The organism is Streptomyces sp. NPDC030245, assembly GCF_055572995.1.
In genome coordinates this window covers 1-57342 of the sequence record NZ_JBVICF010000005.1, presented here as the reverse complement: position 1 = coordinate 57342, position 57342 = coordinate 1, and the positions used below count along the sequence as shown (strand labels likewise).

Below are 57342 nucleotides of genomic sequence, written 5' to 3'. Positions count from 1 at the left end.
GACCCCGACGGCCGCAAACCCCTGGAGCTCGGCGTGCAGGTGCTCGCCTCACTGCCCCTGGCCGTCGGCGCCGGCTACCCGCCCGCCGACGACTGGCAGCACGGCACCTGGCGCGGCCGCGACTGGACCGACCGCCGCACCTACGACCTGTCGGACCCCACCGCCCACCCGCTCGCCGCGTACGGCGTCACCGACCACGCCGCGCGCTTCACCCTCGACGGGCGCACGGGCTACGGCATCTTCGAGCACGGCAGCTTCGGCCGCCACGACCCGAGCGGTTTCACCGGATTCGACTCCGTGGCGCCCTGAGGGCACGGGCCGGAGGAAGGAGTACGGACATGGCAACGGCACCCCGCCCCCGCACCACCACCCGCGACCCGGAAGACCTCGCCCGACGTCTCGGCGCCTGGCTCGACACCCGGCTGCCCGGCGCCAAAGCCGTCGACGTGACCGTGCCCGAGTCCAACGGCATGTCCAGCGAGACCCTGCTCTTCACCGTCGAACACCCCCAACCACCAATCGAAGGTTGCGCGTTGCGGGTGGCGGCCGACCCGGCGGCGTACACGATCTTCCCCGTCTACGACATGCCGCGCCAGTACCGCACGATGCGGCTCGTCGCCGAACACACCGACCTGCCGGTGCCGCGCGTGCTGTGGCTGGAGGAGGACCCGGGACCGCTCGGCGCGCCCTTCTTCGTGATGGAGCGCGTCGAGGGCCGCGTACCGCCCGACGTCATGCCCTATACGTACGAAGGCAATTGGCTGCACGCCGCCACCGACGCCGAGCGCACGCGCCTCGAAGAGGCATCGGTCGGCGTCATTGCGCGCCTGCACGACCAAGTGCCGCCCAGCGCCGCACAGTTCCTCACCCTGCCGGGCGAGGGCAGCCCACTGCGCCGCCACGTCACGGCCCAACGCGCCTACTACGCATGGGTGGTGAGCGGACTGCCCCGCTCACCCGTCATAGAGAGCGCTTTCAACCGCCTTGAGGAACTGTGGCCCCGCGAGGAGGGCGACACCGTCCTCAACTGGGGTGACGCGCGCATCGGAAACATCATCTACGACGGCTTCGAGCCCGCCGCGGTCCTCGACTGGGAGATGGCGGCGCTCGCCCCGCGCGAGGTCGACCTCGGCTGGGCGGTCTATCTGCACCGCTTCTTCCAGGACCTGACGGTGAGCTTCGGCCAGCCGGGGCTGCCCGACTTCCTGCGCCGCGACCGCGTCGAGGCGACATACGCCCGGCTCACCGGGTACACACCGCGCGACATGGACTTCTACACGCTGTACGCCGCGCTGCGGCACGCGATCGTCATGCTGCGCGTGGCCTACCGCCAGGTCCACTTCGGCGAGGCCGCCGTGCCCCAGAGCGCGGCGGCCGCGGACGCGCTGATCCTGCACCACGACAGCCTGGCCGCCATGGTGCAGGGCACCTACTGGTGAATCAGGCGGCGGGCCGCTGCTGCCGCGGCACACGGAGAGGCCGCGAGCCGGGACCGCCCACGTGCGAGAACGGCTGCGTCCGCCAGTCGAGTCCCTGAGGGAGCGTCAACAGCAGGGCGGTGTCCTGCTCCTGAACCTCCATCGACTCGTCGGCGGGCGTGGCGTCGCCGGCCGCCCGGCCGGTGCCCGCGCAGACCGTGAGACCGAACGGGTTCCACGGAGTGGGGCACAGCGCGTGCTCGGGCAGCACGTCCTCGTCCGCGAGCAGCGCGATGGGCTGCTCGCAGTCGGGGCAGTTCACCCGGTACATCTCGAAGGTGTCGTAGGCGTCCAGGAAGGCGTCCGCCGGTTCGACGCCCTCCGGCTCGGGCTCTGCGGCCGGCTGCTGCTTGGCGCGGACAGACCGGCCGGGGCGCTTCAAATTCTGCATGGGAATCTCCCCCTCGGGTGGGCCGACAAGGCGCTGCGGCCTCGACCACAGCAAGCACTTCCCGTCCCGTCGTGGAGGTAATCGTTGCATCCCTTCGGACACGGCCACGGGAGTGTGGCGTTCGTCACATGCCAAATGGAGTTGCCCGCCCCGCAAAGACGGCCCCTCAGGTATCCGGCGAGATCAAGAGCCCTGTAGGTTCGGCGCATGGAGGAGCTGGACCGACAGATCGTGCAGCTGCTCGTCAAGGACGGGCGGATGAGCTACACCGACCTGGGCAAGGCCACGGGCCTGTCCACGTCTGCCGTGCACCAGCGTGTGCGCCGCCTGGAGCAGCGGGGCGTCATCCGCGGCTATGCCGCGGTCGTCGACCCCGAGGCCGTCGGGCTGCCGCTCACCGCGTTCATCTCGGTGAAGCCGTTCGACCCCAGCGCCCCCGACGACATCGCGGAACGCCTCGCGGGCGTGCCGGAGATCGAGGCGTGCCACAGCGTCGCCGGCGACGAGAACTACATCCTCAAGGTCCGCGTCGCCACTCCACTGGAGCTGGAGCACCTGCTCAGCCGCCTGCGCGCCCTCGCGGGCGTCTCCACACGCACGACGGTCGTCCTCTCGACCCCGTACGAGGCCCGCCCGCCCCAGGTGTGACCCCCGCGCCGGCCCGCCGCCGGCAGGGGCGAGACTGGTCCCATGAGCGAGAGCACCACCCCCGGGAACACCCCGCAGGACCCTCGGCACCTCCCCGCCCAGGATCCGCACGACCACCGCACCGTGCTGCTGCGCGGCGGCGACATCCACAGCCCCGCCGACCCGTTCGCCACCGCGATGGTCGTCGAACGCGGGCACGTCGCCTGGGTCGGCTCCGAGGGCGCCGCCGACTCCTTCGCCGACGGCGTCGACAAGGTCGTCGACCTCGAAGGCGCGCTGGTCACCCCGGCCTTCACCGACGCCCACGTGCACACCACGGCCACCGGCCTGGCCCTGACGGGGCTGGATCTGTCCGGGGCCCGCTCACTGGCCGACGCCCTCGTTCTCGTACGCGAACACGCCGCCGCGCGGCCGCACGACACCGTCCTCCTCGGGCACGGCTGGGACGCCGCCCGCTGGCCCGGCGGCCGCCCGCCCACGCGCGCCGAACTCGACGAGGCGACCGGCGGCAGGCCGCTCTACCTCTCCCGCATCGACGTCCACTCGGCCGTGGTCACGACCGCGCTCCTCGACCTGGTGCCCGGCGTCACGGAGCGCGCCGGCTACCACCCGGACGCCCCGCTGACCGCCGACGCCCACCACGGCGTGCGCGCCGCGGCGCTCGCCGCGATCACCCCGGGCCAGCGCACGGAGGCCCAGCGCGCCGCTCTCCGGCACGCCGCGTCCCTCGGCATCGGCTCCGTGCACGAGTGCGCGGGGCCCGAGATCTCCGACGAGGACGACTTCACCGGGCTGCTCCGGCTCGCCGCCGAGGAGCCGGGGCCGCGCGTCGTCGGCTACTGGGCCGAGCGCGACGTCCGGCGCGCCCGTGAGCTCGGTGCGGTCGGCGCGGCCGGGGACCTCTTCGTCGACGGCGCCCTCGGCTCGCACACCGCCTGCCTGCACGAGCCGTACGCCGACGCCGACCGGGGCGCCGCCCACACCGGCACCGCCTACCTCGCCGCCGACGACATCGCCGCCCACGTCGTGGCCTGCACGGAAGCGGGCCTCCAGGCGGGCTTCCACGCCATCGGGGACGCCGCGGTGGCCTCCGTGGTCGCCGGCATGCGCGCGGCCGCCGAGAAGGTCGGTCTCGCGCGTGTGCGGGCCGCCAGGCACCGCGTCGAGCACGCCGAGATGCTCACGCCCGAGACGATCGCGGGCTTCGCCGAGCTCGGCCTCACCGCGTCCGTCCAGCCCGCCTTCGACGCGCTCTGGGGCGGCGAGGACGGCATGTACGTCCAGCGCCTCGGCGCCGACCGGGCGCGCACCCTCAACCCCTTCGCGGCCCTGCTGCGCACCGGCGTGCCGCTGGCGTTCGGCTCCGACAGCCCCGTCACGCCGCTCGACCCGTGGGGCACCGTCCGCGCCGCCGCCTTCCACCGCACCCCCGAGCACCGCGTCTCCGTGCGCGCCGCGTTCACCGCGCACACCCGCGGCGGCTGGCGGGCGGTCGGCCGCGACGACGCGGGCACGCTGGTGCCGGGCGCCCCCGCGGACTACGCGGTGTGGCGCACCTCCGAGCTGGTGGTGCAGGCCCCGGACGACCGGGTGGCCCGCTGGTCGACCGATCCCCGCTCCGGCACGCCCGGCCTGCCCGACCTGTCACCGGGCGCGCAATTGCCCGTCTGTCTGCGTACGGTCGTGGGCGGACGGCCCGTGTTCGTGCGGCCGGAAGAGTGATGTCCCGGCGGTGCGCGGCGCCGATCGCGGCCCGTCACCGCCTCGCACGACCTGGGAATCCTCGGCACTGACCTGGCGGTCTGTGAAGGAGCCGCAGCTCAGCGGGGTATTGACAGAGAGCCGCCGTGGGCCGGTAGGTTCGGCCGGGTCCACCACAGGACGTCCGACCGGCGAACCTCCACGCAGTCGTCGAACGCCGCTGGGTCACAGGTGGTGTGCCGCACCGGCGCGCCACCACTGGGAGCCAGGTCCAGCGCCCGCGACGCGGAGGCGAGGGAACGTATCAGCCGGTCGGCAGGTGTGACCCGGGTGGGGCCCGGACGCTCAGTAGACAACGGCTCTCGGTCGATCCGCAGCCAGCGGGTCCCAGGCCGGCCCGAAGGGCGCCGGGCCCCGATCCGCAGTACGTGCCCTCCGGGCGGCGGGCGCTCGCGCCCCGACCTCCGTGCCGTCGCTGAGCCGCAGGCAGCGGCCACTATGGTGGTCCTCTGCGTACGAACGAAGGGGCAGTAGTGAACGACGGCGGCGGGGTCTCCGAAGCGGGGGACCAGGGGAGGCGGTTCGGCTCGCTCGGCACGGCCTTGGTGATCATTCCGACCTACAACGAGGCGGAGAACATCCAGGCCATCGTCGGCCGGGTGCGGGCCTCCGTACCGGACGCGCACATCCTGGTCGCCGACGACAACAGCCCCGACGGCACCGGCAAGATCGCCGACGAGCTCGCGGCCGACGACGAGCAGGTCCACGTGCTGCACCGCAAGGGCAAGGAAGGGCTCGGCGCGGCCTACCTCGCGGGCTTCCGCTGGGGCCTGGAGAACGACTACGGAGTCCTCGTCGAGATGGACGCCGACGGCTCCCACCAGCCGGAGGAGCTGCCCCGGCTGCTCACCGCGCTGAAGGGCGCCGACCTCGTCCTCGGCTCGCGCTGGGTGCCGGGCGGCCGGGTCGTCAACTGGCCCAAGCACCGCGAGTTCATCTCGCGCGGCGGCAGCACCTACTCGCGTCTCCTGCTCGACGTGCCCATCCGCGACGTGACCGGCGGCTACCGCGCCTTCCGCCGCGAAACCCTCGAAGGGCTCGGCCTCGGCGAGGTCGAGTCGCAGGGGTACTGCTTCCAGGTCGACCTGGCGCGCCGCGCGGTGAAGGCCGGCTATCACGTCGTCGAGGTGCCCATCACCTTCGTCGAGCGCGAGCTCGGGGACAGCAAGATGAGCCAGAACATCGTCGTCGAGGCGTTGTGGCGGGTCACGGCCTGGGGCGTGGGCGAGCGCGTCGGCAAGGTCATCGGCCGCAAGCAGCCCTGACCGCCCCGACGTTCTTGATCATCCCCCTTATGCCGGACTGAGGCGGGCCCAGGCACACTGGGAGCATGACGACTGGCGCACCGCCTCCCATCCGACCCGCCCGGCCCCGGCGCTCCGGGCCCCTGAGGTTCCTGCCGCTCGGCATCGCCGCGTGGCTGGTCCTGGAGATCTGGCTGCTCACCGTGGTGGCGGGAGCCACGAGCGGGTTCGTGGTCTTCCTGCTCCTGGTGGGCGGCCTCGTGCTCGGCTCCGCGGTGATCAAGCGCGCGGGGCGCAGGGCGTTCCGCAAGCTCAGCGAGGCGGTGCAACAGCAGCAGAGCGGTGTGACGCCGCCTCCGGAGACCGGTGGCGGCAGCGCCCTCACGATGCTGGGCGGCCTCCTGATCATCCTGCCGGGGCTCGTCTCGGACGCCCTGGGGCTGGTCCTGCTGATCCCGCCGGTCCAGAAGGCCCTCGGGCGGTACGCGGAGCGGACCTTCGAGCGCAAGGTGCGCGAGGCGACGCCCGGCGGCCTGGGGGACGCCTTCCAGCAGGCCCGGATGCACCGGCCCGACGGCAAGGTGGTCCAGGGCGAGGTCATCAGGGACGACGAGCCGACGCGCGGCCCGCGCCCGGACGACCCGCAGCTGCCGCGCTGAGCGCGCGGTCGCGTGGCACGCAAAAGGGCCGGGGCCACTGCTCAGCAGTGGCCCCGGCCCTTTTGATGCGTTGTGCTTTGCGTGTGATGCGTTGCGCTGGTGCGGTCTCCGCCGTCAGGCGGACTTGCGGCTGTCTCGCGGGTGCACCGCGATGTTCATGGCACCGGACCGGAGAACCGCGAGACGCTCCTCGAGGACCTCTTCGAGCTCCTCTCGGGTGCGGCGCTCCATGAGCATGTCCCAGTGCGTACGCGCCGGCTTGCCCTTCTTCTCCTCAGGTCCGTCGCCGTCCACGAGGAGTGCCTGGGCCCCGCAGACCTTGCACTCCCACTCCGGCGGGATCTCCGCCTCGACCGAGAACGGCATCTCGAAACGATGTCCGTTCTGGCATGCGTACTCCACGGCCTGGCGCGGGGCCAGGTCGATGCCGCGGTCGGTCTCGTAGCTTGTCACCACGAGGCGCGTGCCGCGAAGAGCTCGCTCACTCATGAATCGTGCCTCCCGGGCTTGTCGCCCACAGGACAGGTGTCGCTGTCGTCGTCATCCGGTCAACGTCCGGTCGGCGGTAAAGATTCCCGTTCTGGGTCATGCGTCGCCGTCGTATGCCGCCCCTTGTTGTACCCACCAGCGCCCGGTTTGTCACATCTAGTAGCAGATGTCACCCAGCGTTTCTGAATCTTCAGCTCGCAGTAACGGTCCGCCTGGCAGGCCAAAGGCGTACACTACCGGCCTTTGCCTCCAGTTGCTAAATCCGCCTGGGTACGGGATTGCCCGCGTCGCGCACCGCACGCCGTACAGGTACCCGTACGAGCAGGACGAAACCGAGCAAAAAGAACGCCACGAGCGAGCCGATCGCGTCCCGGTAGCTCCCCGTGAGCTGGTACGTGAGGCCGAAGATCAACGGTCCCAGCCAGGCCATGCCGCGGTCGCTGATCTCGTACGCGGAGAAGTACTCGGCCTCCTTCCCGCGCGGCACCAGGTGCGAGAAGAGCGAACGGGACAGCGCCTGCGTGCCGCCGAGGACCAGGCCGATCCCGGCGGCCAGCACGAAGAACCAGGCGGGCGCGCCGGCGGGCAGGAAGTAACCGGCCCCGATGGTGACCGTCCAGGCCACGAGCGAGCCGAGCACGGTGCGCTTGGCGCCGTACGTCCGGGCGAGCCGCCCCATGGCGAGCGCCCCGGCGACGGCGAGCAGCTGCACCAGCAGGACCGCCACGATCAGCGTCGACTGGTCGAGACCGAGCTCCTCCGAGCCGAAGACGGACGCCTGCGAGATCACCGTCTGGACGCCGTCGTTGTAGACGAGATAGGCGAGCAGGAAGGCGAGTGTGTGCGGGTGGCGGCGCATGTCGCGGACCGTCGAACACAGCTGCCGCCAGCCGCCCCGGGACGGCGCCCCCGCCCCGGCCGGCGGCGTCCGCCGGTCCCTGAGCCGCTTCAGGGGTACGAGGGTGAAGGCGCCCCACCACACGCCCGCCGACGCCAGACAGATGCGGACCGCGGTCGACTCGGAGACGCCGAAGCTGTCGTGGGCGAGGAACAGGACGAGGTTCGCCACCAGGACGAGGGCGCCCGCCGCGTAGCCGAAGGCCCAGCCGCGCGAGGAGACCGCGTCGCGCTCCTCAGGGGGCGCGATCTGCGGCAGGTAGGAGTTGTAGAGGACCATCGAGACGGCGAGTGAGGCGTTGGCGACGATCAGCAGGAAACCGCCGAGGAGGTAGCGCTCGCCGTCGAGGAAGAACATGCCCGCCGTGGCGGCCGCCCCCAGGTACGCGGCCACGGCCAGGAGGGGCTTCTTGCGGCCGGTGCGGTCGGCGGCCGCGGCGGCCATCGGCATGACGAAGACCGACACGAGCACGGACGCGGACACCGCGTACGCGAAGAAGGAGCCCGCCCGGACCGGGATGCCCAGCGGGTGCACATAGCCCTCCGGATCGGCGGCCGCCTTGGCGATCTCCGTGAGATAGGGCCCCAGGAACACGGTCAGGACGCTCGTCGAATAGACCGAGCACGCCCAGTCGTAGAAGTACCAGCCCCGCTGCTCGCGCCGCCGTCCGGCGGCCTCGGCGGCGGCTGCCGCTTTCACGGTGTCGGTGCTCACCCGTGACCTCGCTGTTCCCCGTGGTGCGACGCCGCGTCCTGAGATCCGGGGAGGTCAGACCCAAATCCCCCGGTCCTCCAGCACCCAGCGCAGCGTCTCGATGTGATCGGAAACTATGCCATCCACTCCGAGGTCGAGCAGGGCCGTCATCCGCTCGGCGTCGTTGACGGTCCACACGTGCACCTGTAGTCCGCGCGCGTGGGCGGCGCGGACGAAGCGGTGGTCGACGACGCGGATCCTGCCGTGCGTCTCGGGCACCTGGGCACAGACCGCGGAACGGCGCAGGGCCGCGGGTACTCCGTAGGACACCATCCGCAGTGCCGCGACGCCCCGCGTCCCCAGCGAGGTGGCCAGGCGCGGGCCGCCCAGGCGCTGGGCCCTGGCCACGCGGGCCTCGGAGAACGAGCCGACGCAGACCCGGTCCCAGGAGCCGGTGCGACGGATGAGGTCGAGCAGGGGGAGGAGCGCGGGCTCCGCCTTCACGTCCACGTTCCAGCGCACTTCCGGGAACGACTCGAGGAGCTCTTCGAAGAGGGGCACCGGCTCGCTGCCCGCCACGCGCGCGTGGCGCACCTCGCTCCAGGGGAGGTCGATGATGCGGCCCGACGCGTCCGTCACCCGGTCCAGCGTCGTGTCGTGGAAGGCGACGAGCCGGCCGTCGGCGGTGGCGTGCACGTCGGTCTCGATGTAGCGGTAGCCGAGGTCGACGGCGCGCCGGAAGGCCGCCGCGGTGTTCTCCAGGCCGTCCGCCGCGCCGCCGCGGTGGGCGAGGGCGAGCGGTCCGGGGTGATCGAGGTAGGGGTGGCGTACGCGCGTGGTCACGGGTGCAGTATCGCCTGCTCCGCGGGGCCGCCGGAGGCGACGACGGTCGACGCGGTGGTCGACGCGGCGGGTGCGGGTGGCGCGGGGGCGGCGAAGCGGCGCAGGAAGAACTGGGCGAGCGGGCCGATCGACAGCGCGTAGAGGACCGTGCCCACACCGACCGTGCCGCCGAGCGCGAAGCCCGTGGCGACGACCGTCACCTCGATCGAGGTACGGATCAGCCGGATGGAGCGGCCGGTGCGCGCGTGCAGGCCCGTCATCAGACCGTCCCGGGGGCCGGGACCGAAGGCCGCCGTGATGTAGAGCCCGGTCGCCACTCCGTTGAGGAGGACCCCGGCCACGAGCAGCGGAACGCGGACGGCGAGCGCGTGCACGTCCGGCAGGAGCGCCAGGGTGGCGTCCATCGCCAGGCCGCAGACGAATACGTTCGAGACCGTGCCCAGGCCGGGACGCTGCCGCAGCGGGATCCAGAGCAGCAGCACCGCGGCGCCCACGACGATCGACACCGCCCCGATGGTCAGGCCGGTCAGTTCGGACAGGCCCTGGTTGAGGACGTTCCAGGGCTCGGGCCCCAGGCCGGCCGAGACCATCAGCGCGGAGCTCGCGCCGTACAGGGAGAGCCCTGCGTACAGCTTGACCAGCCGTCTCGTGAGGTGTGGCTGGTGCGGCCGATGTGACTTCGTACCGGACAAGGAACGCTCCCCGTGTAGTGCTGGTGGCCCGACGCATGTCACCCTGTGGCTTGGAACCGGACCACAACCATGGCCAATTCGGGGAAGGTGGACTGGGAATCATGGCTCAGTGGACTTCGGCGATGGGGTCGACGCAGCTCGCCCGTCTTCTCGCCTCCCAGCAGGACCGCCCCGCGGGCACCGGCGCGCGGCGTCCGCCCGCCTACCGCGCCCTCGCCGACGGCATCAGGCTGCTCGTGCTCGAAGGCCGCGTGCCCGTCGCCGCCCGGCTGCCCGCCGAGCGCGAGCTCGCCGTGGCGCTCGCCGTCAGCCGCACCACGGTCGCCGCCGCCTACGAGGCGCTGCGCACCGAGGGCTTCCTGGAGTCCCGCAGGGGAGCGGGCAGCTGGACGGCCGTCCCGGCAGGCAACCCCCTCCCCGCCCGTGGCCTCGAACCGCTGCCGCCCGAGGCGCTCGGCTCCATGATCGATCTGGGCTGTGCCGCGCTGCCCGCGCCCGAACCGTGGCTCACGCGCTCCGTCCAGGGCGCCCTCGAAGCCCTCCCGCCGTACGCCCACACGCACGGCGACTACCCCGCGGGGCTGCCCGCGCTGCGCCAGATGCTCGCCGAGCGGTACACCGCGCGCGGGATCCCCACCATGCCCGAACAGATCATGGTGACCACCGGGGCCATGGGCGCCATCGACGCGATCTGCCATCTCTTCGCGGGCCGCGGCGAGCGCATCGCCGTGGAGTCCCCGTCGTACGCCAACATCCTCCAGCTGATGCGCGAGGCGGGCGCCCGCCTCGTCCCCGTCGCCATGGCCGAAGGCCTCAAGGGCTGGGACATGGACCGCTGGCGGCAGGTCCTGCGCGACGCGGCGCCCCGCCTCGCCTACGTCGTCGCCGACTTCCACAACCCGACCGGCGCGCTCGCCGGCGAGGACCAGCGCAGGCAGCTCGTCGAGGCGGCCCGCTCGGCCGGCACGGTCCTCGTCGTCGACGAGACGATGAGCGAGCTCGGGCTCGACCCGGACCTCACCATGCCGCGCCCCGTCTGCGGCTTCGACCCGGCGGGCTCCACCGTCATCACCGTCGGCTCGGCGAGCAAGGCCTTCTGGGCGGGCATGCGCATCGGCTGGGTGCGGGCCGCGCCCGACGTGATCCGCAGCCTCGTCGCGGCGCGCGCGTACGCCGACCTCGGCACCCCGGTCCTCGAACAGCTCGCCGTGAACTGGCTGCTGAACACCGGGGGCTGGGAGTCGGCCGTGAACGTGCGCAGGGAGCAGGCAAGGGAGAACCGCGACGCGCTGGTCGCGGCCGTGCGGCGCGAGCTGCCCGGCTGGGAGTTCGAGGTGCCGAGCGGCGGCCTGACCCTGTGGGTGCGCACCGGGGGCGTTTCGGGGTCGCGCCTCGCCGAGGTCGGCGAACGTGTGGGAGTACGGGTTCCGTCAGGGCCGCGCTTCGGAGTGGACGGGGCCTTCGAGGGGTATGTGCGGCTGCCGTTCACCGTGGGGGGCGCGGTGGCCGACGAGGCGGCGGCGCGGCTCGCGGCGGCGGCACGGCTGGTGGAGACGGGGGCGGGGGCGGGCACGCAGGCGGCGCATCCCTTCGTGGCCTGAGCCGTGGGACGTCCCTGCGCGGGATGGCCTTCTACGTAGGGTCCCTCTATGAAATGTCCCTCTACGTAGTGAGCTCCTGGGGACGGACGGGCGGCGCCTCGGTGGCCTCGGGTGCGGGTGCGGAGGCTTGTGTTGGGGCAGGGGCAGGGGCAGGGGCAGGGGTGACGGTGTCCGCCTCGTCCGGCGGGGTGCTGCGCTCCGGGAGCAGTTCCATGACCGCCTGCCGGTGCGCCTCGCTGGTCGCGTCGTCGTACGGATCGGGGGTCGCGGGCACCTGGAGGCGGTGCACCTGGCCCGTGCCGAGCCGGGCGTAGCCACGGCCGGGCGGGACGTCCGAGGTGGGCGTCGTGTGGGGCGGCGCCCCGAGGACGTCCTCCAGCTGGTCGGGTGTGGCGTAGCCGAGCACCACGCGCGCGCGTGTGTGCTGGTGCACGGCGTCGCTCAGCGCGTCCAGGCCGTCCAGCTGGTCCGCCACCACGACCGTCACGTTGGCCGCCCTGCCGTGCCGCAGGGGGACCTCCAGCAGCGACTGGGGGTCCGTGCGCCCGTCGGCCGCCGCGAGGTGGCCGAGCGCGCTCGGGTGGTCGAGGAGGATCCACAGGGGCCGCTTGGTGTCCTCCGGCGGCGGGTGGCCCGCCTGCCGTGCCCGGTTGGCGGCGATGAGCCTGCGCTCGGTCTCGTGCGCCGCCCATTCGAGACTCGCGAGCGCCCCGGAGAGCCCGCACTCGATGCCGAGGACCCCGTCGCGGCCGGTCAGACAGGCGTAGTCACCGGTGCCGCTGCCTTCGACGACGAGGACATCGCCGTACCGCAGCGCCTGGAGGGCGATGGAGCGCAGCAGTGTCGTCGTGCCGCTGCCCGGCTGGCCCGCGACCAGGAGATGGGGCTCGGTGGAGCGGATGCCGGTGCGCCACACGACGGGGGGCACGTCGCGCTGCCCCTCGACCTCGGCCAGCGGCAGGGTGCGCTGGACGCCTGTCCCGTCGGTGAAGCCGAGGACGGTCTCCCCGGGGGCCGTGACGAAGCGCTGGGCGGCGATGTCGGTGGGCAGCGGGGGCAGCACCGTGACGACGAGCTGGTTGGCCTCCTCGTCCCACGCGAAGTGGTACTCCCGGCCGCGGCCCGCCTTGGCGTGCAGCAGCTGCTCGATCCGCGCGCGGGACTCGGCCTCGCCGTCCGTGAAGTAGGCGGGGTAGTGCACGACGAGCCGGGAGATCCGCCCGGTGCCGTCGAACTCGTACTCGGGAAAGGCCTTGTCCCATGCGCCGCCGTGCGCGAAGAGCGGGTCGGGGTCCTCGGGGACGGAGAAGTACGGGACGAGCGCTTCGTAGAAGGACTGGAGCCGCTGCACCTGGGCCTCGTCCGGGCCGGTGGGCGCCGGCGGGGTGCGCTCGCGGCCCGTCCACGCGGCGGCCGCCATCAGGGAGATGAGGGCGAGCAGCGGCCCATAGGGGACGAGCGCCACGACCAGTACCACGGAGGCCACCAGAAACAGCAGTGGTCCCCGCTTGTCCTTGGGCGTGTCGGCCCACTTGCGCCGCCCGGCCCCAGCCAGTCGGCGCAGTCCGCGGGTGATCGTGATCAGCGGATGGAGTACATCGGTGGCGCTGTCGACCGCCGACCGTGCCAGCTCCCGGCTCCGGGCGAGGGACGCGGTGCCGTTGCTCAGAATGCGGGGGAGTGGGCGCCTGGCCACGTCTGTCTCCTGAAGATGCGTGCGAACAGCGGGGACGTCAGAACTTGATCCCGCCGAGGAGGCTCGCCAGGCTCGCGCTGCCGGCCTTGATGCTCGGGGCGATGGCGGTGCCCGCCAGGAAGAACCCGAAGAGGGCGCAGACCAGTGCGTGGGAGGCCTTCAGTCCGTCCTTGCGGAAGAAGAGGAACACGATGATGCCGAGCAGCACGACGCCCGAGATGGAAAGGATCATGACGGTTCTCCTGGTTTCGTGGGGACAGTCACCATGAGTTCTTCCAGGTTCACAGCATGTATCCATGCGATAAAAGGCCCAAATGGGTTACTTTTTGAGGATTTCACCTGAATGGCGGAGTCCGGTCGGGCCTTTCGGGAACAGGTCGGGAGGGGCTCCCGCTCTCGCCGTGATCTTTGCCTCGGGCGGGCCGGGTCATGTGCCCGCGGGGGCAGTACCCTGTCGATTCACTCGTACGGCTGCACCGGCAGCACACCCAGAAAGGCGGACGCCCTCATGAGCGAAGCCCCCGACCCCGAGGTCGTGGAGCTGGCGACCAAGATCTTCGATCTGGCCCGTCAGGGCGATGCCGCGGCGCTCGCTGCCTATGTCGACGCGGGCGTCCCGGCGAACCTCACGAACGACAGCGGCGACACGCTCGTCATGCTGGCCGCCTACCACGGCCACGCCGAGGCGGTCCGGACCCTCGTGGAGCGCGGCGCCGACACCAACCGCGCCAACGACCGGGGGCAGACCCCGCTCGCGGGAGCCGTCTTCAAGGGCGAGGAGGCGGTGATCCGGGCCCTCCTGGACGGCGGCGCGGATCCGGCCGCGGGAACTCCGTCGGCCGTCGACACGGCCCGCATGTTCGCGAAGACCGAACTGCTCACTCTGTTCGGGGCCGCCTGAGCGGGGTACCTGACCAGCAACAACGGGGGCGCTGGAAATGTGGTCGCGGCGGAGCTTACCGCCGGGTCATCATGACGACGTGATTCACGGACGCGACGGCGGGGCAGTTGGTGCCGCACCGCGTGGCCCGTGAGCGGCCCGCCCCCGGACCTCCCGTCCGGGACCCCTGGGCCATGGATGAGAGGCAGAGGAAGATGGTCTTCGACAAGCAAGAGACGGCGGGCGGCCCGACGTGTTGGCGCACGGCCAGGTAATGCGTGATTCCCGGTTGCGTCGACGCTTGATGTGAGGCTGTTTCCCATGTTCGATCCGGTCATAGCGCCCAGCGGTACGCTGCTCGGCCTGTTGCAGAGGGGCCGCGGCGACGGCACCCTGCACGCGCTCACCGCCCCGCGGTCCGAGGCGCTCGCCGCCCTCGACCACTGCGTGCTGAACGATCCCCGCCACGACTGGCAGGTGGAGAACCGCTCGCTGTACTACGCCCGGCTCTACCTCGACCTGCACGGCGGGCTCGGTGAGATCGAGCGCCACCTCTTCGACGCCGAGGACGTCCTGAACACGGACGACTCGCGCACAGGACTCGCCCTGGCCGTCCTCGGGCACCTCGCCTCGTACGGCAGACAGGACGCCCTCGAACTCCTCCGGAGGTACGCGGCGTTCGGCTCCAACTGGGCCTGGGCCCTCGACGAACTGGCGCTGCGGGACGACGACGCGGGCCTGCGCGCCCTCGCGGCCCCCGTGCTCGCCAGATTCACCCCCGACGCCGAGGGCGAGGCCGACCTGGCCGCCGCCGTCCGCGACGCCTATGAACCACGGCCCTGGCGCCTGTGGGAGGAGGACCCCCGCCCGGACATCGGCGCCCGCGTGCGCGCCGCCCGGGAACAGGGCTCCTTCGACCGCTGGCAGCGCCAGATGCGGCCCTCGGGGCCGCGCCCCGAGTGGAGCGTCCGGGCCATCTTCGACTGGGCGCAGGCAGGCCTGGAGCGGGGCTCCGTGCTCTACGTCCCCGCGGCCCGCTGTCTGGCCGCCGTCGCGGGCCCCGAGGACCGCCCCGAGATCATCGAGGCGGCCCGCGAGGGATCGGACGGGGCGCGCGGCACCGCCCTGCGCTATCTGGCCGACGCCCACGACCCCGCGGTGCTCGACCTCATCGAGCACGCCGCGGAGAGCCCTTCCCAGGTCGTCGTGGACGCCGCCACCGGCGCCTTCGAGCGGATGCGGAGCGTCGCCGCCGTCGAGCGCGCCCGCCGCTGGGCCTACCGGCCCGACGACCTGGGCGCCGCCGCCGGGCGGATGCTCGCCTGCCGAGGAGGCGCGCAGGACAGCAAGCCGGTCCTGGCCGCACTGCGCGAGGCGGTCCGCGGCGAGGGTCCGGACGCCCCCACGCTGTGGACCCTCGTCGATGGCGCGGGACGCCTCGGCATCGCCTGCGCCGCCCCCGTGCTGAGGCACATCTACAGGGAGACCGCCTCCTCCCACCTCCGCGGCCGCGCCGCCCGCGCGCTCGCCGCCACCGACCCCACCTTCGCGGCCGGCTTCGCCGTCGAGTGCCTGTGGGACTGCGAGGAGTCCACCCGCGAGGTCGCCGCCCGGCACGCCGAGACCGGCGACGCCCGCGTCGTCAACAGACTCCGGAGGCTCGCCTCCGATCCCGCCGAGGAGGACGACGTACAGACCGCGGTACGGAGCAGGATCGGGCCTGACGCCCCCGCGATGTAGCACCGGGGCCGCCGGGTCAGCCCCGGCCCCGGCCGACCGCGACGAAACGCACCGGCGTGCCCGGCCGTGCCTGGGCCGCCGCGGCGAGATCGGCCTCCCGCACGACCGCGACCACCGGGTAGCCCCCGGTGGTCGGATGGTCGGCGAGAAAGACGACCGGCCTGCCGTCCGGCGGCACCTGCACCGCGCCCAGCACCATGCCCTCGCTGGGCAGTTCGCCCTCAAGCGCCCGCTCCAGAGCGGGGCCCTCGGTGCGCAGCCCGATGCGGTTGCTCGCGGACGACACCCGGTACGCGCGCGTGGTGAGCGTGTCCAGCGCCGCGGGCGTGCACCAGTCGGCGCGCGGCCCGAACGTCACCCGCAGCACCAGCTCCTGGGGCGGTGCGGGCTGTGGGGCGGTATCCACGCGCGCGTGCGGGGTGCCGGGGCGCCCCAGCGGCAGCACGGCCCCGTCCGTGAGCGGGGGAGGGCCGAGGCCGGAGAGCAGGTCGGTCGAGCGGCTGCCGAGCACGCGTTCGACGGCTACTCCGCCGTCGAACGCGAGGTAGCAACGTACTCCGGAGAGGGCGGTTCCCACGTCCAGGAGCGCGCCCGCGGGCACCCGCACCGGCGCTCCCCAGGGCGCGGGCCGGCCGTCCACGGTCACCGGGCACGGCGCACCGCCGACGGCGACCGTCACGGGCCTGCGCGGGCGCAGGGCACAGCCGTCGAGGGTGGTCTCCAGGACGGCGGCGTCCGGCGCGTTCCCCACCAGGCGGTTGACCAGGCGGGCCGCGGGCCAATCGAGGGCACCGGAGCGCGGCACCCCGAGGTGGGCGTGCCCGGGGCGCCCGAGGTCCTGCACGGTGGTCAGCGCCCCGGCCCGGACGACGGACACGGCACGGTCGGTCATCGCGTCCCCGCCGCCGCGGCCCATGACTCCGCCGATGGGGCGACCGGCACGAAGCGGACCCGTACGCCGGGGGAGAGCAGCGCGGCGGGCACGCGCGCGTGGTCCCACAGCACCACGTCCGTGGAGCCGATCAGTTGCCAGCCGCCGGGCGACGCGCGGGGATAGACGCCCGTGTACGGGCCCGCAAGGGCGACGCTGCCTCGGGGCACCGAGGTGCGGGGCGTGGCCCGGCGCGGGACTTCGTAGCGCGCGGGAAGCCCGGTCAGATAGCCGAAGCCGGGCGCGAACCCGCAGAAGGCGACGCGGAACTCGGCGGCCGAGTGGATCCGCGCCACCTCGGCCGCGGGCACCCCCCAGTGCGCCGCCACGTCCGCGAGATCCGGCCCGTCGTAGCGCACAGGAATCTCCAGGACGGCCCCCGCGCGCGCGGGCAGCGGCGGAATCTCCCAGCCGGGCAGCTCCGCCCCGACACGGCCCGGCTCGTCGAGGCCGTCGAGGAGCACCGTGCGGGCCGCCGGGACGATCTCCCGTACCCCCAAGGAGCCCGTCGCGCGGCGGCGCAGCAGCTCGGCGTGGAGGGCTTGGGCCTCGGTGCCGTCGGCGAGTTCGACGAGCAGGGCCCGGTCACCGACCGGCAGGACCCTCATGCGAAGGCCTCCACCCGCACGCCCGCCGACTCCAGCTCCGCCCGCACCCGGCGGGCCAGGCCCACCGCCCCCGGAGTGTCGCCGTGCAGGCACAGCGAACGCGCGCGGACGGCGATCTCGCGGCCCCCCTGGGACGTGACGACGCCCAGGCGGGCCATGCCGACGGACCGGGCGACGACGGTGTCCTCCTCAGTGATGACCGCTCCTTCGCCGGTGCGTGGGACCAGAGTGCCCTCGTCGGTGTAGGCGCGGTCCGCGAACGCCTCGGTCACGGCCGGCAGGCCGGCCCTTTCCGCCGTCTCCAGGAGACGCGATCCGGGCAGCCCCAGGAGGGGCAGCGAGGCGTCCGCGAGGAGTACGCCGTCGACGACCGCGCGGGCCTGGTACTCGTCGTGGACGACGCGGTTGTAGAGCGCGCCGTGCGGCTTCACGTACGCCACGCGCGTGCCCGCCGCGCGTGCGAACACCTCCAGGGCGCCGATCTGGTACGCCACTTCGGCCGCCAGCTCCGCGGCGGGCACGTCCATGGCGCGCCGCCCGAACCCCGCCAGGTCGCGGTAGGAGACCTGGGCGCCGATCCGCACGCCCCGCTCGGCGGCGAGGTCGCAGACCCGGCGCATGGTGACCGCGTCCCCGGCGTGGAAGCCGCAGGCCACGTTGGCGCTGGTGACGACGGACAGCAGCTCCTCGTCGTCGGTGAGGCGCCAGCGGCCGAAGCCCTCGCCGAGGTCCGCGTTCAGATCGATCAGGGCCGTGCTCATCCTCGTGGCTCTCCCGTGCTCTCGAAGCCCGTGTTCTCGTGCCCGTGTTCTTGTGTCCCGTGTTTTCGAAAGGCTGCTGTACGTGTACCCGAAAGCCGCTGTCCGCGACGGTCAGACCACGCGGTACTGCTCGTCCCTCGCGTCGGTGATGAACATCCGGCCCGGCGCATGCGTGATCGCGAAGGGCGGCCGGGAGGCCATCACGGCGGCCTGCGGAGTCACCCCGCACGCCCAGAACACCGGGATGTCGTCCGGTTCTGCGGTCACCGCGTCGCCGAAGTCGGGGCGGTCCAGATCCTCGATGCCGAGCCCGCCGGGGTCGCCGCAGTGCACCGGGCTGCCGTGCACCGCGGGCATCAGGGCGCTCTCCCTGATGGCGTCGGCCAGCCGCCGCGGCGGCACGGGGCGCATCGACACCACCATGGGGCCGTGCAGCCGCCCCGCGGGGCGGCAGGGGCGCGCGGTCACATACATCGGTACGTTGCGGCCCTGCTCGATGTGGCGCAGCGGCACACCCGCGTCGGCGAGCGCCCACTCGAAGGTGAAGCTGCAACCGATGAGGAAGGTCACCAGGTCGTCGCGCCAGCGGCCGACGACGTCCGTGGGCTCCTCCACCAACTCGCCGTGCCCCCAGACCCGGTAGAGCGGCAGGTCGGTACGGAGATCGGCGCCGGGGGCGAGCGGAGTCACCCAGGAGCCCGCGTCCGTGACGTCGAGCACGGGGCAGGGCTTCGGGTTGCGCTGGCAGAACAGCAGCATCTCGTACGCCCAGTCGGCGGGGACGGAGATGAGGTTGGCCTGGGTGAAGCCCGCGGCCCAGCCGGCGGTGGGGCTCGTCCGGCCGGCGCGGAACGCCGCACGGGCCTCCTTGGCGCTGCGGACCACGCGCGTGTCGCCGTTCACAGGAGCTCCCTTCCACGCGTCTCGGGGAGGCCGAGCAGCGCGACGACGGCGAGCCCGTAACCCACCGCTCCGAAGACCAGCGCTCCGCCGACGCCCCAGCTGTCGGCGAGGAAGCCGACCATGGTGGGGAAGACCGCGCCGACCGCGCGCCCCGTGTTGTACGTGAAGCCCTGTCCCGTACCGCGCACGGCGGCCGGGTAGAGCTCGCTCAGGAACGAACCGAAGCCGCTGAAGATCGCCGACATGCAGAAGCCCAGCGGAAAACCGAGCACGAGGAGAAGGCCGTTGGCGCCGTCGGGGATGTTCGTGTAGGCCAGGATGCTGACCGCGGAGAGGACCGCGAAAAGCGTGATGTTCCGTTTCCGGCCGAGCTTGTCGGTCAGGTAGCCGCCGGTCAGATAGCCGACGAAGGCGCCGGAGATCAGGAAGGTCAGATAGCCGCCGGTGCCGACGACGGTGAGGCCCCGGTCGCTCTTCAGATAGGTGGGCACCCAGGTGGCGAGCGTGTAGTAGCCGCCCTGCACGCCCGTGGACAGGAGCACCGCGAAGCACGTGGTGCGCAGCAGCCCCGGTTTGAAGATGGCCGTGAACGACCCCTTGTCGGCGCTCCTGCGCCGCTCCTCGGCGGCCTCCGGGGCGTCGTGCACATTGCGGCGGACGTAGATCACGAGCAGCGCGGGCAGGGCGCCGGTCCAGAACATCACACGCCAGGCGACGTCGTCGTCCAGGAAGTGGAACACCAGGGTGTAGACGATCACCGCGAGCCCCCAGCCCACGGCCCAGGAGCTCTGGATCGCGCCCAGGGTGCGGCCGCGGTGCTTGGCGGTGGTGTACTCGGCGACGAGGATCGCGCCGACCGCCCACTCTCCGCCGAACCCGAGCCCCTGGAGAGCGCGGAAGACCAGCAGGGTCTCGTAGTTGGGGGCGAATCCGCAGGCGACGGTGAAGACCGCGTACGTGATGACCGTGATCATCAGCGCCTTGACGCGGCCGATCCGGTCGGCGATCACACCCGCGACGGCGCCGCCCACGGCGGAGACGACGAGCGTGACGGTGGTGAAGAGCCCGGTCTGGCCGCTGTCGAGGCCGAAGTACGCCGCGAGCGCCACCATGCTCAGCGGCAGCGTGAAGTAGTCGTACGAGTCGAGGGCATAGCCCCCGAAGGCGCCTCCGAAGGCGCGGCGGCCGCGCGGTCCGAGCGCGCGCAGCCAGCCGAACGCGCCGCTGTCGTCGGGGAGTTCCTCCTTGCCGGGGGGTGTGTCGGCCGGGGCCGTCCTGGGTGGTGGGGTCGTGCTCATGGGCACCTCGCAGAAGAGGGACGGAGGGTGCTGGAGCGTGCGGTCCTTCGGTGTGCTCGAAGGGAGCGGTGCCCGACAAGGTAGAGGATCGTTGAACGATCCCTCAATACCCATGTTGTTTCGTTCTGCTGTCTGCGATTGAATCCGGGCATGGCGGAGGGGATGACCGATGTGAACGGACTGGCCGACGACCGTGTGCTCCTGGGGCGCACCAGCACGGCCCAGCGGGTCGCCGACATCCTCAGGAGCCGCATCGCCGCGGGCTTCTTCCCGCCCGGCACGCGGCTCTCCGAGGACAGCATCGGCGCCGCGCTCGGCGTCTCCCGCAACACCCTGCGAGAGGCGTTCAGGCTGCTCACCCACGAGCGGCTGCTTGAGCACCAGCTCAACCGCGGCGTCTTCGTGCGCGTGCTGACCGACGAGGACGTACTGGACATCTACCGCACCCGCTCGCTCGTCGAGTGCGCCGTCGTGCGCGGACTCGGTCAGCCGCCGTACGCCGTGGACGGGCTCGCCCGCGCCGTGGCGGACGGCCGGCGGGCCGCGCGCGCGGGCGACTGGAAGGGCGTCTCCACCGCCAACATCGACTTCCACCGGGAACTGGTCGCCCTCGCCGGCAGCGCCAGGACCGACGAGCTGATGCGCAGCGTCTTCGCCGAACTGCGCCTCGCCTTCCACGTGATGGGCGACCCCCGGCGGCTCCACGAGCCGTACATCGCACGCAACCGGCAGATCCTGGAAGCGCTGCAAGAAGGCCGCCGTGACGACGCCGAGGCGCTGCTCGCCGAGTACCTCGACGACTCGCGCCGCCGCCTCGTCGACGCGTATGGGCGGCGCGGCACCGGGTGAGCGGGGCGGGTCGGAGCGGCGGCGAACGGGGCGGGCTGGGCGGATGTTGGGCGGGGCGGAGCGGCGGTGAGTGGGGCGGCCTCGGCCGATGTCGAGCGGGTCGGACCGAGGGTGAGTGGGCCGGGCGGGACCGCTGCTGAGCGCTGCCGGGTCTGCGCCGTTTCGACCGTTGTCAGACCGAGGACCTAGTCTGTGCACCGTGACTTCGCCTGCCGTTACGGACACCGCTCCGCCCCAGCTCAGCGCGGGGCCGCGGCCCGCTCTGGGCCCGGCCGCCGACGAGGGCCTGGCGCGCCGCCTGCGCGCCCTCGCCTGCACGGCTCCGCTGCACGACCTCGACGTGCGCAAGGCCAACCTCGCGGGCGAGTACACGGTGTACGCGATGGCGGAAGTGGCCCTCTCCGCCATCGACCTCGTCACGCTCAACATGGACTTCGACACCGGCGCCGACCACGAGCAGATCGTCGCCAGGCTGCTCCCGCGCGTCGCCGCCCAGGCCCCGCACCGCCCGGCCGCCGAGCACGAGCGCGTCGCCCGCTGGGTCCTGGAGAACCTGATCAACGTCGGCAGCGTCGACCGCGGCTTCCGCGCCGTATACGGCACTTTCGCCCCCGACGGCACCTATGTCCGCAGGGACTACGACTTCAAGCTCCTCGAAGAAGTCCCCGGCTACGGCGGCAGTGTCTACCTCCGCACGACCGACGAAGCGGTCAACGTCCTGGTGGGCGCCCTGGACACCGACGTCACCAGCGCCCAGATCGCCGCCGAGGTGAAGCTGGAGGTCCTGATCAGCCGCGGCAGGCTCGCCGACGCCCAGCTCGCCGCCGAGCAGGCCCGCTACCGCACCGTGCAGTACTCGGAAACCCTCCGCAAGGCCCTCGACGCGACCCGGCGCAACGTCCGCGCGGTGGACTGGCTCCGCGCCGTCCCCGACATGATCGCGGAGGCGCTCGACCACGTCGCCGACCGCTACCGCCACGAGAACGCCATCCTGACCAACATCCGCAAGGCCCGCGACGAGTCCGAGGACCCCGAGCAGAAGCGCCGCGCCGCCGAGCTGGTCGACATCGTCAAGGACTGCATCCGCCGCCACACCCAGCTGCAGTCCCGCCTCCTGGAGGCCGGCCCGCTGTTCCGCGCCGAGCAGGACCGGCAGGCCTTCGCCACCCCCACCGCCCGCGCGGGCCTCGATCTGTACGGGCAGCTGGTCGCGCCCCTCCTGCCGCTCCCGGCGGAGCAGGCGAGCCGCGTGACGGACGCCTTCTTCGCACGCGGCACCGGCCTGCGCACCCCCGTCTCCGTCCGCGTCGGCGACCTCGTCGACATACTGCTGACGCCGCCCATGGAGCGCGAGCACCTCGGCGCCGAGATGCCCGAGCCCGACCTCATCGCCACCCCGGACGACAGCCGCTTCAGCGAGGAGCAGCTCACCAGCGCCATGGACCTCCTCGACCTGCCCGCCGACGCGCCGCGCCGCCTCTCCGGACTGCTCGCCGATGCCCGCCGCCGCGATCCCGAACTGCCCTACCTCGTCGCCCTGCTGGCCGTGCACGCCGCCAGCCCGCCCGTCGGCACCGCCTACCGCCAGGGCGAGGAGAAGCTGCTCTTCGCCGTGGACGACGGCACCGAACTCGACGACGAGGAGTTCGGCGGCGCCGACCTCATCGTCGGCACCGCCCTCCTGGACGCCGCCGGCATGGCGGCCGACCGGACGGAGGCCGCCTGACCATGCCCACCCCTCCCGCACGCCGCCCCGGACCCCCCACGCGGCACCCCGACCGCGCGCACCGCCCAGACCGAGAGCACCTCGCGCACCACCCCCACAAGGAGCACACGCCGTGACCGACCACCCCGCAGAGCACGCCGCGTGGGGCGAGCCGGACTCCACGGCGGCGCCCGCCGCCCCCGCGCCCGTCACCCCGGCCGACGCCGCCGACGCCGCACGGCTCGTCGCCTTCGGGTTGCAGCCCAAGCTCCAGCCCGCCCGCGACCAGGAGTACGCCGAGCTGCTCCGCCGCTACCGCGAGGACCCGCCCTTCGCGCGGCTCGCCGACGCCGTCGCCACCGGACTCGGCCTCGTCGTCCTGGAGGTCTCCCCGCGCGCGGGCATGGCCGTGACCGCCGCCGAGGACTCCGTCTTCGCCGTCCGCATGGGGGACTACGCCCGCCGCGCGGCGACGGACGCCTCCGACCGCTTCCTGCACGGCCTCGCCCACCTCGCCGTCGCCGCCATGGCCTTCCCCCGCCCCGAAGACCTCGCCGACGACGGCTACATCGGCCGCGTCACGGTCAACGGCGTCGACGCGTTCGTCCGCCAGGCCTGCCGACGCCTGGAGGAGCGCGCCGAGGAACACGGCGAGAACACCGACCCCGCCACCGACGCCCCGGGCCTCGAAGCCGCCTGGCGGATCTGGGCGCGCCGCAGCTCGACCGGCGCCACCAAGGACGCCCGCCGCCTCGCCGGCTCCACCACCGGCATCATCGGCAAGGCCGTCGCCTTCCTCACCGACTCCGGATTCCTTCAGCGCACGGGAGACGACTCCGGAGGGACGTACCGCACCACCGCCCGCTACCAGCTCCAGGTCCGCGACATGGCGGGCAGCGCCGCCATGGCGGAGCTCCTGGAGCTCGGCGTCGTGCCGGTCACGGACGGCTCCGCGACGCTCCTGCCCCCCGAGGACATCGACGACCTGGAGCTGGCCGCCGACGCGGGGCTGCCCTTCCACTCCTGAGCCCCGCTCCCGCCCCTCTTAACTTCCTGCCGTTCCGCACGACTTACGATGAGAGTCCGCCGCCATGTACGAGCTGTCCCGGATCCGCCTCTACTCCATCGGTCCGGCCGGTGCGCGCTACGCCGACACCGTGCTCGACCTGCGCGGCGTCGGCGCCGAGGTACCCGACCCCGCGCCCGCCCAGGCGGAGTTCTTCGAGGACGAGCCGGTCGGCCCGCCGCGCCGCCCCGCACCCGCGGGCGTCCTCTTCCTGGAGAACGGCGGCGGCAAGTCCGTCCTCCTCAAGCTCATCTTCTCAGTGATGCTGCCGGGCCACCGGAACACCCTCGGCGGCGCCAGCTCCGGCGTGCTGCGCAAGTTCCTGCTCGCCGACGACTGCGGGCACGTCGCCCTGGAGTGGCAGCACACCCTGACCGGCGAGTGCGTGGTCGTCGGCAAGGTCAGCGAATGGCGCGGACGGCAGGTCTCCAACGACCCGCGGAAGTTCGCCGAGGCCTGGTACTCCTTCCGGCCCGGCCCCGGCATGAGCCTGGACTCGCTGCCCGTCGCCGAGTCCACCGCCGTACGGCCGTCGGCGGAGGGCGCTTCGGGAGCCCAGGGACGCCGGCGCACCATGAAGGGCTTCCGCGACGCGCTGACCGAGGCCGGCAAGGCGTACCCGCACCTCGAAGTGCACTGGGAAGAGATCCACGACCGCTGGAACGAACACCTCGGCGACCTCGGCCTCGACCCCGAACTCTTCCGCTACCAGCGCGAGATGAACGCCGACGAGGGCGAGGCCGCCGGCCTCTTCGCCGTCAAGAAGGACTCCGACTTCACCGACCTGCTGCTGCGCGCCGTCACCGACACGCGCGACACGGACGGCCTCGCCGACCTCGTCCACGGCTTCGGCAACAAGCTCGGCCGCCGCGCCGAACTCATGGCCGAGCGGGACTTCACCGCCGGCTCCGTCGACCTGCTCGGCCGCATCGTCGACGCCGCCGACACCCGGGCACGCGCGCGTGACGTGCACGCGGGCGCCGAGCGCCGCACCCGGACCCTGGCACGCCGGCTCTCCGCACGCGCCGCCGAGGAGCGGGGCCGCGCCGCCGACCTCGCCGAGCAGGTCACCGCCGCCGCCCACACCGTCACCGAGGCCGAGCGGGCCCGCGGCAAGAGCGCTCTGATCTCCGCCGAACTGGCCTACCGGCACGCCTCCCTGGCGCTCACCGTCGCCGAGAAGGCAGCCGCCGCCCAGCGCCGCGAACTCGCCGACGCCCGCACCCTGCACGCCGCCTGGCAGGCCGCCGAAGCCGTCCTGCGGCACCGCGCGGCCGCCGACCGCTCCGCGCGCGTGGCCGTCGCCATCCGCGAGGCCGAGCGCGACGCCGCACCCGCGCTCGCCGCCCGCGCCAAGGCCGCCTCCGACCTCGTCCGCGCCCTGCACACCGCGGCCGAAGGCGCGGAGAACCTCGCCAACGAAGAGGAGGAGCGCTCCGCGGCCCTCCAGGAGACCGGCGAGGCCGCCCACCGCGACGCCACCGCCGCCGCCACCGAGGCCCAGCGCGCCCGCAGCGAGGCGGGCCACCTCAAGCAGCGCCTCGCCGAGGTCGAGCAGGAGACCGCGGAGGCCGTCCGCGCGGGCTGGCTCGACGACACCGCCCCCGACGCCGACCCGGCCCGCGCCGCCCTGGCCGCGAGCGACGCCGAGAAGACCACCGTCGCCGCCTGGGACACCGCCCGCGAGGCCGCCCGCCGGGCCGCCGACCACGCCAAGGAGACCGCCGCCGCGGAGGCCCGCGCCGAGCTGACCGCGGCCCGCGCCTCGGACGCCGCGGCCGCCGCCGAGGCCGCCCACGACGCGGAGCTCCGCGCCGCCGAGTCCATCGCGCGGGACCACCGGCTCGCCGAGCTGCTGAGCCTGCCGACCGCGTCCGCCACAGTGCCGCAGCCCCGCCAAGCCGCCGGGAACAGCACGGAAAGCGCCCTCTCCGGAGGAGACGGCGCCCTCTCCGTGGAAGAGCTCGACCGCTCCGCGGACGACCTGAAGGCCCTCCTCGAAGACGGCGTCGCCTCCGCCGAGCGACAGCTGTTCGAGCTGCGCACCGCGGCCGCCGACGACTCCCGCATCCTCGGCGCCCTCGGCGACGGCGGACTCCTGCCGCCCGGCCCCGACGTCCTCGCCACCGTCGAGTTCCTCGGCGAGCACGGCATCCCCGCACTGCCCGGCTGGCGCTACCTCGCGCAGGCCGTCGACCCCGCCGACCACGCGCGCGTGCTCGCCGCCCGGCCCGAGCTGGTCGACGGCGTGGTCATCACCGACCCCGACACGCACGCCCGCGCCCGCGAAGCCCTCGCCGACGCCGCGCTGCTGCCCCGCTCCGCCGTCGCCGTCGGCACCGCCGCCGCCCTCCTCGCCCCCACGCCGAGCGAGCAGGCGGCGGACAGTGGCGTCTTCCTCGTACCGCCGAACCCGGCCATGCACGACGAGCACGCGGCCGACGAGGAGCGGCAGGCGCTCCGCGCGCGGGCCGCGCGGCGGGACGAGGAGATCCGGGCGCTCGCCGCCCGGCTCGGCAAGGACCGCGAGCTCGCCGCCCGCCTCGCCTCCTGGCGCGCGGGCTGCCCCAGCGGCCGGCTCGCCGAGCTCGCCTCCGCGGCCGCGGAGGCGCGCGCCTTCGCCGAGGAGGCGGAGGCCGAGCTCACCGAGGCCCGCACCGCGCGCGCCGAGGCCGACGAGGCCGCGAGCGAGGCGGCACGCGTGCGTGACGAGCGCCAGGAGGCCGCCCAGCGCGCGCGGCGCTCCGCCGACGCCCTCGCGGGCCTCGCCTTCCGCCTCCGCGAGCGGGCCGGATGGCAGGCCAAGCTGCGCGAACTGGCCGACGACGCCGTGGAGTACGAGGCCCGCGCCCAGACCTGCCTGGACCGCGCCCGCGCCGCCGACGAGGACCGCCGTGCCGCCCAGCGCGCCGCCGACGACGCCCGCCGCACCGCCCGCGCGCTGCGCGCCGAGCGCGCCGAGATCGCCGGCGCCCCCGAGGACGTCCCCGCCGAGAGCGAGGCCCCGAAGGCGTCCCTGCCCGCCCTGCGCGAGGCCTACCGCGCGGCGTCCCAGCTCTACGAGAAGGTGGGCGTCGGCGCCGACCTCCGGGCCGAGCAGGCCCGCGCCGAGAGCGACGAGAGCGCCGCCCTCGCCGAGCTCGACCGGCTCAGCAACAAGGTGCGCACCCGCGCCGCCCTGCTCCTCGAAGGCACCGACGGCTCCGACGGCCCGTCCCGGCAGGCCGCCGCCGCGCGCGCCGAGGCCCAGGTCCAGCTCATCGAGGCCCGCGCGTCCGCCGCGAGCGAGCAGCTCGGCCGGCTGCGCGGCGAGGCCGAGCGGCACGCCCCCGAGGACGGCGACGCCCACACCGAGCTCCCCGAAGAGCTCGTCCCCGGCGACGCCGAGCAGGCCCAGTCGCTCCTGCGCACCGCCACCGGCGAACTGGCCGCGCACACCGAGGCGCTGAGCCGCGCCAAGGAGGCGCACGCCGCCCTGCTGCACACCCACCGTGTCACCGAGGACGCGGCCGGGGGCTTCGACGAGACCGCGGCCCTGCTCCGGGACCTCCTCCGCGAGCACCATGAAGAGGAGGCGGAGGAAGCCCCCGAGGCCTATCCCGGTTCCCTCGAAGAGGCCCGCCAGGCCGCCGCGGAGGCCCGCCGCTCCCTGCGCGGCTGCGCCGCCGACCTGTCGACGGCCGAGTCCGCGGTCCGCGAGGCGAGCGACATCCTCGTACGCCACGCGAACTCGACGCGGTACGAACAGGTGCGCACCCCCGCGCGCCAGCAGATCCGCGAGCTGCCCGCGTCCGCGCTGCCCGAGCACGCCAAGAAGTGGGCCGACGCCTTCGCGCCCCGGCTCCGCGTCCTCACCGACGAGCTGGAGCAGCTGGAGCGCAACCGCGACAGCATCGTCGACCGCCTGCGCGGTCTCGTCGAGTCCGCCCTCGCGACCCTGCGCTCCGCCCAGCGCCTCTCCCGCCTGCCCGAGGGCCTGGGGGAGTGGTCCGGGCAGGAGTTCCTGCGGGTCCGCTTCGAGGAGCCCGACCAGGCCACGCTCGTGGAGCGGCTCGGTGAGGTCATCGACGAGGCCACCCGCGCCGCCGTGAAGAAGAACTCGGACCTGCGGCGCGACGGCATGTCGCTGCTGCTGCGCGGCGTCCAGGCCGCCCTGGAGCCGCGCGGCGTCGCCGTCGAGATCCTCAAGCCGGACGCCGTGCTGCGCGCCGAGCGCGTCCCCGTCGGGCAGATGGGCGACGTGTTCTCCGGCGGCCAGCTGCTGACCGCGGCCATCGCCCTGTACTGCACGATGGCCGCACTGCGCAGCAACGACCGTGGGCGCGACAAGCACCGGCACGCCGGCACGCTCTTCCTGGACAACCCCATCGGCCGCGCCAACGCGACGTACCTCCTGGAGCTCCAGCGGGCCGTCTCGGATGCGCTCGGTGTGCAGCTGCTCTACACGACCGGTCTGTTCGACACGACCGCGCTCGCGGAGTTCCCGCTGGTCATCCGGTTGCGGAACGACGCGGACCTGCGGGCGGGCCTGAAGTACATCAGCGTCGAGGAGCACCTGCGGCCCGGCCTGCCGCAGCGCGACCCCGACGACCCGGCCGGCGAGACGGTGCACGGAGAGATCACCGCGACCCGGATGTACAAGCGGCCTGCCGCACAGCCGGACCCCGTCACCCCGTAGGGAACTCACTCCACAGTGAACTCACTCCGTAGCGAGCTGTTTCGTCAGCCACTCGTGGAAGAGCCCGATGTGGTGCTCGGTGGGCACCAGCACCCCGCCCTCGCGGTAGGCGCGTGACGCCATCGCGGGCTGGGTGCGCTCGCAGGCCGCGAAGTCCTGCGTGTTGACCCGGTGGAAGAGCTCCACGGAGCGCGTGAGGTCGGCGCCGGACGCGACGACGTCGGGTGCGTACAACCAGTCGCACTCGACGACCGTGCGGTCCTCGGCCAGCGGGAACATGCGGTGCAGGATGACGTGGTCGGGGACGAGGTTGACGAAGACGGTCGGCTTCACGGTGATCGCGAAGTAGCGGCGGTCCTGGTCCTCCGGCACCTCGGGGAGCCGGCCGAAGCCCGCGCTGCCGTCGACGGTGAAGCCGCCGACCTCCTCGCCGAACGCGGCACCGTGCCCCACGTAGTACTGCGCGGCGAAGCCTTCCGCGAACTCCGGCAGCACGTCGGTGAGTTCCGGGTGGATCGTCGCGCAGTGGTAGCACTCCATGAAGTTCTCGACGATCAGTTTCCAGTTGGCGCACACGTCGTAGGTGACGCGTCTGCCGAGCGCGAGCCGTTCGGTGCCGTAGCGCTCGATGGACGCCTTGTCGCCGAGGCGTTCGACCGCCGCGCCCATGACGGTCTCCTCGAAGGAGGGCGGCTCGTCGGCCAGGCACACCCACGCGTAGCCGAGCCACTCCCGAAGGGCGACCCGCGCCAGGCCGTACGCGGTGCGGTCCACGTCCGCCATCTTCACCAGGCCGGGCGCGGCGATCAGCCTGCCGTCCAGGTCGTACGTCCAGGCGTGGTACGGACATTGCAGGGCGCGGCGCACCCGGCCCGATTCCTCGGTGCACAGCCGGGCACCGCGGTGGCGGCAGACGTTGAGGAAGGCCCGCAGTTCCCCGGTGCGCGAGCGGGTGACAAGGACGCTCTCCCGCCCCACCCGCACGGTGCGGAAGGCGCCGGGACCGTCGAGGTCGGCGGAGCGCACCGCACAGAACCAGAGCGCTTCGAAGACACGTTCCTGCTCCTGCCGGAAGATCTCCGGGTCGGTGTAGTAGTGGCCGGGGAGGGTCGCGATGAGACTCGGCGGCAAGGGGGTCGTCGGCACGGTTCTCGTACTCCTCAACTCTCGTACTCCTCAACGGTGCTTCTCAGGCAGGTGTGGCGGCGAGGCGGCTGGGGTCGAAGAGGTCGATGGGGTGCCCGGTGGTGCCGTCCAGCGCCAGGTCGGCGAGGATCTCCCCGACCACGGGCACGAACTTGAAGCCGTGTCCGGAGAAACCGGCCGCGACGGTCACCGAACCGGGGTGCGCGGGATGGCGGGCGATCACGAAGTGCTCGTCGGGGGTGTTGGAGTACATGCAGGTGGCAGCCTTGACGAAGCCGCCGGGAAGGTCCGGGACCAACCGCCCCACCTGCTCGGCCATGGCGACGATCTCGTCGTCGTGGACCGTCCGTTCAATGGTCTCCGGAGTGCAGGGCGTGCCCTTGCGGAAGAAGGCCACTTTCGCTCCCAGGGCGGGCCCGTCGATGGCGGGGAAACCGTAGACCTGGACGCCTTCCGCGTCCTCCCAGATGTAGATCGGATGGTTCTCGGGGAGGAAGGGACCGACTCCTCCGGAGGGCTGGAACCAGTACATGACCTGCCGTTCGATGGTGAAGGGCACGCCCAGGTCGGTCAGCAGCTCGGGCGCCCACGCGCCTGGACACACCACCAGGTGCCCGGCGGTGTAGGTGTCCTCCGCGGTGTGGACGCGCACCCCGTCCTTGTACGGCTCCCACCGGGTCATGGGCTCCTCGAAGTGCAGGTCGGCGCCGTGCCGCGTGGCGAGCTGGAGGTGTGCGGCCACTGTGTTCTCGGGCCGGACGAGGCCCGCCCGCGCCTCGTACAGGGCCACCTCGTCGTCGCCGGGGGTGAGCGTCGGGAAGCGGCGGCGGATCTCCTTCGCGTCGAGCATCTCGTGGGGCAGGCCCCACTCTTCGGCGGAGCGCAGCGACCCGCTCACCGTGCGGCTGTCGGGCCGCCCGAGCATCACGCCGCCGCACAGGGTGGCGATGTCGCGCCCGGTGTCGCGTTCGAGGCGGTCGTAGAGCTCGTAGGCGCGCAGCAGGAGCGGTACGTACGCGGGGTCCTCGAAGTACGACTGGCGGGTGATGCGCGAACCGCCGTGGCTGGAGCCGCGTCGGTGCACCGGACCGAACTTTTCCAGGCCGAGGACGCGGGCGCCGCGTGCGGAGAGATGGTGGGCGGCGGCGCTGCCCATGCCGCCGAGGCCGATCACGATCACGTCATGGGTGGGGGACACGGGTGCCTCCTGGCGGTCGGCGGCGGTCGGACCAGCCGCGGTGGGGTCAGCGGCGGATGCGGGTCATCTCCGGGTCGAACAGGGGCTCCTCGGCGACCGTCGCGGGAACCTTCTCGCCGAAGTACTCCACATGGACGCCGGTGCCCGGCTTGAGGGGCGGCAGCCAGGCGTAGGCGACGCAGCGGCCCAGGGTGTACCCGTAGGAGGCGCTGGTGACATATCCGGCGGGGGCGCCGCCCACATGGACGGGCTCCTTGCCGAGGACGACCGCCGCGGGGTCGTCGAGGAGCAGCGCGGTGAGCCTGCGCGCGGGCGGCCCGAGCGCTTCGAGCGCCGAACGCCCCACGAAGTCGCCCTTGTTCATCCGGACCGCGAAGCCGACGCCGGCCTCGTAGGGGCTGTGTTCGGTCGTCATGTCCTGGCCCCAGGCCCGGTACCCCTTCTCCAGGCGCAGGCTGTTGAAGGCGGACCGGCCCGCCGCGATCACGCCGTGCGCGCGGCCCGCCTGCCACAGCGTGTCCCAGAGGCGGAGCCCGAGATCCGCGCTGGTGTACAGCTCCCAGCCCAGTTCACCGACGTACGACAGGCGCAGGGCGGTCACCGGCACGTGCCCGATGTACGTCTCCTTGGCCTTGAAGTAGCCGAACGCCTCGTGCGAGAAGTCGTCCCGCGTGAGCGGCTGGACCAGTTCGCGGGCCAGCGGCCCCCAGACGCCGACGCAGCACGTCCCCGAGGTGATGTCCCTGAGGTGCACGTCGTCGGGGGCGTGGCGGAGCAGCCAGTCGAGGTCCGCGGGGGAGTTGGCACCCACCTGGAACCGGTCGGGGGCGAGCCGCGCCACCGTCAGATCGGAGCGGATGCCTCCGGCCTCGTCGAGCAGGAGGGTGTACGTGACCGAACCAGGCCTTTTGGCGAGGTTGTTGGAGGTCATGCGCTGGAGGAAGGCGAGGGCGCCGCTGCCGGTGACCTCCAGGCGGCGCAGCGGTGTCATGTCGTAGAGGGCTACCCGCTCGCGGGTGGCGCGGGCCTCGGCCGCCGCGACGGGCGACCAGTGACGGGCCGCCCACGCGTCACGCGCGGGCACCTCGATGTCCGCGACCGACGGGGAGTTGGCCTCGTACCAGTGCGGGCGCTCCCAGCCACCGCCCTCCAGGAACACCGCGCCCAGCTCCTGCTGCCGGACGTGGAAGGGGCTGACCCTCAGGGGCCGTGGGTGGTCCGGCGGCTGGAGCGGGTGGATGACGTCGTAGACCTCGATGAACTGCTGTGCCCCGCGCTCCGCCACATAGGCGGGGGAGCGCTGCGCGTCCTCGAAGCGTGTCAGCTCGCACTCGTGCAGGTCGAGCGAGGGCCGTCCGTCGACCATCCACTCGGCGACCGCCTTGGCGACGCCCGCCGAGTGCGTGACCCAGACGGCCTCGGCCAGCCAGAAGCCGCGCAGCTCACGGGCCTCGCCGAGCACCGGCATGCCGTCGGGCGTGAAGGAGAAGATGCCGTTGAAGCCCTCCGCGATCTCCGCCCCCTGGAGGGCGGGGAGCAGCCGACGGCACTCCTCCCAACTGGGCGCGAAATCCTCCTCGGTGAAGGGGTACGAGGACGGCATGGTCTCCGCGTCGTCGTACGCCGGGACCGTGAACGGATCGACGGGCATCGGCCGGTGGGCGTACGACCCGATGCCGACGCGGTCGGTGTGCTCACGGAAGTACAGGTCCCGGTCCTGGTGGCGGAGGATCGGCCGCGACGCCTCGGTGCGCGCGTCGTTGAGCCCCGCGAGCTCCGGCAGGGGCGTGGTCTTCACATACTGGTGGGCGAGCGGCAGCAGGGGCACGTCGACACCGGCCATGCGCCCGATCACCGGACCCCAGAACCCGGCCGCCGAGACGATGTGGTCGGCGGGGAAGGTGCCGCGGTCGGTGCTGACACCGGTGACGCGGCCCCCGTCCCGCTCGATGCCCGTCACGGTGTGCCGGTCGAAAAAACGTGCTCCACGCGCGCGTGCCCGCTCCAACTGCGCACGGCACGCGGACACGGCGCGGGCCAGGCCGTCGCCGGGCGTGTACAGACCGCCGTACACCCGTGCCTCGTCGACGAGCGGCCACAGCTCCTTGCAGCGGGCGGCGCCCACGAGCTCGGCGCGCACGCCCCAGGAGGCGGCCCATCCGGCCTTGCGGTGCAGATCGGCCCAGCGCTCGGGCGTGGTGGCGAGCTCCAGGCCGCCCACGGGGTTGAAGCACGGGAGACCGTCCACCTCCAGGGCGGTGAACTTCTCCACCGTGTACGAGGCGAACGCGGTCAGCGTCCTGGAGGGGCCCGTCCGGAAGACCAGGCCCGGCGCGTGCGAGGTGGAGCCGCCCGGCGCGGGCAGCGGCCCCTGGTCGAGCACGGTGACGTCGGTCCAGCCGCGGGCGGTCAGCTCGTCGGCGAGCGAGCAGCCGACGACACCGGCCCCGATGACGACCACGCGGGGCCCACGGGGCCGGGTGGTGCTCACAGGACCACCACCGATCGCAGCACCTCGCCCCTGCGCATCCGTGCGAACGCCTCCTCCACCTCATCGAGCCGGATGGTCTCGGAGACGAAGCCACGCAGGTCGAGACGGCGGTTGAGGTACTGGTCGACGAGGATCGGGAAGTCCCGGGTGGGCAGGCAGTCGCCGTACCAGGACGACTTGAGGGCGCCGCCGCGCGAGAAGACGTCGATCAGCGGCAGATCGACGGTCATCCCCGGATCGGGCACGCCGACCTGGACGAGCACGCCCGCGTGGTCACGCATGTAGAAGGCCTGTTTGTACGTCGACGGGGTGCCGACCGCGTCGATCGCGACGTCGACGCCGTGCCCGCCGGTCAGCTCGCGCACCGCATCGACGGCGTCCGTGCCGCGCGAGTTGACGGTGTGGGTGGCGCCGAACCGTGTCGCGCCGTCCAGCTTGCCCTCGTCGATGTCGACGGCGATGACGCGGCGCGCCCCGGCCAGCGACGCCCCGGCGATCGCGGCGTTCCCGACGCCGCCGCAGCCGATGACGGCGACGGTGTCCCCGCGGCCCACGCCGCCGGTGTGCACCGCGGCTCCGTACCCCGCCATCACTCCGCAGCCGATCAGGGCCACGGCCTCGGGGCGGGCCGCCGGGTCCACCTTCACGGCCTGCCCGGCGGCGACCAGGGTCTTCTCGGCGAAGGCGCCGATGCCGAGGGCGGCGCTCAGCGGAGTGCCGTCAAGGAGGGTCATGGGCTGGGCGGCGTTGCGGGAGTCGAAGCAGTACCAGGGGCGGCCGCGGAGGCAGGAACGACAGGCCCCGCAGGGCGCGCGCCAGGCGAGCACGACGCAGTCGCCGGGCACCAGACCGGCGACGTCCGCGCCGACCGCCTCCACGGTGCCGGCCGCCTCGTGGCCGAGCAGGAACGGGAAGTCGTCGTTGATCGCGCCTTCCCGGTAGTGCAGATCCGTGTGGCAGACCCCGCAGGCCTGTACGGAGACGAGGACTTCTCCGGGGCCTGGATCTGGCACGACGATCGTCTGCACCTCGACGGGCGCGCCCTTCTTCGGGGCGACGACGGCACGGACCTCGTGGGGCACGGCCAGACTCCTCTGCTGTTGCGCACGGCGTGGCGGAGTTGTTGCGTACTGCACGATCGGTTGCGCTATGAGAGACATAGTGGGAACGCCATCAAGAGGCCGTCAAGAGGGTGGAGTCAAGAGGGTGGAGTCAAGCCTTCGCGAAACGGTCGGGCGCCCGGGGTGCCGACGGCACGCGCGAGGGCGGGGCCGGAGAGTGCCGGCCCCGCCCTCGCATTCGAACCTCAGAAGCCGTACCCCATGCGGCGGGAGAGCTCGACGGCGGACGCGACGGTGCGCTTGGCGAGCTCGGTCAGCCGCTCCTCGGTCAGCCGGTAGACCGGCCCCGAGGCGCTGAGCGCCCCGATCACCTTGCCGTCGTGCGCGCGCACCGGCGCCGCGACCGCGGCGAGGCCCACCTCCAACTCCTCCACCGCGACGGCGAATCCCTGCCCGGTCACGGTCTCCAGCTCCCGCCGCAGCGCCACCGTCCCGGTCACCGTGTGCTCGGTCAGCCGGGGCAGGGTGCGGGCCAGCAGGCCCTCGCGCAGCGTCGTCGGCAGATGGGCGAGCAGCACCTTGCCGCTGGACGTGGCGTGCAGCGGGGTGCGCCGGCCGAGCCAGTTCTGCGCGGTCACCGAGGCCGGGCCCCTGGCCTGCATGATGTTGACCGCGGCGTCGTCGTCCAGGACCGCGATGTTCACCGTCTCGCCCAGCTCGTCCGCGAGCTCGCGGCAGACCGGGCCGCCCTCCTGCGAGATGTCCATGCGCACTGCCGCCGCCCCCGCGAGGCGCAGTACGCCGGCGCCCAGGAAGTACTTCCCGCGGTCCTTGGCCTGGCCGACCAGGCCCCGGTTCTCCAGCACGCCGAGGAGCCGGAAGGCCGTCGACTTGTGGACGCCCAACTCGTCGGCGATCTCGGTGACCCCGGCCTCCCCGTGCCGCGCGAGGATCTCCAGAACGCTCACCGCGCGGTCCACGGACTGAACGGATCCGGCCGCGCCCTTCGCCTGCCTCTCCCGCGGCTCACCGCGCGATTCCCTGCCCTGATCAGCCTGTTTCCGGTCGCCCGTCATACCTGAAACCTCACCACCTGGCGGCCTGTTGAAGCCGCGTCCTCGGGAAGCCCTTGACGCGATGGGCGCCCCACCCGGATTCTGTTGCGTATGGCGCTCTCTCATGCGTCATACGAAACGTCATGTTACCGAAGAGTCTTGGGCCCCCAAGGGCCCGGGACCGCGTTCAGCCGGACTGACTAGGTGGGCCCATGATCCCCGTATGCCGCCTTGAAGACCTCCCCGCGGGCGAAGCCGTCCGCCTCGACACCACGCCGCCCGTCGCGGTGTTCAACGCCGACGGTGAGCTCTTCGCCATCGACGACACGTGCAGCCACCAGGACGCGTCCCTGTCGGAGGGCTGGCTGGAGGGGTGTCTCGTCGAGTGCCCGCTGCACGCCGCGTCCTTCGATCTTCGCACCGGCCGACCCGTCTGCCTGCCCGCGCGCCGCCCCGTACGCGTCCATCAGGTGTACGTCGAGGACGGCATCGTCCACGTACGCCTCACGCCCACCGACGCGGAGACCGCCGACAAGGGGTCCGCGGCATGAGGACCGTCATCGTGGTGGGCGCCTCGCTCGCCGGCCTGTACGCCGCGCGGGAGCTGCGCGCCCAGGGGTTCGACGGCCGCCTGGTCCTCATCGGGGACGAACCCCACGCGCCGTACGACCGGCCGCCCTTGTCCAAGGGATTCCTCACCGGGGCCGTGGACCTGAGCGTGAGCCAACTCGCCCTCGCAGATGAGGAGGAGGTGGCGGAGCTCGCCGCCGAGTGGATCCTCGGCACGCGCGCACGGGCCCTCGACGCTCGCGGCCGCGCTGTCGTCCTCGACGACGGCCGCACCCTGGCCGGGGACGGCGTCGTCATCGCCACCGGGGCGTCGGCGCGCCGCCTCCCCGGGCCTCCGCTCGCGGGCGTCCACACGCTCCGAACCCTCGACGACGCCCGCGCGTTGAGGGCCGGGCTGACCAGCGGGCCGCGTCGCGTGGTGGTGATCGGCGGCGGCTTCATCGGCGCCGAGACCGCCTCCTCGTGCGCGGCACTCGGCCATGACGTCACCGTCGTCGAAGCCGCGCCCCTGCCGCTCGCGGCCCAGCTCGGACCGGAGATGGCGTCGGTGTGCGCGGGGCTGTACGCGCGTGGTGGGGTCCGACTCCTCACGGGGGTCGGGGTGGCGGCACTGCGTGGCGCGTCGCGGCAAGCGCCGCCGGGTGCGGGGAGAGCGGAGGGCGCCGGGGGCGCTGTCACCGCCGTGGAACTGTCCGACGGCCGGCTGCTGCCCGCCGACGTGGTCGTCGTCGGCATCGGGGCGACCCCCAACACCGGCTGGCTCGCGGGCTCACATCTCGCCGTCGACGACGGCGTCCTCTGCGACATCGGCTGCGTCACCGCGCTGCCGCAGGTCGTCGCGGTGGGCGACGTCGCCAGGGTGGGCGGAGTCCGCGCCGAGCACTGGACGAGCGCGACGGAGCAACCCCGCGTCGCGGTACGCAACTTGCTCGCCGGGCACACCGTCGAGTCGGCGTGCTCCCTGCCGTACTTCTGGTCGGATCAGTACGGCTCCCGCGTGCAGTTCGCCGGGCACCGGGACAAGGGTGACACCGTGCGCATCGTCGAGGGCTCACCGGAGGGGCTGGGGGAGGGCGGTGGGGCCGGGTTCCTCGCCGCGTACGAGCGCATGGGCAGGACCACGGCGGTCCTCGCGGTGGACCGCGCCCGTCCCTTCATGAAGGCGCGCAGGGCCTTGGCGGCGGAGCGGACTTCGGAGCTCGCGGCGGTCTGAGGCCGTGGTGACCTCCGGGACCGCGGACGACTCCGTGATCGCCGCCCTAGGGGCACAACCGGCACCAGCGGTGCCACCAGCACCACCACCCCCCGTGAGGCCACTCCGTCGCCGAAGCTCAGGAATGCGACAACTGCCCCGACCCACTCCGTCCTTGGACGCGCTCCCGCCCCTGTATTCGATCGCGTCCCTGTACGCGGTCGTATCCCTGTACGCGGTCGTACCCCTGTATGCGTTCTTTCCCGCGCGCCACGGCCCGTGCCTCGCGGCGGGCCCGGCGCCGCTCGCGCCGCAGCCGCCGTGCCGTGCTGCTCGGCATCGACACGACTCCGTGCCGTTGGTTCCACACCTGGCGGGTCACCCACACGTCGAGCACGCCCCAGGTGGCGACGACCGTGCTGGCCACGCTGCTCAGCACCATGGGGAAGGAGAGCCAGGAGCCCGCCAGGGCGGCGAGGAAGGCGATCATCGCCTGCACGAGGGTGACCGCCACTATGATCACGGCCCGCACCGCGGCTGTCCGCACCGGATCGGGCAACCGCCTTCTGCGGGCAGGCTCCTCGACCCACAACGGCGGCCGCTCGGCCGCGCCCTGCCACTCCTGCGGACCGTCCCCCTCCGCGCCGCCCCCGGACTTCTTGTGGCGCTCTGCCGTGCCCATCATCTCGTCACTCCCCCCGCTGCTCGCGGTCGTTCACGGGACACCCTGTGGTCTCCGACGGTGGTCTCTGGGCCAACTCACCACTGGCTGCCCGTTTTGCCGCGCTTCATGTCGCCTGCCCCGTGACGTACCGGTGGCGCGCCGGTGACCTCTCCTCGATCCGCGGCTCTCTTCCTCATGGACGAACGAGAGATCCGAAAGATTCCCGCTCAGGTTCCGCGGAGCGAAGAGATCAGGCCAACTGGCGTGCCGGGAAAGGCGGATGAGGCCGGTCGGCAGGTGCCTCATGCTGGGACGCAATCTCCCGTAATGGAGGGACAACTAGGGACGTCTCTTTCGCGTCACGGCTGAAAAGCGCTCGGATGTGCCTTCGAGTTGCCCGTGAGTCAGTAGTAGGCTCGCGCCGTTTGTTGACGCACATGTGTGCCCCTGGCCCGTGCAACGGCCGCAGGGGGCCGATCTGGGGGAGGCCATGCGCTTTCGCGGGAAGTCCATCCGCCGGAAGATCGTGGCGCTGCTGCTCGTGCCGCTGCTCTCCCTCACCGCGATCTGGGGCTTTGCCACCGTCGTCACCGGTCGCCAGGCGCTGAGCCTCATCGACACGGTGAACGTCGTCGACAAGCTCGCCTACCCGGTCGAGGACACGGCGCGCGTGATCCAGCAGGAGCGCCGCCAGACCCTCGTCTACCTCGCCGACCCCCGGGCCTCCGACGCGCTCGCCGCACTGCGCCGCAGCCGGACCGCGACCGACGAGATGGTCGACAAGATCCGGGCCAACGCCCAGGACCCGGACGTCCGTGACGGCGTCAACGGAGACTCGCGGAAACGGCTCGACGAGCTCGTCGAAGCCTTCGACGGCATCGAGCCGCTGCGCAGGAGCGTCGAAGAGGGCACGATCGACAGGGCCGGCGCCCTGAAGATGTACACGAAGCTGATCGACCCCTACTTCGACCTGCTCAGTACGCTCAACGGCTTCTCCGGTCTCGACGACATGAAGTACGACCAGCAGGGCCGTGCGCTCGTCGGCGCCACTCGCGCGCGTGAACTGCTCTCCCGCGAGGACGCGTTGATCGGTTCGGCGCTCGTCGCCGGGCGGATCACCAAGGCCGAGATCCGGCAGGCCACCGAGCTCCGCGCCCAGCGCTCCCTCCTCTTCGAGGTGAACTTCGCGCAGCTCCCCGAGGACGACCGCGCCCGCTACGAGCGCTACTGGAACGGCACCGAGACCACCCAGCTGCGCAAGGCCGAGCGGGACATCATCGAGTCCGGGCCCGACAAGCAGCGCGCGGTCACGTCCGGCCACTGGGACCAGGCCGCGGGCCGGGTCCTCAAGCAGCTCTCCGAGAGCAACAACGCGGCGACCGACCGCTTCCAGGACCGCGTCGAGCCGGCCGCCGTCGGAGTCGTGGTGCGGGTCATCGCGGCCGGTGTGCTCGGCCTGCTGGCGCTGCTGGTCTCGCTCTTCCTGTCCGTACGCATCGGCCGCAGCCTCATCCGCGACCTGCGCCGGCTGCGGCTGGAGGCCCACGAGGCGTCCGGCGTCCGGCTGCCCGGCGTACTGCGCCGTCTGGCGGCGGGCGAGCAGGTCGACGTGGAGACCGAGGCGCCCCGGCTGGAGTACGGCAAGGACGAGATAGGCCAGGTCGGGCAGGCACTCAACACATTGCAGCGCGCCGCCGTCGAGGCCACCGTCAAACAGGCCGACCTGCGCCGCGGCGTCTCCGAGGTCTTCGTCAACCTCGCCCGCCGCAGCCAGGTGCTGCTGCACAAGCAGCTCACCCTCCTGGACACCATGGAGCGCAGGACCGAGGACACCGACGAGCTCGCCGACCTGTTCCGCCTCGACCACCTGACCACCCGCATGCGGCGGCACGCGGAGGGCCTCGTGATCCTCTCCGGCGCCGCCCCGTCGCGTCAGTGGCGCAAGCCGGTCCAGCTCATGGACGTCGTCCGCGCGGCCGTCGCCGAGGTCGAGGACTACGAACGCATCGAGGTGCGCCGCCTGCCCCGCATCGCGGTCACCGGGCCCGCGGTCGCCGACCTCACGCACCTCATGGCCGAACTCCTGGAGAACGCCACGGTGTTCTCGCCGCCGCACACCGCCGTGCAGGTGCTCGGCGAGCACGTCGCCAACGGCTTCACTCTGGAGATCCACGACCGCGGCCTCGGGATGACGGCCGACGCCCTCCTGGACGCCAACCTGCGGCTCGCGGAGACCCCCGAGTTCGAACTGTCCGACACCGACCGGCTCGGTCTGTTCGTGGTCAGCCGACTCGCGCAGCGCCAGCGCGTCCGCGTGTCGTTGCAGCCCTCTCCGTACGGCGGCACGACCGCTGTCGTCTTCATTCCCGAGTCGCTGCTCACCGACGACGTGCCCGACACGGGTGGCGCGGGCTTCCGGTTCGACCGGGCGCAGACCAAGGAGTCCGTGGCGGGCTCGGGCAAGGGGGTCGACCGTACGGCGGCGCTCGCCCAGGTGCCCGTGCAGCTGCCGGGGCTGCCCGCCTCCGTCCTGGACGGCCCCGTCGAGCTGGAGGCGCCCGTCGGCCTGGCCGACCTCGACGCCTTCCCCGGCGCCCTCGGCGACGAGGAGAGCGAGCGCGGTGGCCTCTTCCGGCCGCGCCGCCGGGTGGCGGGCACGCCCGGCGAGCAGCACCAGCAGGCCCGTGACGACCGGGAGACGAGCCGCGGGGAGCCGACCCGCCGGGACGCCGCGCCCATCGGAGCCGAGGACGACGCCGGCGAGGACGCCCACTCCGGAGGGCCCGTCCCGCTGCCGCGCCGCAGGACCCCGAAACTGGTCCGCTCGAACGGTCGCCCGGTGACGCACGCCAGGCCGCAGGAGAGCCGCAGCCCGGACACCGGGCCGCAGGACAGCCGGTTCCCGGAGACCGGGCCGCAGGACGGCCGATCCCCGCAGAGCAGCTGGTCCTCGCAGGACAGCCGCCGCTTCCCGGACGAGGGGCAGCCTGACAGCCGCTTCCCGGAAGGCAGGCATGCGGAGAGCAGGCACCCGGAGAGCAGGCCGCTCGCCCCGGCCGCCGAGGACGAGGCTCCACGGCGCCCGCGGTCGCAGCCCGCCTGGCCCGACCTGTCGCCGCCGCACCGCGACGTGACGGCCGTCGACGACGTCTCGACGGACCTTCCCCGGCGCGGCCGCCGCGTCACCGCTCAGAACCGCGCCATCCCGGACACCGCTGCCCAGGACCGCGCCACCCCGGACCGTGCCCCCTGGGACGGCACCGGGCTGCGGCCGTCGGCGGCGCCCGACTCCGACACGACCGCTACGGGCGGGCTGCCCCGCCGCGTCCGGCAGGCCAGCCTGGCCCCGCAGTTGAAGGACGGACCCGACCGCCGCCCCCGACGGGCCGAGACCCGGCCCGAGGAGCGCGACGCGGACGAGGTACGCAGCCGCATGGCCTCGCTCCAGCGGGGCTGGCAGCGCGGCCGCGACGAGAACGCCGCGGGCGACGACGCCACGAACGGCACAGCACCAGGAACGACACCCGAGGGGGACGGTCGATGACCGCACCGAATGCCGACGCACGCACCACCACACCCGGCGGGAGGGGGGAGCTGAACTGGCTCCTCGACGACTTGGTGGAGCGCGTCGCCAGCATCCGCAAGGCGCTCGTGCTCTCCGGAGACGGCCTGCCGACCGGTGTGTCGAAGAACCTGACCCGGGAGGACAGCGAGCACCTCGCAGCCGTCGCCTCCGGGTTCCACAGCCTCGCCAAGGGTGTCGGCAGGCACTTCGAGGCGGGCAGGGTCCGGCAGACCGTGGTCGAGCTCGACGACGCCTTCCTCTTCGTCACGGCCGCGGGCGACGGCAGCTGCCTCGCCGTCCTCGCGGAAGCGGACTCCGACGTCGGCCTGGTGGCGTACGAGATGACGCTGCTGGTCAAGCGGGTCGGTGTGCATCTGGGTACGGCGCCGCGCACGGATCTGCCCGCCGGGGGGTAGTGGGAGGTCATGAGCGAAGACGGTCGAGGGACGCAGAGAACAACAGAGGCCACGCGGAAGTTACCGAAGGCGCAGGAGGCGCCCCGCTGGTTCGACGACGACGCCGGTCCCGTAGTGCGTCCGTACGCCATGACACGCGGCCGCACCACGAGCCCCGGGCAGCACCGGCTCGACCTGATCGCGGTCGTCATCACCGAGGACCGGGCGTCCGGCGTCCACGAGGCCGACCAGACGCTGTCTCCGGAGCATGTGGACATCGTCGAGCTCTGCCGTGACACGCCCCAGTCGGTCGCCGAACTGGCGGCCGAACTCGACCTGCCCATCGGCGTGGTCCGTGTCCTCATCGGCGATCTCGTCGAGGACGAACTGGTGCACGTGACCCGTCCGGTGCCCCCTGCCGAGCTCCCGGACGAGAGCATTCTGCGCGACGTGATCAGCGGCCTCCGGGCGCTCTGAACAGCGGCACGATGAACAACGTCACGTGCGGCAACGACCGCCACCAGTACGACGTAACCCCCGGCGGCGGCGGATACGGACCGGCCCCGCGTGACACCACCGAAGCAGGAGAAGTGAGCGATGATCTTCAGGCGCAGTGAGCGCGGCAAGGCCCCCGTCGAGCCGGTCACGCTGAAGATCCTGGTGGCGGGCGGCTTCGGCGTCGGCAAGACGACCCTGGTCGGCGCGGTCAGCGAGATCAGGCCGCTGCGCACCGAGGAGACCCTCAGCGAGGCCGGCCGCCCCGTCGACGACACCCGTGGCGTCGCGGGCAAGCACACCACCACCGTCGCCATGGACTTCGGCCGCATCACGCTGCGCGAGGACCTCGTCCTGTACCTCTTCGGCACCCCCGGACAGGACCGCTTCTGGTTCCTCTGGGACGAGCTGGCCACCGGGGCACTGGGCGCCGTCGTCCTCGCCGACACCCGCCGCCTGGAGGACTGCTTCGCCGCCATCGACTACTTCGAACGGCGCTCCATACCCTTCGTCGTCGGCGTCAACTGCTTCGAAGGCGCCACGCGCTACCCCACGGACACCGTGCGCCAGGCGCTGGACCTCGACCCCGAAGTGCCCGTCGTGCTCTGCGACGCGCGCGACCGCGAGTCCGTCAAGGAAGTCCTCATCGACGTCGTCGAACACGCGATGGCGGCGGCCGCGGCCGCCCGCGCGCACGCCGTCCCGTAGCCGCGCACACAGCGGCCCGTACCCCCGCCGACCGGGGTACGGGCCGCAGCTCTGCCCGGCTCAGCCCGCGCCGTCCTCCAGCCAGCCGAAGCTCCGCTCCACCGCCTTGTGCCAGTTGTGGAACTCGCGGTCCCGCGACGCGGCGTCCATCCGCGGCGCCCACTCCACGTCCTGCTGCCAGTGCGCCTTGAGCTCGTCGAGGTCGTGCCAGACGCCGGTCGCGAGGCCCGCCGCGTACGCCGCGCCCAGACAGGTGGTCTCGGAGACCTTGGGGCGGATCACGGGCACGCCCAGGACGTCCGCTTGGTGCTGCATCAGCAGGTTGTTCTTGGTCATGCCGCCGTCCACCTTGAGGGTGGTGATCCGCACTCCGGAGTCCTGGTACATGGCGTCCACGACCTCGCGGGTCTGCCAGCTGGTCGCCTCCAGGACCGCCCGTGCCAGATGCGCCTTGGTGACGTACCGGGTGAGCCCGGTGACGACACCGCGCGCGTCGGAGCGCCAATAGGGCGCGTACAGGCCGGAGAACGCGGGCACGATGTACGCCCCGCCGTTGTCGTCCACGCTCGCCGCGAGCGGCTCGATCTCGTCGGCACTGCGGATGATGCCGAGCTGGTCGCGGAACCACTGCACCAGCGCGCCGGTGATCGCGATGGACCCCTCCAGGCAGTACACGGGCGCCTCGGAGCCGATCTTGTAGCCCATCGTGGTGAGCAGCCCGTTCTTCGAGGGGACGGGCCGGTTGCCGGTGTTGAGCAGCAGGAAGCTGCCCGTGCCGTAGGTGTTCTTGGCGGTTCCCGTGTCGTAGCAGGCCTGTCCGAAGACGGCCGCCTGCTGGTCACCCAGGGCGGAGGCGACGGGCACTCCGGAGAGCTGGCCCACGGCCGTGCCGTAGACCTCGGCGGACGACCTGATCTCCGGCAGGACCGCTTCGGGGATGTTCATCGCCGACAGGATCGAGCTGTCCCACTGGAGCGTCCGGAGGTTCATCAGCATGGTGCGGCCCGCGTTGGTGACGTCGGTGACGTGCCGGCCGCCGTCGGTGCCGCCCGTGAGGTTCCAGATCAGCCAGGAGTCGATGGTGCCGAAGGCGATCTCGCCCCGCTCGGCGCGGGCCCTGAGCCCCGGCACATTGTCGAGCAGCCAGGCGGCCTTGGGCCCGGAGAAGTAGCTCGCCAGGGGCAGCCCCGTCTGCTCGCGGAAGCGGTCCTGGCCGTCTGCGCCGCCCAGGTCGTTGCAGAGCCCGGAGGTGCGGGTGTCCTGCCACACGATCGCGTTGTGCACGGGTTTGCCGGTGGCGCGGTCCCACAGGACTGTCGTCTCGCGCTGGTTGGTGATGCCGAGCGCGCTCACCTGGTCGGCGCGGAGCCCGGCCTTCGCGATGGCGCCCGCGACCACCGCCTGCACCTTGGACCAGATCTCCGTGGCGTCGTGCTCCACCCAGCCGGGCTTGGGGAAGATCTGGCGGTGTTCCCGCTGGTCCACGGCGACGATCGCGCCGTCCTGGTCGAAGATGATGCAGCGGCTCGAAGTGGTGCCCTGGTCGATGGCGGCGACGAATTTCTCGGAGCTGTCCGGCATGGCTACCCCTTGATGACCCTTGGTGAGACGACTCAGAAGGCTGCGTTGTAGATGAGGCCCGCGAGGGCGCCGCCGATCAGCGGTCCGGCCACGGGGACCCAGGCGTAACCCCAGTCGGACGTCCCCTTGTTGGGGATCGGCAGGAAGGTGTGCACGATGCGCGGACCGAGGTCGCGCGCCGGGTTGATGGCGTAGCCCGTGGGGCCGCCGAGGGAGAGGCCGATGCCGACGACCAGGAAGGCCACGATCAGCGTCTGGGTGCCGGATTCACCGAGCCCCTCGGTGAGCCCGAAGGCCAGGATGGGCAGCACCAGGGCGACGGTCGCGATGACCTCGGTGACGATGTTGGCGACGGGGTTCCGGATCTCCGGGATGGTGGAGAAGATGCCGAGCGTCGGCGTCGGTTCGTGCGCGCTGGTCACCTTGTCCTTGACGCCGCGCGTGACGTTGGCGTTGAACTGCGCGAGATATACGAGGTAGGCGAGGACGGCGCCGAGCATCGCGCCCACCATCTGCCCGAGGACGTAGATCCAGACCTTGTCCCACTTGCCGGTGTCGATCGCGATGCCGAGCGTGACGGCCGGATTGAGGTGACCGCCGGAGAGCGGGCCCGCGGTGTACGCCCCGGCGAGCACCCCGAAGCCCCATCCGAAGGCGATGACGACCCACCCGGAGGCCTTCGCCTTCGAATGGCTGAGCGTGACGGCGGCGCACACGCCGGCGCCGAGAAGAATGAGAATCGCGGTGCCGATGACCTCACCGACGAAGATGTCCCCGTTCGAGTACATGGCGGCTCCTAGGCCCTGGCCCGGGGCGGTGCGCCCCGGTCCTCCGTGCAGGGTGCGTTCTCACGACCGCTGCCTGGATACGCCCGGCTGACGCAGCCGGCGGCAGAGGTCTCCCGAACCCCGCCCGGCGTCCATGACGAGCGTGCCGTCGCAGTCGAATCGCCCATGGGGGATGACCCGGTGAACAGGCCCTTTGTGCTGACCCTTCGCGCGCGCAGAGGCCCTGGGCGCGTGGAGCCGAAGTGCGGCGACGCCGACTGACACCCGGAAGTGTTCACCGATGGTGATGGAGCGTCAAGGTCGCGGACGGCAACGGTTAACCGGCGCGTGGGCTTCCCCCGAGGCGCCCGTGGTGAGCCACCGGCGGGCCCCGCGGACGGGGTCAGCGCACCGCCACCACCGAGGACCCGTGCCCGAACAGCCCCTGGTTGGCGGTGACTCCCACACGTGCCCCCTCGACCTGCCGTGCCCCCGCGGCCCCTCGCAGCTGCCAGGTCACTTCGCAGACCTGGGCGATGGCCTGGGCGGGCACCGCCTCCCCGAAGGAGGCGAGCCCCCCACTGGTGTTCACGGGCACGCGCCCACCCGGTGAGGTCACCCCGTCGCGCAACAACTTGGCGCCCTCGCCCTCGCCGCACAGCCCCAGGTCCTCGTACCACTGCAGTTCCAGGGCGGTCGACAGGTCGTAGACCTCCGCCAGCGATATGTCCTCGGGGCCTATGCCCGCTTCTTCGTACGCGGCCCGGGCGATGGACGCGCGGAACGTCCCGTCGGCGGCGCGCACGACCGCCGCCGAGTCCGTGGCGATGTCCGGCAGGTCGAGCACCGTCGTCGGATACGTCGGCGTGACCGTGGACACCGCGCGGATGCGCACCGGATCCGCCGCCCCGTGCCGCCGCGCGAACCGCATGCTGGAGAGCACCAGGGCCGCGGCGCCGTCCGAGGTGGCACAGATGTCGAGCAGCCGCAGCGGGTCGGCCACGACGGCGGATGCGGCGACCTCCTCGGCGGTGACCGCCTTGCGGTAGCGCGCGTTCGCGTTGCGTGCGCCCGCCGCCGCGTTCTTCACCTTGACCTGCGCGAAGTCCTCCAGTGTGTCGCCGTGGACGGCCATCCGGCGGCGTGCGTACAGGCCGAAGTAGGCGGGGTTCGTCGCCCCGAGAACCCGGAACCGCAGCCAGTCGGGATCGTCCGGCCGGTCCCCGCCGGCGGGCCGGAAGAACCCATTGGGAGCGGCGTCGGCGCCGACCACCAGAACCACGTCGGCCCTGCCCGCCAGGATCTGCGTACGCGCCGCGTCGATGGCCTGGGCGCCGGACGCGCACGCCGCGTACACACTCGCCACGCGCGCGCCCTGCCAGCCGAGCGCCTTGGCGAACGTGGCCCCGGCCACGTAACCGGGATAGCCGCCGCGCACCGTGTCCGCACCGACGATCGAGCCCACGTCCCGCCAGTCGACCCCGGCGTCCGAGAGCGCCGCGCGCGCCGCCGCCACTCCGTACTCGACGAACCCGCGCCCCCACTTGCCCCAAGGGTGCATGCCCGCGCCGAGCACCGCCACCTCTCCGGTCATGCGCCCACCCCCACAGGCCGCCAGTGCCAGGTCGTCCACGTCGTCCTGTCGTCCTCGTTCAGCACCCCGGGGACGACCTCGACCTCCATGCCGACCTCCAGATCGGCGACGGAGACTCCGGGAACCGCCTGCCCGAGCACCACCATGCGCTCGGCCACCAGCTCCACAGCGATCAACGCGTAGGGCTCCCACGGAAGTTCCGGGTCGGAGACGTAAGGTGCGGGAGGCCGGTAGCGGCTGTCGGTGTACGACCAGACGCGCCCGCGCCGCGACAGCGGCACCTCGGCCAGCTCGCCGCCCCCGCAGCCGGGATTGCGGCAGAACCCGTCCTCGCGAGGGAAGAAGACACAGGCGCAGGCGGAGCAACGCGTGCCCAGAAGCCTGAAGTCCTCGCCCTCCCCGGCGAACCAGTTGGCCACTACGGGTGTGCGCGTACGCGACAAGGCTCCTCCAGGCACTGGATCTGACGGAACGTCAGAAGTGTGCCACGCGGGTCCCGCCCGCGCTACGTCCCCTGCAACGACCGCCGCGAGACGGGGAAGTCGAAGTAGGTGTCGGGGAACGACTCGGGCTTGTAGGTGAAGTGCCACCACTCTTCGGGGAGATTGACGAAGCCCTGCTTGCCCAGGGTGTTCCGCAGCAGATCACGGTTGGCCCGCTGCTTCCCGTCGATCCGCGGGTCGTTCGTGTGCGACAGCGTGTCGAAGCAGTCGAACCCCGTCCCCATGTCCACGGAGTTGTCGGGGAAGCGCTCGTTCCGCGGACCGAAGCAGGGCGTCAGGGGCTCTCCGGGGAGATACGGACGGGTCGGCAGGGCAGGCAGCCGCACCACCGTCAGATCCACCGTGGAGCCGCGGCTGTGCCCGGACTTCTCCGCGATGTAACCGTCCGCGAAAAGCCGCGACTTGTCGACACGGGGATAGAACTCCGCCTTCATGCGCTCGTCGGCGAGGTCCTTGGCCCAGCGCACGAAGTGGTCGACGGCCCGCTGCGGCCGGTAACAGTCGTACACCTTCAGGGAGTAGCCCTTGCGCAGGAGCGCGCGCTGCGCCCTGTGGAGTGCCTTCGCCGCGGGCTCGGTGAGAATGCACATCGGCTTGCGATAGCCGTCGATGGGCTCCCCGACGAAGTTGTGCGCGGTGAAGTAGCGCATCTCCTGAATGATCGTCGGGTCGACGTCACGCAGCGCGACGAACTCCTCCGGAGCCTTCGGTTCGGGCTCGGCCTGCGCGGGGGACGGAGCGGCGGCCACGGCCAGCAGAGCGGCGGCACCGACGGCGAGATTCCGCAGAGCGGGGACGATTCCTGTCATGCCCCTGCGTCTATCAGGCTCTCCGCCACCCGCGAAAGACCGACGCATCGGGGATCGGATACAGTCCGCGGCGTGTCCGCATCCCCACACACCACCAACTCCGGTCCCGGCTCCCACTGTTCGAGCTGTGGAGCGTCCTACGAAGACCAGCCATCCGGCTGGCCCCGCACTTGCGCCGCCTGCGGCACAGTGGCCTACCGCAACCCGCTGCCCGTGGCGGTCGCCGTCCAGCCCGCATACGACACACAGGGCACCGGCCTGGTCGTCGTGACCCGCACCATCGCCCCCGCGCTCGGCGGCCTCGCCCTGCCCGGCGGGTTCATCGACGACAGGGAGGACTGGCGCGACGCGGTCGTGCGCGAGCTGAAGGAAGAGACCGGCATCGGCGCGGAGAGCCGCGACGTCCGCCTGGCCGACGCCATGAGCGCCCCCGACGGATATCTCCTGCTCTTCGGCCTCCTCCCCGCACGGCCCGTCTCCGACCTGCCGGCGCCCGCGCCGACCGACGAGACCGAGGGCTGGGACCTGCTGCGCCGCCCCGGTGAGCTCGCCTTCCCGCTGCACACGCTGGCGGCACGGGCGTGGTTCGAGGGCCGCTACTGACTGCGGCAGCCCTCAAGACTCGCCCTCCGCGCACGCTCCTCAGCCGTCGAGCCCTTGTGCACGCTGTTCAGCCGTCGAGCCCCTGCGCATGCTTTTCAGCCGTCGAGCCCCCGTACCCGCACCGGACGCCCCGGTGCGGGCCCGTCCTCGCCGCCGTCCCGCTCGACGACCACCCGCCCCGCGCTCCACCGCGTCGTGAACCGCTCCAGTTCCGCCTCCGCCCAGCCGTCACCGGCGTCGGCGACCACGACACCACCACCGGTACGCCCCTCGGCCGGCGCCCAGACCTCCAGCTCCAGGCCACCGTCGCGCCCGCGCACGGGCAACACCGTGCCCGCGCGCGCGAACACCGGAATGCGCCCCAACGGAGCGTCCACCAACACCTTCCCCGGCCCCTCGTACGCTTTGCCGGTCGCCGTGTCGTACCAGCGCCCCGCCGGAAACCGCACCGACCGCCGTACCGCACCACACTCCAGAACCGGCGCCACCAACAGGCAATCCCCGAGCAGGAACGCGTCCTCACAGTCCCGCAACGCCCGGTCCTCAGGATTCCCCCACCACAAGGGCCGCACATAGGGGGCACCCGTCCGCCGCGCGAGATGGGCGAGCGTCACGAAGTACGGCAACAGCCGCCTGCGCTCGACGAGCACCTCGCGCGCGTGCCCCAGCACTTCCTCACCGAACTCCCACGGCTCGCGCCGCCCGGCCCCGATCGCCGCGTGCGTACGGAACAGCGGCAGATACGCCCCCAACTGGAACCACCGCAGATACAGCTCCGGCGACGGACTGCCACCGAAACCACCCACATCAGGCCCCGAATAAGGGACCCCGCACAACCCGAGCCCCAGCACCAGCGCCAACGAAGCCCGCAGCCCCGCCCAGTCCGAGGACACGTCTCCGGACCACGTACCTCCGTAGCGCTGCATCCCCGCCCACCCGGAACGTGAGAACAAGAAGGGCCGCTCCTCGGGACGCAGCGCACACAGGGCCTCATACCCGGCGCGAGCCATCCCCAGGGCGTACACGTTGTGGGCCTCCCGATGGTCGCCGCCACGCCCCTCCAGGGAGTGCCGCGCCGACCGGGGCAGCGTCGTCTCACCGAACGCCGCGAACGACACCGGCTCGTTCATGTCGTGCCAGAAGCCCGCGAACCCCTGCTCGATACGCTCTCCGTAGAGACCACCCCACCACGCACGCGCGCGCGGGTCGGTGAAGTCCGGATACACCGCCTCTCCGGGCCACACGACACCGCGCACCGGCCGCCCCGCGCCATCCCGCACGAACGCATCGGCCCTCATCCCGCTGTCGTACGCCTCGACGCCCCGCTCGGACTTCACCGCAGGATCGATGATCGAGACGAGCCGGATCCCGTCCCTGCGCAACTCGTCCGCCAACTGCGGCAGTTTGGGGAAGCGCTCCTTGTCGACGGTGAAGACCTGATGCGCTTCGTAGTGGTCGATGTCCAGATGGACGACGTCCAACGGCAGCTCACGCTCCTGATAGCCGGCGACGATCCGCCGCACCTCCTGCTCACTGCCGAAACCCCACCGCGCGTGATGGTGCCCCAGCGCCCAGGACGGCGGCAGCGCGGGCAGGCCGGTGAGCGACGCCCACGCGTGCATCACGCGCGCGGGAGTACCGACCATCACCCAGGACCGCAGCGGCCCGCCACTCATCCGCACCTCGCAGGCACCGGCCCGGTCATGACCGGACCCGTCACCCTGCACCCCCTCACGCACCGACACATCGCCCTCCCACGTGTTGTCGTGGAAGACCAGGTGCGTGGCGGCATCCGCCACCACCATCTGCACCGGCATGGTGATGTACAGCGGGTCGTCGTCCGGCCCGAAGGAGCCGCCCGGATCGGTGTTCCACAGCCGGTACGTCCCGTTCCGCAACCGTGGCCCGCGGGAACGCCCGCCCAGACCGAAGAACCGCGCGTCCGCCGCCACCTCCGACCGCTGCACCCAGCGCGCCGCACCCCCCTCGGCAGGCTCCCACCAACGCGGCGGGAGATCACGCCGCAGCATCACACCACCCGGCGTGCGCAGCTCCACCGCACCGTGCCGCGAGACGACGACCGTCGCCCGCTCCGACACGACCCGCCAGCCGCCCTCCTTGTCGGGCTCGAGCACGGCCCGCGGATCCGGCTCGGGGCTCTGGCCCGCCACCGCGTACGACGGCTCCGGCTCCGCCCCGTCCCAGCCCAGGAAGACCGCTCCGCCGACCGTCACCCGCACCCGCAGCTCGGAGCGGGCGAACCGCACCACACCACCACCCGGCGCCGGCTCCATCCCCGACACGGCCCCCGGCACCCGCGCCCGCTCCGCACCCCGGGGCGTCAGCCCCGTCGCGTCCGCCCGCCACCTGCGCCACGAGGAGCGCACCGTGCGCAACCCCCGCGCCGTGCCGCCCATGCCGACCACCTTCACCGAACGCACCAGGTCACGACCGTTCATGCTGCTTACCCTGCCACCGAAGAAGCCGTGTGCGGACCGCGTTCAGCTCCCGTTCACCTGGTGCTACGACACATGTCCCACGGGCCGACCATGTGAGGCAGACCCTGGTGCGGAAGTCGATCACGTGGCATCGTCCTTGCAGCCGTGTTCACGCGCACACCCAGCACGTGCGCACCCCACACGCATACGACGCGTACAGTCCGGGAGCCGCCCCATGACGTCCTCAGCGAACCCCGCGCCGCTCTGGCAGCCGAGCCCCGAGAGGATCGCCGAAGCGCAGGTCACCCGCTTCCAGGCCTGGGCGGCCGAGCACTACGGAGCCCCGGCCGACGGGGGATACGAAGCGCTGCACCGCTGGTCGGTCACCGAACTCGAGACGTTCTGGAAAGCCGTCACCGACTGGTTCGACGTCCGCTTCACCACCCCCTACGCGCGCGTGCTGGGCGACCGCGCCATGCCCGGCGCCGAGTGGTTCCCCGGAGCGACCCTCAACTACGCCGAGCACGCACTCCGCGCCGCCGAGGACCCCGCGCGCGCGGACACCCCCGCCCTCCTCCACGTGGACGAGAGCCACGACCCCCAGCCCGTCACCTGGGCCGAGCTCCGCCGCCAAGTCGGCTCCCTCACCGCGGAACTGCGCGATCTGGGTGTACGCCCCGGAGACCGCGTCAGCGGCTACCTGCCGAACATCCCGCAGGCCGTCGTCGCCCTCCTGGCCACCGCGGCCGTCGGCGCCGTCTGGACGTCCTGCGCCCCCGACTTCGGCGCCCGCAGCGTCCTGGACCGCTTCCAGCAGGTCGAACCGGTCGTCCTCTTCACCGTCGACGGCTACCGCTACGGCGGCAAGGAGCACGACCGCCGCGACACCGTCACGGAACTCCGCGCCGAACTGCCCACTCTCCGCGCCGTCGTCCACATCCCGCTGCTCGGCACCGAAGCCCCCGAAGGTGCCCTGGAATGGTCCGCCCTCACCTCGGGGGACACGGCACCCACCTTCGAACCGGTGCCCTTCGACCACCCCCTGTGGGTGCTCTACTCCTCCGGCACCACCGGTCTGCCCAAGGCAATCGTCCAGTCGCAGGGCGGCATCCTCGTCGAACACCTCAAGCAGCTCGGCCTCCACTGCGACCTCGGCCCCGACGACCGCTTCTTCTGGTACACGTCCACCGGCTGGATGATGTGGAACTTCCTCGTCTCCGGTCTCCTCACGGGCACCACGATCGTCCTGTACGACGGCAGCCCCGGCCACCCCGACACCGGCGCCCAGTGGCGCATCGCCGAGCGCACCGGAGCCACCCTCTTCGGCACCTCCGCCGCGTACGTCATGGCCTGCCGCAAGGCCGACATCCACCCCGCCAGGGACTTCGACCTCTCCCGCGTCACCTGCGTCGCCACCACGGGCTCTCCGCTGCCGCCCGACGGCTTCCGCTGGCTGCACGACGAATTCGCCGACACCCCGGGCGGCCTGTGGACGGCATCCGTCAGCGGCGGCACGGACGTCTGCTCCTGTTTCGCAGGGGCCGTCCCCACCCTCCCCGTCCACATCGGGGAGCTCCAGGCGCCCTGCCTCGGCACGGACCTGCAGTCCTGGGACCCCCAGGGCAAACCACTCACCGACGAGGTCGGCGAACTCGTCGTCACCAATCCCATGCCGTCCATGCCCATCCACTTCTGGAACGACCCGGACGGCACCCGCTACCACGACAGCTACTTCGACACCTACCCCGGCGTCTGGCGCCACGGCGACTGGATCACCCTCACCTCACGCGGCTCGGTCGTCATCCACGGCCGCTCCGACTCCACACTCAACCGCCAAGGCGTCCGCATGGGGTCGGCCGACATCTACGAAGCCGTCGAACGGCTCCCGGAGATCCGCGAATCCCTCGTCATCGGCGTCGAACAGCCCGACGGCGGCTACTGGATGCCCCTCTTCGTCCACCTCGTCGAAGGCGCCGCCCTCGACGACACCCTGCGCGACCGCATCAAGCGGACCATCCGCGAGCAGCTCTCACCGCGCCACGTCCCGGACGAGGTCATCGAGGTCCCCGGCGTCCCGCACACCCTCACCGGCAAGCGCATCGAGGTCCCGGTCAAGCGCCTCCTCCAAGGGACACCTCTGGACAAGGCGGTCAATCCCGGCTCCGTCGACCGCATCGAACTCCTCGACTTCTACGCCGACCTGGCCCGCAAGCGCGCCTGACACGAGCGCCTTTCCCCAGCTCACCGCCTGTTGTCAGTGCCCCTCGTTACTGTGAGTGAGCATTGATCGACCGTACGCAGGGGGAAAATCATGGCGCACACCCGACACGACACGATGCGACGCGCACTGCGCCGCGAAGTCGCCGGAACCATCGGCCTGCTGGCCGACGAGGAGGACTTCGCGGCCATGCGCCGCTACCGCACCTTCACCTTCGACGACCACGAGATCTACCTCCAGCAGGTCGAGGCCCTCCTCAAAACCCTCGCGGCCCAGGGCGGCCACACCACCATCGCGCTCTTCGACCCCCAGGAGTACGAGGCGTACTGCGCGGAGACCGGCCTCGACCCGGACACCCCGGACAGCCGCACCCGCTTCACCGCCGAACTGGCCTCGGGCGGCCCCACCGTTCCGTACGAGGGCCAGCCCCTCGCCGACCTCGTCCCCGACCTCGTCGACGAGGCGGTCCGCCGGGCCACCTGGGAGTACGCGACACTGCAACTCGCCCGCGCCGGCACCTGCGCCACCTGCGGCGAGGACATCGGCCGAGCCGCCTTCGACCGAGCCTCCGAACTGATCACGCGGGCCCTCGACACCTCCCGCCCGGGCACCCGGCACCTGGTGTGCAGCGTCCCCTCCCACCCCCAAACGCTCCTGGCCGCACTGCACATCGAGATCGAGGCCGACGGCCGCGCCCTGCTCGACGACCAAGAGGCCCTGGAGTTCGCCACCGTCCTGGCCGTCGGCATCGCCACCCACCGCGCGGTCGGCATGGTGCTGCGCTCCAGCGCCGAAGGCACCCGCGACCGCGTCCACGGCTGGCGCATGCACGGCGGCCGGCTCCAGCCTCTCAACGCGGCCGAGGTCTTCGACGCGTACTGCACCGACGCCATCTCCGGGGAACTCGTCTCCCCGGAATCCGGCGTCGACTACTGCGCCGCACCCGACCTCGAACCCGACACCCCCGACGGCGGAGGACACACCCACTGAACGCCCGAGGGGCGCCCCACCGACCGGTGGAGCGCCCCTCGGGAACGCAATCAGCCTGCTCGCAGGCGATCTACTCGCCCGACAGCACCGCCTGCGCCGCCTTGCGGGCCTCTTCGGCACTGTCCGCGGCACGAGCCGCCGACGCGGCACGCTCGCACTGCGCCAGCGTGTACTTCGCGAGCGTCGCGCGCACGTAAGGAATGGACGCCGCACCCATCGACAGGGAGGTGACACCCAGACCGGTCAGCACACACGCGAGCAGCGGATCCGAAGCCGCCTCGCCGCACACGCCACAGCTCTTGCCCTCGGCACTCGCCGCCTCGGCGGACATCGCCACCAGGTCGAGCAGCGCGGGCTGCCACGGGTCCTGAAGCCGGGACACCGCACCCACCTGCCGGTCGGCGGCGAAGGCGTACTGGGCGAGGTCGTTGGTGCCCAGCGACAGGAACTCGACCTCCTGAAGGATCGAGCGCGCCCGCAGCGCGGCCGACGGGATCTCGACCATCGCGCCGAACTTCGCCCGCAGCCCCGCCTCACGGCACGCGTCCGCGAAGGCCTTGGCGTCGGTGCGGTCCGCCACCATCGGGGCCATGACCTCGAGGTAGACGGGCAGCCCCTCGGCGGCCTTGGCCAGCGCGGTCAGCTGCGTGCGGAGCACCTCGGGGTGGTCGAGCAGTGACCGCAGACCCCGCACACCGAGAGCCGGGTTCGGCTCGTCGGCCGGCGTCAGGAAGTCCAGCGGCTTGTCAGCACCGGCGTCCAGCACCCGCACGACGACCCGGCCCTCGGGGAAGGCCTCGAGCACCTTGCGGTAGGCCTCGATCTGCTTCTCCTCGGACGGCGCCTTGGTGCTGTCGTCCAGGAAGAGGAACTCGGTACGGAACAGTCCGACGCCCTCGGCCCCCGCCTCGACCGCGGCCGGCACGTCGGCGGGGCCGCCGACATTGGCGAGGAGCGGCACCTTGTGCCCGTCGGACGTCGCACCCGGACCGGTCGAGGCGGCCAGCGCGGCCTTGCGCTCGGCGGCGGCGGCCGACAGCTGCGCCCGCTTCTCCTCACTCGGGTCCACGAAGATCTCACCGGTGCTGCCGTCCACGGCGACGACCGTGCCCTCGGCGAGCTCACCGGCGCCGGGCAGCGCCACGACGGCCGGCACCCCGAGCGCCCGCGCGAGGATCGCGCTGTGGCTGGTGGGACCGCCCTCTTCCGTGACGAAGCCGAGCACCAGAGCCGGGTCGAGCAGCGCGGTGTCCGCGGGCGCGAGGTCACGCGCGATCAGTACGTACGGCTGGTCGCTGTCCGGAACGCCGGGCATCGGCACGCCCAGCAGACGCGCGACGATACGGTTCCGCACGTCGTCGAGGTCCGCCACGCGGCCGGCCATGTACTCACCGGCACCGGCCAGCAGTTCGCGGTAGTGGGAGAACGCGTCGTAGACGGCGCGCTCGGCCGTGCTGCCGACGGTGATGCGCCGGTCGACGTCGGACATGAGTTCCGGGTCCTGGGCGATCATGGCCTGCGCTTCGAGCACCGCCTGCGCTTCGCCGCCCGCCAGGTTGCCGCGTGCATTCAGGTCGGCCGCGACAGCTTCCACGGCCTGGCGAGCGCGCCCCTGTTCACGCTCGGCCTCCTCCGCGGGAATCTGCTTGGCCGGCGGCTCGAGCACAGCCGTACCCATGTGCCGAACCTCGCCGATCGCCACACCGTGGCTGACACCGACGCCTCGCAGCGTTGTCTCCATTTCACCCGTCTCCGGTAGTGCGACGGGTCCAGCCGCCGCGGTGGTTGTCGTGCTTGCCGTCAGCGACGGCGATGCCGTCACTGCCAGCTGAAGAGCGCGTCGCCGGCCTTCACGTCGCCGGCCTCGACGAGGTCGGAGAGGGACTCGGCCGTGGCCTCGAGCGCCACGATCGGGCACACCGGGGACTTGCCGGCCGCCTCGACGGCGGACGGGTTCCAGCGGACCACGGCCTGACCGCGCCGCACGGTGTCGCCCTTGTTGACGAGCAGCTCGAAGCCCTCACCATTGAGCTGGACAGTGTCGATGCCCAGGTGCGTCAGCACACCGTGACCCTGGTCGTCGACCACCACGAACGCGTGGGGGTGGAGGGAGACGACGATGCCGTCCACGGGAGAGACGGCCTCCGAAGGCTCCCGCACGGGATCGATAGCCGTGCCAGGCCCGACCATCGCACCTGAGAACACGGGATCCGGTACAGCAGAGAGCCCAATGGCGCGTCCTGCAAGCGGGGACGAAACGCTGGTCATGGCAAGCCTCCCAGGGGGTGGAGATTCATAGCCGTCGTCACCACCTGTCCGGGACGACGCGCTGTTCAGAAGGGTAAGTCATAGGAAGTCCCGGTTCCGCATGAGTGGTCCCGGTTCAAGGACGTAGAGGCAGCGCACAAACGATTTGCGCCCGGCGCGATGCCCGATGTACAGTCGTACTCCTGCCTGAGGCCGTGGGACGCAAGCGTCCGGCCCCGGCGGCATCCTTCACATCAGATCCTATCCCTGGGATCGGTTCCGCATGTTCGCGGTGACCGTGGTCAGAGAGACGAATGAGACCTGATAAAGTCGGAACCGCCGGAAAGGGAAACGCGAAAGCCGAAAGGCCGGAGCGGGAACCGGAAAGGCACCGAGGAAATCGGACACGAAAGAGTCTGATAGAGTCGGAAACGCAAGAACAAAAGAAACACCGAAGGGAAGCGCCCGGAGGAAAGCCCGAGAGGGTGAGTACAAAGGAAGCGTCCGTTCCTTGAGAACTCAACAGCGTGCCAAAAGTCA

At 72.4% G+C, this 57342-nt stretch carries 49 protein-coding genes (1 of these 49 only partly in view); 23 read left to right on the top strand and 26 right to left on the bottom strand.

What is annotated here, in order from left to right:
- Positions 1–309 carry the end of an Rv3169 family protein gene (locus ACZ4Z4_RS14985; protein WP_468326970.1) on the top strand. Its footprint begins 819 nt before the window's first position, so 309 of the gene's 1128 nt are visible here — the last part of the coding sequence; its start codon lies off the left edge, out of view; it ends in the stop codon at positions 307–309.
- Positions 310–338: 29 nt separating this feature from the next.
- The gene (locus ACZ4Z4_RS14980) at positions 339–1439 is read left to right on the top strand and encodes a phosphotransferase family protein (protein WP_468326968.1); all 1101 of its coding nucleotides are present in this window, start codon (positions 339–341) and stop codon (positions 1437–1439) included.
- Position 1440: 1 nt separating this feature from the next.
- Here the strand turns inward: ACZ4Z4_RS14980 and ACZ4Z4_RS14975 are convergent, their stop codons facing one another.
- Positions 1441–1869, bottom strand: a complete 429-nt coding sequence (locus tag ACZ4Z4_RS14975; protein ID WP_468326966.1) for a hypothetical protein — start codon at positions 1867–1869, stop codon at positions 1441–1443.
- Positions 1870–2076: 207 nt separating this feature from the next.
- On the opposite strand from ACZ4Z4_RS14975, the gene ACZ4Z4_RS14970 reads away from it, so the two are divergent.
- The 4 genes from ACZ4Z4_RS14970 (at position 2077) to fxsA (ending at position 6181) form a co-directional block, all read left to right on the top strand.
- Positions 2077–2517 carry an Lrp/AsnC family transcriptional regulator gene (locus tag ACZ4Z4_RS14970; RefSeq protein WP_030789227.1) on the top strand — a complete coding sequence of 147 codons (441 nt, stop codon included), beginning with the start codon at positions 2077–2079 and terminating at the stop codon, positions 2515–2517.
- 42 nt (positions 2518–2559) lie between these two features.
- Positions 2560–4239, top strand: a complete 1680-nt coding sequence (locus ACZ4Z4_RS14965) for an amidohydrolase (protein ID WP_468326964.1) — start codon at positions 2560–2562, stop codon at positions 4237–4239.
- Positions 4240–4751: 512 nt separating this feature from the next.
- A complete protein-coding gene (locus ACZ4Z4_RS14960) occupies positions 4752–5543 on the top strand; it encodes a polyprenol monophosphomannose synthase (RefSeq protein WP_362994875.1) in 792 nt (263 codons plus the stop codon).
- A 65-nt stretch (positions 5544–5608) separates the two neighbouring features.
- Positions 5609–6181 (top strand): FxsA family membrane protein, encoded by a 573-nt coding sequence (gene fxsA / locus ACZ4Z4_RS14955; RefSeq protein WP_468326962.1) that lies wholly within the window; start codon positions 5609–5611, stop codon positions 6179–6181.
- A 114-nt stretch (positions 6182–6295) separates the two neighbouring features.
- Here fxsA and ACZ4Z4_RS14950 read toward each other — a convergent pair whose 3' ends face one another.
- The 4 genes from ACZ4Z4_RS14950 to yczE form a co-directional block, all read right to left on the bottom strand.
- On the bottom strand, positions 6296–6670 hold the full coding sequence (locus ACZ4Z4_RS14950) for an RNA polymerase-binding protein RbpA (protein ID WP_030360404.1): 375 nt from the start codon (positions 6668–6670) through the stop codon (positions 6296–6298).
- A gap of 256 nt (positions 6671–6926) precedes the next feature.
- Positions 6927–8282, bottom strand: coding sequence for an MFS transporter (locus ACZ4Z4_RS14945; protein ID WP_468326961.1), 1356 nt, complete (start codon positions 8280–8282; stop codon positions 6927–6929).
- A 54-nt stretch (positions 8283–8336) separates the two neighbouring features.
- Positions 8337–9104, bottom strand: a complete 768-nt coding sequence (locus tag ACZ4Z4_RS14940; protein WP_468326959.1) for a glycerophosphodiester phosphodiesterase — start codon at positions 9102–9104, stop codon at positions 8337–8339.
- Positions 9101–9796: a membrane protein YczE gene (gene yczE / locus ACZ4Z4_RS14935; RefSeq protein WP_468326957.1), complete on the bottom strand. Its 696-nt coding sequence runs from the start codon at positions 9794–9796 to the stop codon at positions 9101–9103. Before yczE ends, ACZ4Z4_RS14940 begins: the two co-directional genes overlap by 4 nt.
- A gap of 101 nt (positions 9797–9897) precedes the next feature.
- Between yczE and ACZ4Z4_RS14930 the strand changes: the two genes are divergently transcribed.
- Entirely contained in the window at positions 9898–11397 is a 1500-nt protein-coding gene (locus ACZ4Z4_RS14930) for an SCO1417 family PLP biosynthesis transcription factor (RefSeq protein ID WP_468326955.1), read from the top strand.
- Between the two features lie 61 nt (positions 11398–11458).
- Here the strand turns inward: ACZ4Z4_RS14930 and ACZ4Z4_RS14925 are convergent, their stop codons facing one another.
- Entirely contained in the window at positions 11459–13093 is a 1635-nt protein-coding gene (locus tag ACZ4Z4_RS14925) for a hypothetical protein (RefSeq protein ID WP_468326953.1), read from the bottom strand.
- A gap of 37 nt (positions 13094–13130) precedes the next feature.
- Positions 13131–13325, bottom strand: a complete 195-nt coding sequence (locus tag ACZ4Z4_RS14920) for a hypothetical protein (protein ID WP_362994889.1) — start codon at positions 13323–13325, stop codon at positions 13131–13133.
- Positions 13326–13601: 276 nt separating this feature from the next.
- Here ACZ4Z4_RS14920 and ACZ4Z4_RS14915 point away from each other — a divergent pair, with 276 nt between their 5' ends.
- Together ACZ4Z4_RS14915 and ACZ4Z4_RS14910 are read left to right on the top strand one after the other, a co-directional pair.
- Positions 13602–13994, top strand: coding sequence for an ankyrin repeat domain-containing protein (locus ACZ4Z4_RS14915; RefSeq protein WP_468326951.1), 393 nt, complete (start codon positions 13602–13604; stop codon positions 13992–13994).
- 300 nt (positions 13995–14294) lie between these two features.
- A complete protein-coding gene (locus ACZ4Z4_RS14910; protein ID WP_468326950.1) occupies positions 14295–15713 on the top strand; it encodes a HEAT repeat domain-containing protein in 1419 nt (472 codons plus the stop codon).
- Positions 15714–15729: 16 nt separating this feature from the next.
- On the opposite strand, the gene ACZ4Z4_RS14905 is transcribed toward ACZ4Z4_RS14910, so the two are convergent.
- The 5 genes from ACZ4Z4_RS14905 to ACZ4Z4_RS14885 form a co-directional block, all read right to left on the bottom strand.
- Positions 15730–16605: a 5-oxoprolinase subunit C family protein gene (locus ACZ4Z4_RS14905; RefSeq protein WP_468326948.1), complete on the bottom strand. Its 876-nt coding sequence runs from the start codon at positions 16603–16605 to the stop codon at positions 15730–15732.
- Positions 16602–17252, bottom strand: a complete 651-nt coding sequence (locus ACZ4Z4_RS14900) for a 5-oxoprolinase subunit B family protein (protein ID WP_468326946.1) — start codon at positions 17250–17252, stop codon at positions 16602–16604. Before ACZ4Z4_RS14900 ends, ACZ4Z4_RS14905 begins: the two co-directional genes overlap by 4 nt.
- On the bottom strand, positions 17249–18013 hold the full coding sequence (locus ACZ4Z4_RS14895; protein WP_468326944.1) for a LamB/YcsF family protein: 765 nt from the start codon (positions 18011–18013) through the stop codon (positions 17249–17251). Before ACZ4Z4_RS14895 ends, ACZ4Z4_RS14900 begins: the two co-directional genes overlap by 4 nt.
- A gap of 111 nt (positions 18014–18124) precedes the next feature.
- Positions 18125–18916 (bottom strand): putative hydro-lyase, encoded by a 792-nt coding sequence (locus tag ACZ4Z4_RS14890; protein WP_468326943.1) that lies wholly within the window; start codon positions 18914–18916, stop codon positions 18125–18127.
- Positions 18913–20214 (bottom strand): MFS transporter, encoded by a 1302-nt coding sequence (locus ACZ4Z4_RS14885; RefSeq protein WP_468326941.1) that lies wholly within the window; start codon positions 20212–20214, stop codon positions 18913–18915. Before ACZ4Z4_RS14885 ends, ACZ4Z4_RS14890 begins: the two co-directional genes overlap by 4 nt.
- Positions 20215–20364: 150 nt before the next feature.
- Between ACZ4Z4_RS14885 and ACZ4Z4_RS14880 the strand changes: the two genes are divergently transcribed.
- The 4 genes from ACZ4Z4_RS14880 (at position 20365) to ACZ4Z4_RS14865 (ending at position 28512) form a co-directional block, all read left to right on the top strand.
- Positions 20365–21063 carry a GntR family transcriptional regulator gene (locus ACZ4Z4_RS14880; protein WP_468326939.1) on the top strand — a complete coding sequence of 233 codons (699 nt, stop codon included), beginning with the start codon at positions 20365–20367 and terminating at the stop codon, positions 21061–21063.
- A 199-nt stretch (positions 21064–21262) separates the two neighbouring features.
- Positions 21263–22789 carry a hypothetical protein gene (locus tag ACZ4Z4_RS14875; RefSeq protein ID WP_468326938.1) on the top strand — a complete coding sequence of 509 codons (1527 nt, stop codon included), beginning with the start codon at positions 21263–21265 and terminating at the stop codon, positions 22787–22789.
- A 112-nt stretch (positions 22790–22901) separates the two neighbouring features.
- Positions 22902–23795 carry a hypothetical protein gene (locus ACZ4Z4_RS14870; protein WP_468326937.1) on the top strand — a complete coding sequence of 298 codons (894 nt, stop codon included), beginning with the start codon at positions 22902–22904 and terminating at the stop codon, positions 23793–23795.
- A 64-nt stretch (positions 23796–23859) separates the two neighbouring features.
- A complete protein-coding gene (locus tag ACZ4Z4_RS14865) occupies positions 23860–28512 on the top strand; it encodes a hypothetical protein (RefSeq protein ID WP_468326935.1) in 4653 nt (1550 codons plus the stop codon).
- A gap of 21 nt (positions 28513–28533) precedes the next feature.
- On the opposite strand, the gene ACZ4Z4_RS14860 is transcribed toward ACZ4Z4_RS14865, so the two are convergent.
- The 5 genes from ACZ4Z4_RS14860 to ACZ4Z4_RS14840 form a co-directional block, all read right to left on the bottom strand.
- Positions 28534–29658 (bottom strand): aromatic ring-hydroxylating oxygenase subunit alpha, encoded by a 1125-nt coding sequence (locus tag ACZ4Z4_RS14860; RefSeq protein WP_468326934.1) that lies wholly within the window; start codon positions 29656–29658, stop codon positions 28534–28536.
- 43 nt (positions 29659–29701) lie between these two features.
- Entirely contained in the window at positions 29702–30856 is a 1155-nt protein-coding gene (gene solA / locus ACZ4Z4_RS14855) for an N-methyl-L-tryptophan oxidase (protein WP_468326933.1), read from the bottom strand.
- Between the two features lie 46 nt (positions 30857–30902).
- A complete protein-coding gene (locus tag ACZ4Z4_RS14850; RefSeq protein WP_468326931.1) occupies positions 30903–33347 on the bottom strand; it encodes a GcvT family protein in 2445 nt (814 codons plus the stop codon).
- Entirely contained in the window at positions 33344–34429 is a 1086-nt protein-coding gene (locus ACZ4Z4_RS14845; protein ID WP_468326930.1) for an S-(hydroxymethyl)mycothiol dehydrogenase, read from the bottom strand. The genes ACZ4Z4_RS14850 and ACZ4Z4_RS14845 overlap by 4 nt, the downstream gene beginning before the upstream one ends.
- A 224-nt stretch (positions 34430–34653) precedes the next feature.
- Positions 34654–35484: an IclR family transcriptional regulator gene (locus ACZ4Z4_RS14840; RefSeq protein WP_468326928.1), complete on the bottom strand. Its 831-nt coding sequence runs from the start codon at positions 35482–35484 to the stop codon at positions 34654–34656.
- Between the two features lie 191 nt (positions 35485–35675).
- Between ACZ4Z4_RS14840 and ACZ4Z4_RS14835 the strand changes: the two genes are divergently transcribed.
- Both ACZ4Z4_RS14835 and ACZ4Z4_RS14830 read left to right on the top strand, forming a co-directional pair.
- Complete coding sequence (locus ACZ4Z4_RS14835; RefSeq protein ID WP_468326926.1) at positions 35676–36014, top strand: bifunctional 3-phenylpropionate/cinnamic acid dioxygenase ferredoxin subunit; 339 nt, start codon at positions 35676–35678, stop codon at positions 36012–36014.
- Positions 36011–37246: an NAD(P)/FAD-dependent oxidoreductase gene (locus tag ACZ4Z4_RS14830; RefSeq protein ID WP_468326924.1), complete on the top strand. Its 1236-nt coding sequence runs from the start codon at positions 36011–36013 to the stop codon at positions 37244–37246. Before ACZ4Z4_RS14835 ends, ACZ4Z4_RS14830 begins: the two co-directional genes overlap by 4 nt.
- 118 nt (positions 37247–37364) lie before the next feature.
- Here ACZ4Z4_RS14830 and ACZ4Z4_RS14825 read toward each other — a convergent pair whose 3' ends face one another.
- A complete protein-coding gene (locus ACZ4Z4_RS14825) occupies positions 37365–37907 on the bottom strand; it encodes a hypothetical protein (RefSeq protein ID WP_468327655.1) in 543 nt (180 codons plus the stop codon).
- A 472-nt stretch (positions 37908–38379) separates the two neighbouring features.
- Between ACZ4Z4_RS14825 and ACZ4Z4_RS14820 the strand changes: the two genes are divergently transcribed.
- Genes ACZ4Z4_RS14820 through ACZ4Z4_RS14800 form a run of 5 tightly spaced genes read left to right on the top strand, consistent with a single transcriptional unit; the run spans position 38380 to position 43052 of the window.
- Positions 38380–41433, top strand: a complete 3054-nt coding sequence (locus ACZ4Z4_RS14820) for a sensor histidine kinase (protein WP_468326922.1) — start codon at positions 38380–38382, stop codon at positions 41431–41433.
- Positions 41430–41870, top strand: coding sequence for a roadblock/LC7 domain-containing protein (locus tag ACZ4Z4_RS14815; RefSeq protein ID WP_468326920.1), 441 nt, complete (start codon positions 41430–41432; stop codon positions 41868–41870). The genes ACZ4Z4_RS14820 and ACZ4Z4_RS14815 overlap by 4 nt, the downstream gene beginning before the upstream one ends.
- A gap of 9 nt (positions 41871–41879) precedes the next feature.
- A complete protein-coding gene (locus ACZ4Z4_RS14810; RefSeq protein WP_468326918.1) occupies positions 41880–42326 on the top strand; it encodes a DUF742 domain-containing protein in 447 nt (148 codons plus the stop codon).
- An 11-nt stretch (positions 42327–42337) separates the two neighbouring features.
- Positions 42338–42466, top strand: a complete 129-nt coding sequence (locus tag ACZ4Z4_RS14805) for a hypothetical protein (protein WP_468326916.1) — start codon at positions 42338–42340, stop codon at positions 42464–42466.
- Positions 42447–43052: a GTP-binding protein gene (locus tag ACZ4Z4_RS14800; protein WP_468326915.1), complete on the top strand. Its 606-nt coding sequence runs from the start codon at positions 42447–42449 to the stop codon at positions 43050–43052. Before ACZ4Z4_RS14805 ends, ACZ4Z4_RS14800 begins: the two co-directional genes overlap by 20 nt.
- A gap of 60 nt (positions 43053–43112) precedes the next feature.
- On the opposite strand, the gene glpK is transcribed toward ACZ4Z4_RS14800, so the two are convergent.
- The 5 genes from glpK to ACZ4Z4_RS14775 form a co-directional block, all read right to left on the bottom strand.
- Positions 43113–44633: a glycerol kinase GlpK gene (gene glpK / locus ACZ4Z4_RS14795; protein ID WP_468326914.1), complete on the bottom strand. Its 1521-nt coding sequence runs from the start codon at positions 44631–44633 to the stop codon at positions 43113–43115.
- Between the two features lie 32 nt (positions 44634–44665).
- Entirely contained in the window at positions 44666–45421 is a 756-nt protein-coding gene (locus ACZ4Z4_RS14790; protein WP_468326912.1) for an MIP/aquaporin family protein, read from the bottom strand.
- 382 nt (positions 45422–45803) lie between these two features.
- Positions 45804–46994, bottom strand: coding sequence for a lipid-transfer protein (locus ACZ4Z4_RS14785; RefSeq protein WP_468326911.1), 1191 nt, complete (start codon positions 46992–46994; stop codon positions 45804–45806).
- Positions 46991–47437: a Zn-ribbon domain-containing OB-fold protein gene (locus tag ACZ4Z4_RS14780; RefSeq protein ID WP_468326910.1), complete on the bottom strand. Its 447-nt coding sequence runs from the start codon at positions 47435–47437 to the stop codon at positions 46991–46993. Before ACZ4Z4_RS14780 ends, ACZ4Z4_RS14785 begins: the two co-directional genes overlap by 4 nt.
- 62 nt (positions 47438–47499) lie before the next feature.
- Positions 47500–48306 (bottom strand): M15 family metallopeptidase, encoded by an 807-nt coding sequence (locus ACZ4Z4_RS14775; RefSeq protein ID WP_468326908.1) that lies wholly within the window; start codon positions 48304–48306, stop codon positions 47500–47502.
- 72 nt (positions 48307–48378) lie between these two features.
- Between ACZ4Z4_RS14775 and ACZ4Z4_RS14770 the strand changes: the two genes are divergently transcribed.
- Positions 48379–48909, top strand: a complete 531-nt coding sequence (locus ACZ4Z4_RS14770; protein ID WP_468326907.1) for an NUDIX domain-containing protein — start codon at positions 48379–48381, stop codon at positions 48907–48909.
- 95 nt (positions 48910–49004) lie between these two features.
- On the opposite strand, the gene ACZ4Z4_RS14765 is transcribed toward ACZ4Z4_RS14770, so the two are convergent.
- Positions 49005–51368 (bottom strand): glycoside hydrolase family 31 protein, encoded by a 2364-nt coding sequence (locus ACZ4Z4_RS14765; protein WP_468326905.1) that lies wholly within the window; start codon positions 51366–51368, stop codon positions 49005–49007.
- A gap of 214 nt (positions 51369–51582) precedes the next feature.
- Between ACZ4Z4_RS14765 and ACZ4Z4_RS14760 the strand changes: the two genes are divergently transcribed.
- Positions 51583–53568 (top strand): acetoacetate--CoA ligase, encoded by a 1986-nt coding sequence (locus ACZ4Z4_RS14760; RefSeq protein ID WP_468326903.1) that lies wholly within the window; start codon positions 51583–51585, stop codon positions 53566–53568.
- A 90-nt stretch (positions 53569–53658) separates the two neighbouring features.
- Positions 53659–54555, top strand: a complete 897-nt coding sequence (locus ACZ4Z4_RS14755; RefSeq protein WP_468326902.1) for a hypothetical protein — start codon at positions 53659–53661, stop codon at positions 54553–54555.
- Positions 54556–54625: 70 nt separating this feature from the next.
- Here ACZ4Z4_RS14755 and ptsP read toward each other — a convergent pair whose 3' ends face one another.
- Both ptsP and ACZ4Z4_RS14745 read right to left on the bottom strand, forming a co-directional pair.
- Positions 54626–56296, bottom strand: a complete 1671-nt coding sequence (gene ptsP / locus ACZ4Z4_RS14750) for a phosphoenolpyruvate--protein phosphotransferase (protein ID WP_468326900.1) — start codon at positions 56294–56296, stop codon at positions 54626–54628.
- A 77-nt stretch (positions 56297–56373) separates the two neighbouring features.
- Complete coding sequence (locus ACZ4Z4_RS14745; protein ID WP_468326899.1) at positions 56374–56823, bottom strand: PTS sugar transporter subunit IIA; 450 nt, start codon at positions 56821–56823, stop codon at positions 56374–56376.
- Positions 56824–57342 lie beyond the last annotated feature (519 nt).

Coding starts and splice junctions, on each gene's coding strand:
- ACZ4Z4_RS14980 (WP_468326968.1), top strand. CDS start 339: ATGGCAACGGCACCCCGCCCCCGCACCACCACCCGCGACCCGGAAGAC.
- ACZ4Z4_RS14975 (WP_468326966.1), bottom strand. CDS start 1,869: ATGCAGAATTTGAAGCGCCCCGGCCGGTCTGTCCGCGCCAAGCAGCAG.
- ACZ4Z4_RS14970 (WP_030789227.1), top strand. CDS start 2,077: ATGGAGGAGCTGGACCGACAGATCGTGCAGCTGCTCGTCAAGGACGGG.
- ACZ4Z4_RS14965 (WP_468326964.1), top strand. CDS start 2,560: ATGAGCGAGAGCACCACCCCCGGGAACACCCCGCAGGACCCTCGGCAC.
- fxsA (WP_468326962.1), top strand. CDS start 5,609: ATGACGACTGGCGCACCGCCTCCCATCCGACCCGCCCGGCCCCGGCGC.
- ACZ4Z4_RS14950 (WP_030360404.1), bottom strand. CDS start 6,670: ATGAGTGAGCGAGCTCTTCGCGGCACGCGCCTCGTGGTGACAAGCTAC.
- ACZ4Z4_RS14930 (WP_468326955.1), top strand. CDS start 9,898: ATGGCTCAGTGGACTTCGGCGATGGGGTCGACGCAGCTCGCCCGTCTT.
- ACZ4Z4_RS14920 (WP_362994889.1), bottom strand. CDS start 13,325: ATGATCCTTTCCATCTCGGGCGTCGTGCTGCTCGGCATCATCGTGTTC.
- ACZ4Z4_RS14915 (WP_468326951.1), top strand. CDS start 13,602: ATGAGCGAAGCCCCCGACCCCGAGGTCGTGGAGCTGGCGACCAAGATC.
- ACZ4Z4_RS14910 (WP_468326950.1), top strand. CDS start 14,295: ATGTTCGATCCGGTCATAGCGCCCAGCGGTACGCTGCTCGGCCTGTTG.
- ACZ4Z4_RS14905 (WP_468326948.1), bottom strand. CDS start 16,605: ATGACCGACCGTGCCGTGTCCGTCGTCCGGGCCGGGGCGCTGACCACC.
- ACZ4Z4_RS14900 (WP_468326946.1), bottom strand. CDS start 17,252: ATGAGGGTCCTGCCGGTCGGTGACCGGGCCCTGCTCGTCGAACTCGCC.
- ACZ4Z4_RS14895 (WP_468326944.1), bottom strand. CDS start 18,013: ATGAGCACGGCCCTGATCGATCTGAACGCGGACCTCGGCGAGGGCTTC.
- ACZ4Z4_RS14885 (WP_468326941.1), bottom strand. CDS start 20,214: ATGAGCACGACCCCACCACCCAGGACGGCCCCGGCCGACACACCCCCC.
- ACZ4Z4_RS14880 (WP_468326939.1), top strand. CDS start 20,365: ATGGCGGAGGGGATGACCGATGTGAACGGACTGGCCGACGACCGTGTG.
- ACZ4Z4_RS14865 (WP_468326935.1), top strand. CDS start 23,860: ATGTACGAGCTGTCCCGGATCCGCCTCTACTCCATCGGTCCGGCCGGT.
- ACZ4Z4_RS14840 (WP_468326928.1), bottom strand. CDS start 35,484: ATGACGGGCGACCGGAAACAGGCTGATCAGGGCAGGGAATCGCGCGGT.
- ACZ4Z4_RS14835 (WP_468326926.1), top strand. CDS start 35,676: ATGATCCCCGTATGCCGCCTTGAAGACCTCCCCGCGGGCGAAGCCGTC.
- ACZ4Z4_RS14830 (WP_468326924.1), top strand. CDS start 36,011: ATGAGGACCGTCATCGTGGTGGGCGCCTCGCTCGCCGGCCTGTACGCC.
- ACZ4Z4_RS14825 (WP_468327655.1), bottom strand. CDS start 37,907: ATGGGCACGGCAGAGCGCCACAAGAAGTCCGGGGGCGGCGCGGAGGGG.
- ACZ4Z4_RS14820 (WP_468326922.1), top strand. CDS start 38,380: ATGCGCTTTCGCGGGAAGTCCATCCGCCGGAAGATCGTGGCGCTGCTG.
- ACZ4Z4_RS14815 (WP_468326920.1), top strand. CDS start 41,430: ATGACCGCACCGAATGCCGACGCACGCACCACCACACCCGGCGGGAGG.
- ACZ4Z4_RS14810 (WP_468326918.1), top strand. CDS start 41,880: ATGAGCGAAGACGGTCGAGGGACGCAGAGAACAACAGAGGCCACGCGG.
- ACZ4Z4_RS14805 (WP_468326916.1), top strand. CDS start 42,338: ATGAACAACGTCACGTGCGGCAACGACCGCCACCAGTACGACGTAACC.
- ACZ4Z4_RS14800 (WP_468326915.1), top strand. CDS start 42,447: ATGATCTTCAGGCGCAGTGAGCGCGGCAAGGCCCCCGTCGAGCCGGTC.
- glpK (WP_468326914.1), bottom strand. CDS start 44,633: ATGCCGGACAGCTCCGAGAAATTCGTCGCCGCCATCGACCAGGGCACC.
- ACZ4Z4_RS14790 (WP_468326912.1), bottom strand. CDS start 45,421: ATGTACTCGAACGGGGACATCTTCGTCGGTGAGGTCATCGGCACCGCG.
- ACZ4Z4_RS14785 (WP_468326911.1), bottom strand. CDS start 46,994: ATGACCGGAGAGGTGGCGGTGCTCGGCGCGGGCATGCACCCTTGGGGC.
- ACZ4Z4_RS14775 (WP_468326908.1), bottom strand. CDS start 48,306: ATGACAGGAATCGTCCCCGCTCTGCGGAATCTCGCCGTCGGTGCCGCC.
- ACZ4Z4_RS14765 (WP_468326905.1), bottom strand. CDS start 51,368: ATGAACGGTCGTGACCTGGTGCGTTCGGTGAAGGTGGTCGGCATGGGC.
- ACZ4Z4_RS14760 (WP_468326903.1), top strand. CDS start 51,583: ATGACGTCCTCAGCGAACCCCGCGCCGCTCTGGCAGCCGAGCCCCGAG.
- ACZ4Z4_RS14755 (WP_468326902.1), top strand. CDS start 53,659: ATGGCGCACACCCGACACGACACGATGCGACGCGCACTGCGCCGCGAA.
- ptsP (WP_468326900.1), bottom strand. CDS start 56,296: ATGGAGACAACGCTGCGAGGCGTCGGTGTCAGCCACGGTGTGGCGATC.
- ACZ4Z4_RS14745 (WP_468326899.1), bottom strand. CDS start 56,823: ATGACCAGCGTTTCGTCCCCGCTTGCAGGACGCGCCATTGGGCTCTCT.